This is a genomic window from Cohnella thermotolerans DSM 17683, assembly GCF_000429825.1.
Classification (GTDB): Bacteria; Bacillota; Bacilli; order Paenibacillales; family Paenibacillaceae; genus Cohnella; species Cohnella thermotolerans.
The window spans coordinates 1-49445 of the sequence record NZ_AUCP01000050.1 but is presented as its reverse complement, the minus strand read 5'-3'; the positions used below and the strand labels follow the sequence as shown (position 1 = coordinate 49445).

General features: G+C 59.2%; 53 protein-coding genes, 1 tRNA gene and 1 pseudogene. 16 read left to right on the top strand and 39 right to left on the bottom strand.

The features are described from left to right. From G485_RS0110635 to G485_RS0110560, 16 genes and pseudogenes are all read right to left on the bottom strand, one after another. Positions 1-182, bottom strand: a pseudogene (locus G485_RS0110635) (IS5/IS1182 family transposase); the annotation flags it as partial. 131 nt (positions 183-313) lie between these two features. Next, a complete protein-coding gene (locus G485_RS30620; protein ID WP_051318176.1) occupies positions 314-1246 on the bottom strand; it encodes a hypothetical protein in 933 nt (310 codons plus the stop codon). Positions 1247-1258: 12 nt separating this feature from the next. Continuing rightward, positions 1259-1789, bottom strand: a complete 531-nt coding sequence (locus tag G485_RS0110625) for a YmfQ family protein (protein WP_240489121.1) — start codon at positions 1787-1789, stop codon at positions 1259-1261. A gap of 28 nt (positions 1790-1817) precedes the next feature. Next, a complete protein-coding gene (locus tag G485_RS0110620; RefSeq protein WP_027092539.1) occupies positions 1818-2933 on the bottom strand; it encodes a baseplate J/gp47 family protein in 1116 nt (371 codons plus the stop codon). Beyond that, positions 2930-3382, bottom strand: coding sequence for a DUF2634 domain-containing protein (locus G485_RS0110615; protein ID WP_027092538.1), 453 nt, complete (start codon positions 3380-3382; stop codon positions 2930-2932). Before G485_RS0110615 ends, G485_RS0110620 begins: the two co-directional genes overlap by 4 nt. Continuing rightward, on the bottom strand, positions 3375-3794 hold the full coding sequence (locus tag G485_RS0110610; RefSeq protein ID WP_027092537.1) for a hypothetical protein: 420 nt from the start codon (positions 3792-3794) through the stop codon (positions 3375-3377). The genes G485_RS0110615 and G485_RS0110610 overlap by 8 nt, the downstream gene beginning before the upstream one ends. Beyond that, positions 3787-4755 carry an XkdQ/YqbQ family protein gene (locus G485_RS0110605; protein WP_027092536.1) on the bottom strand — a complete coding sequence of 323 codons (969 nt, stop codon included), beginning with the start codon at positions 4753-4755 and terminating at the stop codon, positions 3787-3789. Before G485_RS0110605 ends, G485_RS0110610 begins: the two co-directional genes overlap by 8 nt. Continuing rightward, a complete protein-coding gene (locus G485_RS0110600; protein ID WP_027092535.1) occupies positions 4752-5390 on the bottom strand; it encodes a LysM peptidoglycan-binding domain-containing protein in 639 nt (212 codons plus the stop codon). Before G485_RS0110600 ends, G485_RS0110605 begins: the two co-directional genes overlap by 4 nt. A 35-nt stretch (positions 5391-5425) precedes the next feature. Beyond that, the gene (locus G485_RS29855; protein ID WP_051318175.1) at positions 5426-7456 is read right to left on the bottom strand and encodes a hypothetical protein; all 2031 of its coding nucleotides are present in this window, start codon (positions 7454-7456) and stop codon (positions 5426-5428) included. A 4-nt stretch (positions 7457-7460) separates the two neighbouring features. Beyond that, complete coding sequence (locus G485_RS30395; protein ID WP_169732307.1) at positions 7461-7604, bottom strand: hypothetical protein; 144 nt, start codon at positions 7602-7604, stop codon at positions 7461-7463. A gap of 23 nt (positions 7605-7627) precedes the next feature. After that, positions 7628-8038, bottom strand: a complete 411-nt coding sequence (locus G485_RS0110585; protein WP_027092534.1) for a phage tail assembly chaperone — start codon at positions 8036-8038, stop codon at positions 7628-7630. Positions 8039-8070: 32 nt separating this feature from the next. After that, a complete protein-coding gene (locus G485_RS0110580; protein WP_027092533.1) occupies positions 8071-8478 on the bottom strand; it encodes a phage tail tube protein in 408 nt (135 codons plus the stop codon). Between the two features lie 15 nt (positions 8479-8493). Next, positions 8494-9945 carry a phage tail sheath family protein gene (locus G485_RS0110575; RefSeq protein ID WP_027092532.1) on the bottom strand — a complete coding sequence of 484 codons (1452 nt, stop codon included), beginning with the start codon at positions 9943-9945 and terminating at the stop codon, positions 8494-8496. A 2-nt stretch (positions 9946-9947) separates the two neighbouring features. Beyond that, positions 9948-10139, bottom strand: a complete 192-nt coding sequence (locus tag G485_RS0110570; protein WP_027092531.1) for a YqzN/YkzM domain-containing protein — start codon at positions 10137-10139, stop codon at positions 9948-9950. A 6-nt stretch (positions 10140-10145) separates the two neighbouring features. After that, on the bottom strand, positions 10146-11003 hold the full coding sequence (locus G485_RS0110565; protein WP_027092530.1) for a hypothetical protein: 858 nt from the start codon (positions 11001-11003) through the stop codon (positions 10146-10148). A 103-nt stretch (positions 11004-11106) separates the two neighbouring features. Then, a complete protein-coding gene (locus tag G485_RS0110560; protein ID WP_084423247.1) occupies positions 11107-11691 on the bottom strand; it encodes a sigma factor-like helix-turn-helix DNA-binding protein in 585 nt (194 codons plus the stop codon). Between the two features lie 249 nt (positions 11692-11940). On the opposite strand from G485_RS0110560, the gene G485_RS0110555 reads away from it, so the two are divergent. From G485_RS0110555 to G485_RS25975, 3 genes are all read left to right on the top strand, one after another. Then, positions 11941-12342: a helix-turn-helix domain-containing protein gene (locus G485_RS0110555; RefSeq protein WP_035155650.1), complete on the top strand. Its 402-nt coding sequence runs from the start codon at positions 11941-11943 to the stop codon at positions 12340-12342. 45 nt (positions 12343-12387) lie between these two features. Further along, entirely contained in the window at positions 12388-12657 is a 270-nt protein-coding gene (locus G485_RS0110550; RefSeq protein WP_027092527.1) for a YkgJ family cysteine cluster protein, read from the top strand. Positions 12658-12904: 247 nt separating this feature from the next. Next, positions 12905-13474, top strand: a complete 570-nt coding sequence (locus G485_RS25975; RefSeq protein WP_051318174.1) for an ImmA/IrrE family metallo-endopeptidase — start codon at positions 12905-12907, stop codon at positions 13472-13474. Between the two features lie 418 nt (positions 13475-13892). On the opposite strand, the gene G485_RS0110540 is transcribed toward G485_RS25975, so the two are convergent. After that, complete coding sequence (locus G485_RS0110540; RefSeq protein WP_240489120.1) at positions 13893-14426, bottom strand: type 1 glutamine amidotransferase domain-containing protein; 534 nt, start codon at positions 14424-14426, stop codon at positions 13893-13895. A 429-nt stretch (positions 14427-14855) separates the two neighbouring features. Continuing rightward, a tRNA-Thr gene (locus G485_RS0110530) sits at positions 14856-14931 on the bottom strand. A gap of 287 nt (positions 14932-15218) precedes the next feature. On the opposite strand from G485_RS0110530, the gene G485_RS0110525 reads away from it, so the two are divergent. Both G485_RS0110525 and G485_RS0110520 read left to right on the top strand, forming a co-directional pair. After that, entirely contained in the window at positions 15219-16166 is a 948-nt protein-coding gene (locus G485_RS0110525; protein ID WP_027092525.1) for an SPL family radical SAM protein, read from the top strand. Positions 16167-16253: 87 nt separating this feature from the next. Then, positions 16254-16862 carry a DUF3298 and DUF4163 domain-containing protein gene (locus G485_RS0110520; protein ID WP_027092524.1) on the top strand — a complete coding sequence of 203 codons (609 nt, stop codon included), beginning with the start codon at positions 16254-16256 and terminating at the stop codon, positions 16860-16862. Between the two features lie 62 nt (positions 16863-16924). Here G485_RS0110520 and G485_RS0110515 read toward each other — a convergent pair whose 3' ends face one another. Then, positions 16925-17923: a phosphodiester glycosidase family protein gene (locus G485_RS0110515; RefSeq protein WP_240489119.1), complete on the bottom strand. Its 999-nt coding sequence runs from the start codon at positions 17921-17923 to the stop codon at positions 16925-16927. On the opposite strand from G485_RS0110515, the gene G485_RS30895 reads away from it, so the two are divergent. Beyond that, on the top strand, positions 17892-18338 hold the full coding sequence (locus G485_RS30895; RefSeq protein WP_240489118.1) for a hypothetical protein: 447 nt from the start codon (positions 17892-17894) through the stop codon (positions 18336-18338). The two genes, G485_RS0110515 and G485_RS30895, sit on opposite strands and share 32 nt — an antisense overlap. Positions 18339-18421: 83 nt before the next feature. Here the strand turns inward: G485_RS30895 and G485_RS25970 are convergent, their stop codons facing one another. Together G485_RS25970 and G485_RS0110500 are read right to left on the bottom strand one after the other, a co-directional pair. After that, a complete protein-coding gene (locus G485_RS25970) occupies positions 18422-19546 on the bottom strand; it encodes an MFS transporter (protein ID WP_476695852.1) in 1125 nt (374 codons plus the stop codon). Beyond that, positions 19534-20163: a TetR family transcriptional regulator gene (locus tag G485_RS0110500; RefSeq protein ID WP_051318172.1), complete on the bottom strand. Its 630-nt coding sequence runs from the start codon at positions 20161-20163 to the stop codon at positions 19534-19536. Before G485_RS0110500 ends, G485_RS25970 begins: the two co-directional genes overlap by 13 nt. Before the next feature lie 126 nt (positions 20164-20289). Between G485_RS0110500 and G485_RS0110495 the strand changes: the two genes are divergently transcribed. Next, positions 20290-21171, top strand: a complete 882-nt coding sequence (locus G485_RS0110495; RefSeq protein WP_035155646.1) for an aldose epimerase family protein — start codon at positions 20290-20292, stop codon at positions 21169-21171. Between the two features lie 57 nt (positions 21172-21228). Here G485_RS0110495 and G485_RS0110490 read toward each other — a convergent pair whose 3' ends face one another. From G485_RS0110490 to G485_RS25965, 6 genes are all read right to left on the bottom strand, one after another. Then, positions 21229-22128 carry a TetR/AcrR family transcriptional regulator gene (locus G485_RS0110490; RefSeq protein WP_169732306.1) on the bottom strand — a complete coding sequence of 300 codons (900 nt, stop codon included), beginning with the start codon at positions 22126-22128 and terminating at the stop codon, positions 21229-21231. 30 nt (positions 22129-22158) lie between these two features. After that, on the bottom strand, positions 22159-25368 hold the full coding sequence (locus G485_RS0110485; RefSeq protein WP_027092519.1) for an efflux RND transporter permease subunit: 3210 nt from the start codon (positions 25366-25368) through the stop codon (positions 22159-22161). A 290-nt stretch (positions 25369-25658) separates the two neighbouring features. Then, positions 25659-26366, bottom strand: a complete 708-nt coding sequence (locus tag G485_RS0110480; protein ID WP_027092518.1) for an SDR family oxidoreductase — start codon at positions 26364-26366, stop codon at positions 25659-25661. Continuing rightward, complete coding sequence (locus tag G485_RS0110475) at positions 26363-26815, bottom strand: VOC family protein (RefSeq protein WP_027092517.1); 453 nt, start codon at positions 26813-26815, stop codon at positions 26363-26365. Before G485_RS0110475 ends, G485_RS0110480 begins: the two co-directional genes overlap by 4 nt. A gap of 18 nt (positions 26816-26833) precedes the next feature. Further along, a complete protein-coding gene (locus tag G485_RS0110470) occupies positions 26834-27874 on the bottom strand; it encodes a LacI family DNA-binding transcriptional regulator (RefSeq protein ID WP_027092516.1) in 1041 nt (346 codons plus the stop codon). A 137-nt stretch (positions 27875-28011) separates the two neighbouring features. Continuing rightward, positions 28012-28563 carry a TQO small subunit DoxD gene (locus G485_RS25965; protein ID WP_051318171.1) on the bottom strand — a complete coding sequence of 184 codons (552 nt, stop codon included), beginning with the start codon at positions 28561-28563 and terminating at the stop codon, positions 28012-28014. Positions 28564-28803: 240 nt separating this feature from the next. Here G485_RS25965 and G485_RS0110460 point away from each other — a divergent pair, with 240 nt between their 5' ends. The 3 genes from G485_RS0110460 to G485_RS0110450 all read left to right on the top strand — a co-directional run bounded on the left by G485_RS0110460 (position 28804) and on the right by G485_RS0110450 (position 31096). Beyond that, positions 28804-29286 carry a GAF domain-containing protein gene (locus G485_RS0110460; RefSeq protein WP_169732305.1) on the top strand — a complete coding sequence of 161 codons (483 nt, stop codon included), beginning with the start codon at positions 28804-28806 and terminating at the stop codon, positions 29284-29286. Between the two features lie 39 nt (positions 29287-29325). Continuing rightward, complete coding sequence (locus G485_RS0110455) at positions 29326-29985, top strand: response regulator transcription factor (RefSeq protein ID WP_027092514.1); 660 nt, start codon at positions 29326-29328, stop codon at positions 29983-29985. Positions 29986-30061: 76 nt separating this feature from the next. Continuing rightward, complete coding sequence (locus G485_RS0110450) at positions 30062-31096, top strand: PAS domain-containing sensor histidine kinase (RefSeq protein ID WP_084423249.1); 1035 nt, start codon at positions 30062-30064, stop codon at positions 31094-31096. A gap of 393 nt (positions 31097-31489) precedes the next feature. Here the strand turns inward: G485_RS0110450 and G485_RS0110445 are convergent, their stop codons facing one another. Continuing rightward, entirely contained in the window at positions 31490-32962 is a 1473-nt protein-coding gene (locus G485_RS0110445) for a DHA2 family efflux MFS transporter permease subunit (RefSeq protein ID WP_027092512.1), read from the bottom strand. A 230-nt stretch (positions 32963-33192) separates the two neighbouring features. Here G485_RS0110445 and G485_RS25960 point away from each other — a divergent pair, with 230 nt between their 5' ends. Further along, complete coding sequence (locus G485_RS25960) at positions 33193-33786, top strand: TetR/AcrR family transcriptional regulator (protein ID WP_051318170.1); 594 nt, start codon at positions 33193-33195, stop codon at positions 33784-33786. A 79-nt stretch (positions 33787-33865) separates the two neighbouring features. Here G485_RS25960 and G485_RS25955 read toward each other — a convergent pair whose 3' ends face one another. After that, positions 33866-34519 (bottom strand): phosphatase PAP2 family protein, encoded by a 654-nt coding sequence (locus G485_RS25955; RefSeq protein ID WP_035155639.1) that lies wholly within the window; start codon positions 34517-34519, stop codon positions 33866-33868. Positions 34520-34568: 49 nt separating this feature from the next. Continuing rightward, the gene (locus G485_RS0110430) at positions 34569-36440 is read right to left on the bottom strand and encodes an LTA synthase family protein (protein WP_051318169.1); all 1872 of its coding nucleotides are present in this window, start codon (positions 36438-36440) and stop codon (positions 34569-34571) included. A gap of 162 nt (positions 36441-36602) precedes the next feature. Here G485_RS0110430 and G485_RS0110425 point away from each other — a divergent pair, with 162 nt between their 5' ends. From G485_RS0110425 to G485_RS0110415, 3 genes are all read left to right on the top strand, one after another. Then, positions 36603-36896 carry a hypothetical protein gene (locus tag G485_RS0110425; protein WP_027092510.1) on the top strand — a complete coding sequence of 98 codons (294 nt, stop codon included), beginning with the start codon at positions 36603-36605 and terminating at the stop codon, positions 36894-36896. 203 nt (positions 36897-37099) lie between these two features. After that, complete coding sequence (locus tag G485_RS0110420; RefSeq protein WP_027092509.1) at positions 37100-40369, top strand: DEAD/DEAH box helicase; 3270 nt, start codon at positions 37100-37102, stop codon at positions 40367-40369. Positions 40370-40538: 169 nt separating this feature from the next. Continuing rightward, positions 40539-41513: an aldo/keto reductase gene (locus G485_RS0110415; protein ID WP_027092508.1), complete on the top strand. Its 975-nt coding sequence runs from the start codon at positions 40539-40541 to the stop codon at positions 41511-41513. Between the two features lie 540 nt (positions 41514-42053). Here G485_RS0110415 and G485_RS0110410 read toward each other — a convergent pair. The 4 genes from G485_RS0110410 to G485_RS31470 all read right to left on the bottom strand — a co-directional run bounded on the left by G485_RS0110410 (position 42054) and on the right by G485_RS31470 (position 44650). Continuing rightward, on the bottom strand, positions 42054-42560 hold the full coding sequence (locus G485_RS0110410; protein WP_027092507.1) for a hypothetical protein: 507 nt from the start codon (positions 42558-42560) through the stop codon (positions 42054-42056). 68 nt (positions 42561-42628) lie between these two features. Beyond that, a complete protein-coding gene (locus G485_RS25950) occupies positions 42629-43105 on the bottom strand; it encodes a hypothetical protein (RefSeq protein WP_051318168.1) in 477 nt (158 codons plus the stop codon). 130 nt (positions 43106-43235) lie between these two features. Then, complete coding sequence (locus tag G485_RS0110400; RefSeq protein WP_027092506.1) at positions 43236-44294, bottom strand: acyl-CoA dehydrogenase family protein; 1059 nt, start codon at positions 44292-44294, stop codon at positions 43236-43238. Continuing rightward, the gene (locus tag G485_RS31470; protein WP_420805750.1) at positions 44198-44650 is read right to left on the bottom strand and encodes a hypothetical protein; all 453 of its coding nucleotides are present in this window, start codon (positions 44648-44650) and stop codon (positions 44198-44200) included. The genes G485_RS0110400 and G485_RS31470 overlap by 97 nt, the downstream gene beginning before the upstream one ends. A gap of 65 nt (positions 44651-44715) precedes the next feature. Between G485_RS31470 and G485_RS31625 the strand changes: the two genes are divergently transcribed. Beyond that, positions 44716-44823 carry a helix-turn-helix transcriptional regulator gene (locus G485_RS31625; RefSeq protein ID WP_476695851.1) on the top strand — a complete coding sequence of 36 codons (108 nt, stop codon included), beginning with the start codon at positions 44716-44718 and terminating at the stop codon, positions 44821-44823. On the opposite strand, the gene infC is transcribed toward G485_RS31625, so the two are convergent. The 5 genes from infC to G485_RS0110365 form a co-directional block, all read right to left on the bottom strand. Beyond that, positions 44816-45346 carry a translation initiation factor IF-3 gene (gene infC, locus G485_RS25945; RefSeq protein WP_035155636.1) on the bottom strand — a complete coding sequence of 177 codons (531 nt, stop codon included), beginning with the start codon at positions 45344-45346 and terminating at the stop codon, positions 44816-44818. The genes G485_RS31625 and infC overlap by 8 nt on opposite strands. A 27-nt stretch (positions 45347-45373) precedes the next feature. Further along, positions 45374-46618 (bottom strand): DUF445 domain-containing protein, encoded by a 1245-nt coding sequence (locus G485_RS0110380; protein WP_027092504.1) that lies wholly within the window; start codon positions 46616-46618, stop codon positions 45374-45376. Between the two features lie 78 nt (positions 46619-46696). Continuing rightward, positions 46697-47419 (bottom strand): amino acid ABC transporter ATP-binding protein, encoded by a 723-nt coding sequence (locus G485_RS0110375; RefSeq protein WP_027092503.1) that lies wholly within the window; start codon positions 47417-47419, stop codon positions 46697-46699. A 16-nt stretch (positions 47420-47435) separates the two neighbouring features. Beyond that, positions 47436-48083 carry an amino acid ABC transporter permease gene (locus G485_RS0110370; RefSeq protein ID WP_027092502.1) on the bottom strand — a complete coding sequence of 216 codons (648 nt, stop codon included), beginning with the start codon at positions 48081-48083 and terminating at the stop codon, positions 47436-47438. A gap of 69 nt (positions 48084-48152) precedes the next feature. Then, positions 48153-49037, bottom strand: a complete 885-nt coding sequence (locus G485_RS0110365) for a basic amino acid ABC transporter substrate-binding protein (protein WP_027092501.1) — start codon at positions 49035-49037, stop codon at positions 48153-48155. Positions 49038-49187: 150 nt separating this feature from the next. Here G485_RS0110365 and G485_RS0110360 point away from each other — a divergent pair. Continuing rightward, positions 49188-49445: transposase (locus G485_RS0110360; RefSeq protein ID WP_027092500.1), on the top strand; the 258-nt coding region annotated here is incomplete at its 3' end.

The following is a 49445-nucleotide window of genomic DNA, read 5'->3' as shown; positions in this document are numbered from 1 at the left end:
AGGGCACCGAGTGCAATGCGAACCGAATATGCTTTTTGACCGATGCCGATCGATGAGAAGGATTGGAAGTATTTCTCTTCCACTTTATCCCAAGGGATGAGTGCGGCAAGCTGTACCCAGCGATTCCCAGGATTAAGCTTCCCGCCAAAGGGTAAGTAGAAATTTTCCAACAGATCTGCCATATCCCGATTCGGCACGAACACGTTCGCTCACTCCATCTGCAAGGTTTTTTGCCAATTTTCTATGTTTTCCTTGCAGATAAATTCGACAAAAGTAGCTCAAATCCCTTGTGGAATAAGGATTTTTTGTTCGTTCAGCAAGCCCTAAATAGTTGCGAAGGCCTACTATCTCGCGCAATGTGGAGTAAAGAGCCGTCAGCAGTCACCTGCGATGGAGTGTTAACGGTCGTACCCACTCTACACCTGTAAAAGCTCGTCGGCGACGCAGAATCTAAGTTTGCATCAGCTAAGATTGGCGGCTCTGAGCCCAGGCCATATAGAGCCATTGCAGCATTTACAAAGGCCGCTGTGGCAATTTGATTAGTGTTCGTCCCGGATGCAGGTGTCGGAGCCGTCGGCGTTCCGGTAAAAGCCGGTGAGGCCAACGGAGCCTTATTCGCATTCAAAGCCTCGATCGTCGTCGCCGGCGGCGTGTACCAATTGCTCTTGCCCGTGATCGCCTTGATCATATAGGCCAGCTTGCTCCACAGCCGCGTCGGCGTGTCGCTGCCTGAGGCCGCAGCGACTGTGTCGTCGATCGCCCGAGTGCCGATCACCGCATCGGTAGCCGAACCGGTCCCCGTCTTTTGAACAAATGTCAAAGCCGTCGTCCCAAGCGTAATCGCCCCCGGGTTGGACAGCACCCACCCGGTTCCCGCATTGGCGCTGCCCTCTTTCACTTGGACGAAAATGCCCGCCGCCAGCTTCGCGGACGTATCCGCATCCGCGGAACGTGTCCAGGCGTTGGAAGACGCCACGTAAATCCCGTTCTCGTTGCCGGTTGCCTGATTTTTGACCAGCACCCGATCGCCTTCGGCCAGGGCAACTCCGTCTACGGTTTGCAAGCCGCTAAGCGTTATATTCGCGATCGTTGCGGCGCGAACGTCCGCATTGACGGCCTTCATCCCAAGCGCGGAGTCGATCTTGTCCCAGTTGTCGTTAAGCATCGTCTGGATATTAAACATCTCATTGCCGTCGGTCGCCGGGTTCTTCTTTAACAAGTTCCAGATTGTCGTAAATAATGACATAATGGCTCCTTTCTACGCATCCAGGAACGGAGCGAAATCCGTCAGCCGGTGAGTTTGGATCTGATGGATCGTCATGCCCTGAACCTCGCCTACCGTGAAGTACCGAAAGGCGTACTCCACGGCAAGATGAGCGGGTTTAATCTCTTCTATCGCAGCCTTAAGGTCGTCCAAATTCGGAGGCAGCCCTAACGCGTCCACAAATTTGATCGTGAAGCTGTACGCAGCGGGCTCTTGCACGATCTCGACCGTACCGTTCGCGAACGAGCCGGCGACATTGCGAATGAGACTGAACGTAACCGTGCCCGTCCCGCGAATTTTGGATTTCACCAAACTTCTGCGCTGTTCGATAGGCTTGCTTGAATCGGTCGGAATGCCAAGCTCCTTCTCCCACGTTTCCAATCCCCACGTAACCGTGTCGACATAGAATTGGTCCAATGTCTCATCCAGCGCAAGCTTCAACCGATCGAGCTCGGTTCCTTGCGCGTCGAGAATCGACTTCATCACGCGGGAAGTCGCGTAGTACCGCGGAAGATACGTCAGCATTGACTGCCCACGCTCGCTGGCCATGACCTCAGACACTGAAGCTCACCGTCCCCGGAACGGCCACTTCGCCGAGCGCCAGTTCGATATACCCGGTGCCGCCGTTCACCGTCAGATCGGCGAAGTCGACAATTTCCGGAATGTCCAGCAGCACCGAAGCGATCCGTGTATAACGAACGACCGTGTCGGTGAACGCGAGCTGCTTCAAATAAGCCGTCAAATCCGCTTCGAATCTCGCCTTCACGTCGGCCAGCCCGGCCCCGCTGCGCAGCGTCAACTTGACCGCCACTTGAATCGGAACCTCGGTCGCCGCGGCCACGGTGACGTCGGCGCCGATGGGCGCTTTGCCGTCGCCGAGCGGGCCGTTCGGCGCGATCGCGTTTTGCACCGCTGCCACCAGCGTGGCATTCGGAGCTCGCTTCTCCAGATCGATGACGTACACTTTCACCGTTCCCGGACCGTTCCAGAGCGGTTCCACAACCGCGCGCCCGATACCGTCGACCTGGAGAGCCCACTGGATATAGTCCGCTTTGTTCCCGCTCGAGCCGGGGCTGCGGATTTTGAGCATCAGCCGCTCCAAGAGCGAAGCGTCGGACTCCTCTTCCGCTCCTCCGCTTGTCGCTTCCGCATTAATAATTCCGGTCACCCCCGGAACGGAGCCTACGAGGACGTTGATCGCCCCTGCGGCGACGTTGCCGGAAGCTCCGGCTTCAACTGCGGCAATCTCCACCGTCGCGACTCCCGTTCCATCCAAAGTGACCCCGTCGCCAACCGTCTCGAACTCGATGGATGCCGTATTCGTAATCGGATCGGCCGGCGTCGCCACCCGCGTTCCCGCCGGAACGAACGTTCCCGGCTTACCCGTCACCTGCAACGCGCCTGTCGCCTTCACTGCCGCACGCCGCGCAATTCCGTGCTCCTCGCACCGCATATCCAAATAAACGCCGAACGTCGTGGAAGCGAACCCCCTCCTCAGCACTTCCTGCGCCCAAACGGCGGAATTGAACAGTTCGTAAGCCGAAGGAGCGAGCGCGTCCCAAATAAACGAGCCCTCGGACTTGTCGATGTCGGCGGGAACCCGGCCAAGCATCCGTTCCAGGATGGCCTCTTCCGTCTGATCCTGCAAATAATCCGGCAATGCCGTCATACCGTGCTCACCACGCTTCCCTGAATGGTTCCCGTCTCGTCCCGGACGTTGGAAACCTCGCATGTAAAATAGCAGCCGTCCCCATCCCACTCGAAAACAAACCCGCGAACGGAAGCCGTCCGGGGATCGGCCATCAGCGTCTCCGTCGCGATGCGGACAATCTCGCTCTCCACGGCCGCGCGAGACACGCCCAGTCCGATAAGCGAGTCAAACTCCTGGCCGTAATTCCGGGAATAAGCCAGGTAGCGGTAACGCTCCGTTTGCAGCGCCTTGGCGCACCACTCCAGCCAGGCGCCGGTCCCGTCCGCGCCGGCAATTTTGCCCGTAGAGGTCAGAACGAATTCCCCCGCCTCGTAATCGAACCGGAAGCTGCGCCCGAATTCGACGGCGTTGCTTTCGACCGCCGAGGCCGCAACAGCCGCGTCTTCCGTCGGAAATAAATTAGCCATCCGCGCCCACCACCTTGCACACCACGACGGCGAAATTGCCGTTCTGCACCGGCACGGCGAGCACCCGGTCGCCCGGACGAAGACCCGACTGCCAGTCGATCCGCACTTCCTCGATCTCGGTATCCGTGAAGTCGAACCGCGTAAGCGGCGAAGTCGTCGCTCCGCCTAACGCCGTTCCGTCCTCCTTCACGGGTGCCGTCGTCGTCCCGACCATGAAGAAAGCTGGAATCTGGAGCTTCACGGTCCAATCGGCCACGCCGTAGTCCGGAATTTCATGGTTGAACGAGTCCAGCTTCAAACCCGCCGACGTCATCGTCCCCAGCTCGGCCGGCAGACCGGAGACGGCCTGTGCGGCCAGACGGTTAAAGCGCGTCTCCAGCGTCGATACGAGCTTCTTAAAAGGATCAGGCACACCAATCCCTCCTTACCTTGTCTTCCGCGGCCAGCTCCAGCTCCATATGACCGGGCGTGCCCAACCGGTGAACGACGTTCGTCGCGAGCAGGTCCAGCCCGTTCAGCCGCACCTTGTCGCCGGCCCGAATCGTGTTAATATCGGGAGCGGTCACGGCAAACGTCTCCTGCATACCCAGCAACGCGTTTTTCGCCGCCTTCTTGGCCTGCTCGACCGTCTCGATCTTGCAGTCTTGGATCACTTTTTGCAGCGTGCCGTACTTGTCGGTTTCTCCTTTGACCAGCGCGAGGACCGGAGACAGCTTGGCGTCGTCGCTCTGGCTGCCCAGCACCTTAACCTGCGTCACCGCGCCTTCCAGCGTCCGGTTCTGGGTCACTTCCTCCAGCGTCTCCAGCTCCCACACCGTCGCATTGCCGCCCAACCGCACCAGCTCCAGGCCGTTCGGGGTCATCCGAGGCCGGAACAACGCGCCGCCCTTGTCGGCCGTCTCCTTCAAATCCTCTTGAATCATGGAGAAAATCGATTGGCTCCGCTTGATATTCCGGGCAAGCGGGATGCCCGTGTCCGGAACGGAGCCGACGCGGATATTCCATTCTTTCGCATATTGCTTCAGCCGCTGGGAGGCCGTCTGCCCAGCAGGCATGAGGCGTTCGTCCTCCGATTTCGCCAAATAGATCGTCTGGTCGTAAATCGTCAGCGTTAAGTGCTTCGTCCCCCCGTTCACGCTGGAGCACTCCCAGATCAGGCCGGGTCGGAGCAAATCAGCCCAATCCTGGCCGCCGTAAGGAATGCCCGCGATCCGCACGGTCTGGCCGGGCGAGAGAACGGGAAGGTCCGGCGTAACCGCCAGGCGAACCGTAGCCCGATAAGCGATCTCCTCCAGCGAATCTTCCAGCGTTATTTCTTCCGCGAGATCCGAGAGGTCGTATTGGTCGGCTAAAATCAAACGATATTCGCTCATGGCATCACCAGCTTCTGACCCGGCAAAATGCGGTTAGCGTCGCTTCCGATGACCGCTTTATTTTTCGCGTAAATCGCGCTCCACTGCGAGCTGCTGCCCAATTCGCGCTTGGCGATGGAGGACAGCGTATCGCCGGGCTGCACGGTATAAACTTTCGGAACCTGCTTCATATCCGACCGTGCCGCGGCCGTCTTCCCCGTAGAACCCGCGGCGGATGCCGTTTTTTTGACTTTCATCTCCCGCCAAGTCCGGAAGGTAACGTCGAAATAAACGTCGCCCGGTTCGCCGCCTCGAAAGGTCGTAGAGTGGGCTGAGACGAACACCAAAACGTTGACAGCCGTGTCGGTGATAATCAGACGAACGGGACGTTGGTCCGTCATCATCGCGGTCAGGCGGTTCATCGCCGCTTGCGGATCGGGAAGATCGGTATACCGGCAAAAGCGGCTATCCGCCACCTTGGGGAAGAACGAGGAGAACGAGATTTCCTTCACCTTCTCCCGCTGCGCGGCGTCGACTTCACCCAGGGAGAGAATGTTCAACGTCTCGTATTGTTTCTCCCGGCCGAACACGATCTCTTCCGGATTCACCGGAAAGTGGAACTTCCCTCCCGACGAATCGATGAGATAGATGTCCAATGCGTCCCCTCCTCTCTAGCAAACTCGTATCTATATCAAACGCGGTTCTCCATGGACTGCTTGATGGAGGCCGACAGCTTCGCGCCGATCTGAGCGGCGATGGCGTCGTAATCGAGGTCCGGTTGTTGCACGGTCAGTTGAACGGCTCCGGAAGGAAGGTTGATGTTGATGGGGGAAGGATTGGCCATGCTCCGGTTCCCGGTTTGGGCAGCGGTCACACGGACGGCCTTGTCGGCGAACGATTCCGAAGGCCTCGGCAATATCTCGGGCTCGATCTCGGACTCTTGAACGCTCTTCTTTTTCTTTTTAATCCCTAGCCAACTTGAAAATTTGCCTGTCAGCCTCTGTGCGGCTTTGCCGATATTGACGCCTGCCTTGCCGCCCAGGAAGTCTCCTCCCAGCCCTCCGAGGATGCCCCCGATCAAGCCTCCGGCCGCAGTTCCCAGCACGGGCACGATAGAACCAAAGGCCGCCCCGGCTGCAGCGCCCGCTGCCGTTCCTCCCCATTCCCCGGCCGCTTGGCCGACCGCTTTGTTCCTTTCTCGACCCGGCTTGGCCGAAGCGATCGACATCACATCGGAGATGACTTCGAGAGGTCTGAATAGTTTTCCGGCTCCTTTGGTAACCGGACTTTCCAGCATCGAAGGAAGAGAGCTTCCGGCAGAAAAGAGAGACGGCCCGCCGGAAAGAAAGCCGCTGGCTATTCCCCTTGGGCCCTTTCCTTTCCCGGGAGAAGATTTGGCGATTTTGCCGAACAGTCCCTTCACCCTATCCGATATCTTCCCGAAAGGTCCGGTTCGACCGGGACGAGCGGGGCTGCCGGGGCGATCCGCTCGGAGAACTCTCCCGTCTTTCCCGTTCTTCCCGTTGCGCCCGTCTTTGCCGTCTCTGCCGTTTTTGCCGTTCCCGCCTCGGCCGCCGTTCCCTCCGTTCCCTCCGTTCCCGCCATTGCCGCCATTGCCGCCATTGCCGCCATTGCCGCCATTGCCGCCGTTTCCTCCAGTACCGCCGCGACCGCCAGCGCTGACGTTGCCGCCTTTGCCGCCAGCACCGCCGTAGCCGAGGTTGACGTTTGGTAAGGTTGGCGTTTCTTCTTTCGTGCTTTTTGGAAAAATGACCTTAAACCATCTAAATCCTTTAACATTTGAGAGCTTGGCTAAAAGCATATCAGCCACTTCTTTGGTTTTGTCCTTGGCGTAATCTTCGCCCACGCCCGCAAAGAACTTGCCGACACGCTTCCCCAAGCTCAATTTCTTCTTATCTTTATCCCCATCCGCTGATTCACTTGAAGTCGACACCTTTATTTGAGCTTGGACATTCTTTAAGAAGAATTGCACCTTTTCGGCGACACGGAACGGGTTAAACCCTATTAGGAATCCGCGCTGGAACTGCTCTCCCGCCCGCTCGCCGGGCTCGTAGAATCGGGACTCGTCCAGTTCCGGCATCGTTGCTTTAAGCTTGATCTCCCAAACGCGGCTCGTCAGCAAATTCAGCTTGGTCCCTATCGCCTTCAGCGGCTCGCATAAGCAGTCGCTCAGACGGATGGTCGGTATAATCCGTAACCGTCCAAGCGCTTCCGCCCGCTTCCCCACCTTGAGCATTTGCTCTTCTATATCCCATTTGTTAGGGCTGGATGAGATTCCGGCTGCAGGAGCATTGGAGGACGCTCCCTGTACCTGAGTCGGGACACCTGTTAAGGCGTTTTGCACCGATGCAACGGCTTGGCTCGGGTTAATTCCTTTCAAAAGACCGAATTGGAACCGACTTCCCGCCCGCTCACCGGATTTCTCGAACATGGACTCGTCCATCTCCGGCTTCCACACTTTGAACTTCATCGCCCAGACTCGGCTTGTCAGTTGCAGCAGTTTGGCCCAAATCGCCTTAAACGTCCCGCTTACGCCGTCGTTGAGCCGGATGATCGGCGCCATCCGTAACCGTCCCAGCGTCTGAGCCCGTTTCGTCACCCGATCCAAATAGCGCTCCATCGTCTGATAAGCCTGATCCGTCCTGCTCAATCCATCGGCATCGATAACAACATCCACCCTGGCGATTCCTTCCGCTGACATGGCTTCAACCTCCTTTCCAGCCGGAAGCCGCCTCCGCGGCCTCCAGCTCGAGTTCTATGCTGGCCATCAGGAACAACTGCTCCCCTCGCGGCAGCTGCCAGAAAAGACCGGGGCGCAGATGGTGCCGCACCCAGATGGCGTGAAGCATCCCGGCCAGCGCCCCGGTTTTGATCAGTTTTTTACGTCTTCCAGCTCCGTGTTGAAGCCGGACAGATCGAGCACAACGTCCCCCAAGGCCGACAGCTCTCCGGCGAGCAGAATGCGCTTGATCACTTCCTCCGCGCCGCTCGCCGAGAACTTCGCCAGCAGCTTGGCGTCGCCCCAGTTCGGGGAGACGGTGGAGGCCGCGATCAGCGAGACGTTGAACAACTCCTCGTCGAGCCGTTCAATCGTCTGGCCGCGCTTCTCCTTGCGTTCCGTGCATCGCTCGCGGATGCTGAACACCTGCTTGCCGGTCAGACCGCGAATTTTGACCGGAACGCCGAGGCGTTCGAGCAGAACGGTTTTCTCCGGAACGGTGTCCGCGTCCAGCAGCCGCTGCAGCACTTGCTCTTCAGACAGTTCTTCGGCTTCGAAAGCCATTCGGAAATTCCCCCTTCGCCCCTAAATGCGCCTTACTTCGCCGTAATCGGATCAAGCAGCTCGTAGCCCTCGAACGTGAACGCCGTCTCCTCGGCCACTTCTTCGCCGGCCGTCCAGTTGGCGAGCTGGATTTTGTCCGCCACGCAGTTGATCAGGCGGATGCGCTCGAAGCCGTAGGCCTCCGGATCGTTCAGCTTGTTGATGATGTCGAACTTGGCGAAGCCGCGCTTGATCATGTCGCTCGTCACCTTGTAGCCGCTCATCGTGCCGGTGCCCTTCTTGGCGCCCAGCTTGTGAACGGTCCACTCCGATCCCGCCAGCTTCAGCTCGCGCTTCTCCACCTCCACGGAAGCTTCCAAATGATTGATGTTCGTCTGCCAAACGCCGTCGATAAAAACTTGTCCATAAGTGCCGAGAATGGCTCTGGTCGGATCCATCATGTTCCGTTATCCCCCTTATTGCACGGTGAACGTGCCGAAAATTTGTTCCACCACGTCGGTCAGCTTCGCTTCCCATTTCAGGAAAACCTGATCCGGCTCGGCCGCGACGCTCGTATCCTCGTACACGTCGTAGCCCGTCGCTTCGATGACGCCGGATTGGGCGAGCGTCTGCAAATATTGCTTGCATGCCCCGATGAGTGCGAGACGGCCTTCCTCGGTGTTGTTGACTTTGCCGATGTAGTTGTCCTCCGCCGTGCGCTGCAAGTCGGTGTTGACGCTGTCCAGCACGCGGATCGTGCGGATTTTTCGCCACGCGGCGTTCTGGTTCTGGCCGAGCGAGACGAGGCTGTTCACACCGCGAAGCGCTTTGACCTGACGGCCGTCGTGGATGAAAAGGAACACGCCCCCGCGAACCGCCTGCTCCTGTTCGCTGCGCGTCCAGCGGCGCGTCACGTCCTCGAACGGAGCGGCGGCGTACGTCGTCGACTCGCTCAGGCTTTGGCCGGCGATGAGACCGGCGACGTAAGCGGACAGCTGCGCGGAACTGTATTCCACGCCGCCGAGCTTTGCGCCGACGCCGACATTGACGATGCCCTCGCTGTTGAAGCCCGCGCTTCGAGCGACGGCCTTGGCGACGGCGTCCGCCGCCTTGTCGTCGGCGGACGAACCGCCGAGAACGGCGATGACGCCTTTGCCTTCTTCGCGAATGCGCGATACCCAGGACAGCACGCTGGCTTGCAAAGCAGCGTCGGTGACACCGTCGAGGGCGACCGCGTTGAACTCCTGCGCTTCGAACGCTTCGAGCGCCGCGAGGTAATCGGCATTGTCGACGTCTTCGATGCCGGATTTGCCGCCCGCGAACGCCAGGCCCGTCGCATCCGCCAGCTCGCCGGTGCCGTCCGCCAGCTTCGCCGCTGCGATCCACTTGTTGGCCGTATCGCCGTTCACGGCGTCGACCGCGGCTTGAAGATCGCTGCCCGCGAACGTGAACGTACGCAACAGCGCAGTGCCTTCATAGAGCTTCAAATCCTTCTTGGAGGAATCGATCGCGTTCGGCTGGATGGCGACCGTAAACCGATTGCCCCGCTCCCCGGCGTATTTCGCGGTCAGCTTCACCACATCCGCCGGCGAGGCGGACGACGTATCCTGCAGCGTGACGGACGCGGCGGCTTCGGTTCCGTCCGTCAGACGATAGGCCAGCACTTTGCTTGCGCCGCCCATCAAAGCGAGCCGAAGCGCCGTATAAGCGGTCGCGCCGCCCGTCTCGAGGTCCGAGAACGTCTCCGCGATTCCCGTCTCGCTCGTCACTTCCGCAAATTCCCGCACAGGTCCCCAGTGCGCCCGGACCGGGACGGCGACGACGCCTCTCGTCCCCGGTTGGACGGCAGCCGCAGCCGCCGAACGAAACGCCATGTAAAAGCCGGGCAATACCGGCATATCCGTCGTATTCCAATTGCCTCCTGCCATGTTCAGCTCACCTTTCGATTGAGAAATTGTTTAATGATTTGCCTCGCCTCGTTCACCGTCAACGCATCCCGCGCCACGGCGGACAGAGCCCCCGCCGCCGCGTCCGGCGATACGCCGAACAGCGCCCGCGCTTGCCGGATCAACTCGTCCCGGCCATACTTCGCAGCCTTTGCCGCCTTTCGCTTGTCACCCAACCCTCTTCACCTCGAGACCCGATGGTAGAAAACTTCCCTCATCAGAGGCGCGTCCCCGGGAGATGGCCCGGTTGGCCGGGCCGAGCGTCGCATGAGCGTCACGGACAGCTGCCCCGACCGAAGCGCATCGGCTTCGGTGATTGCCGCGCATGCCTGAATGGAGATAAACTGCTTCGCCTCCGAATTCAGCGCGATTTTCCCGCTTCGCTTCAGCTCTTCGGCCAATCGCGCGACGGCGGCCGTCTGCTCGTTCAGCGTTCGGCCCAGTACGTGGCCGGTCACCTGCTTGCGGATTTTCACGGCCGCCGCATTGCCGTCCATCGTCTCCAGGCCGACGACCCGCCACATGACGGCGGGAGCGGCGTACCCCGGCGGCCACTTGCCGCCGTAGACACTCCAGCCGGCGCCAAGCGCGGCCTGCGTCCATCCCTTAAGCGCCTCGATCCAGTCGTCTCCGGGAGCCTCCTCCGCCTGCTCCGCGGGCTCGATCGCCGCAACCGAGAACCGCAGCCCGCGCGTCAGCGCGTTCCGCGCCTCGTCGGAGACGTCGGAACCGACCGTTCCCTCGTACCGGCAGGTGAACACTTCGCCCGACGATTCGTCGGTGAGCGTCTCCCCGTCCAACGCCCGGATCACCGCTTCGCTCAGCTCGTCGACCGAAGCGAAGCCTGCGTCCGGGGCCTGGTACGGCCACACTTCGTATGTCCGTCCGAAGCCCGTCCAGTCGTTAATGCCGGCTTCGGCCCCCTGAAAGAGGACGAGATAGGGCTTGTCCGCCGACGCGCCGTCCTCGTGCGATTCGAGCACCCGCCCGTCAATCTCGGGAATTTCCGCTATCAGGCGCTGCCGAATACCGCTGCGCATCGTTCGCCACTTCCTTCTGTGCCATGTTCGCTCTTACCCTCCCGGTTGTGGAATCGATCGGATCGAAGCGATCCTCTCATCCCTAGGTGGCAACCGTACGACATCAGCCGACGAGCACGACGCTTCCGACGTTGTTGGCGATCTTGCGCCCAGCGCGCACCACATAGGTGCCGACGCTCGATTTGCTGATCTGCAGAAGCTCCGCGATCTCCGCGTAGGTGCAGCCGTGTCCGTGGGCCAGCACATAGCATTCGCGTTCCCGGGCGGTCAGCCCCCGCAGCGCGGCCTCCAGCCGGAACTGCTTCAGTTCCGTCTCCAGAGGCGAGGGCTCGTCCGCTTCCTCGGCCACCCAGACCATGACCGGCAGACGGGCGGGATCGGTCGGAATTTCCCGTTGGTAAGCGGCCCTGCGCTCGATCCCCCGGCGGTTGCCCGGCCTTCTTCCCGTCTCCAGCCATTCGATCACGTACGAGCAATCGGAGATCATCTCGACGAGCAATTTCCGCTCGCGGTCGAGCCGCAGCAGCGTTTCCATTTCCTCCATCGACCGTACCGATTCCCGTTCGCTCATTTGCCGGGTGATTCGGTCTGCCGCGAGCAGCAGCCCCCTTCTCGTCTCACGATAGGCTTCCAGCGTTGCTTCCCCCAAATTTACCGTTACGTACGATTCCGGTTGTTGTCGTTGCATCTGCTCCACGCTCCTTTTTCCAAGCTTCAAAAGGTTTTGCCAATTTGGTAAAATACAAAAACAAAATGCTACTGAAATTGCCCAATCCGCTTCCTCGTTTTTCCATCCGGCGGATATGGAACAATCATACATTACCATTTTGGCAACAGTCAATCCCTGGAGCGGCAAAATAGAAAAAATATTTTACCAAAACGGAAAACGATGCTATAATCAAACTACCAGATCAAAGAAAGAAAAGGAAGATTTCCGATGACATTGGGAACGCGACTTCGGGAACGCCGAGACCGCTTCGGCAAGACGCAGCAGGATGCCGCCAGGGAGCTTGGCATCAGCAACGTCCAGCTCTCCCGTTACGAATCGGACGACCGCAGGCCGGATCCCGGAATGCTCAGCCGGTTCGCGGAATACTATCGGACGACTACCGACTATTTGCTGGGGCGAACCGACGATCCGTCCCCCGACGCGTACGCCGCGCCCCCCTCGCCCGACTATTCGGAATTCGAGCGGTTCATCAACGATCCCGCGCACGGAACGTTTTTCAAAGATTATTTGAACGCCCCCGAAGAGAGCAAAGAAGAGATGCGGCGGTTCTGGGAATTCATCCGGGAGAAGGAACGCGGCCGCAAGCCGGGGGACAAGCAAGGAGAATAACGAGCGGTTCGGTCAAGCTTACCGTTATGAAGGAGGAATCGCCATATGGAGTGCCGGCCGGGTTGCGCAGCTTGCTGCATCGTCATCTCGATCTCGTCGCCGATTCCCGGAATGCCCCGGGGCAAGCCGGCGGGTATACCCTGCATTCATCTGACCGCCGACTACCGATGCGGCTTGTTCGGCCGTCCGGAACGTCCCGCTGTCTGCAGCAGCTTGCCGCCGTCCTTGGAGATGTGCGGGCAATCGAATGAAGAAGCCTTTGCGATTCTGACCGCACTCGAGCAGGCGACGAAGCCCGGCGACCCGGCTTCCTGACGGTGCTCTTCCCCGCACGACCCGTCATCCGACGAGCACGACGACGTTGCCGATGTTCGTCTCGATTCGGCACTTCGCCAGAACCACAAGATTCCGAGCCGGGCTTGCCGATCCGGAGAAGTCCCTTGATCCGGGGGATAAACAAAGAGAACAACGAACGGTTCGCTCCAAATTTTGCGCCCTTGTCAGGGCGGTTTTTTCGGCGTAAAATACGAACATACATTCGTATATAAAGCGGGGTGGTCGTATGCTTCGATATTATAAACCGACTCCGATGGAACAATGGATCGAGAGCCTGTGGCGAAGGGCGGGAATTTTGACTCCGGGCCAGTTGACGATCGACGAGGTCGCTTCCCGGTTGAATGTGTGGGTTCATTATTTGCATCAGAGAAGCAAGGCGCTGGAATGGATGGGCCTTCGCTCGATCCTCGTCGACAAGCGGCTAAGCCGGGCGGAGCAATGGGAGGAGTTCCTGCACGAGCTGTGCCATATTCTACGGCATGCCGGCAATCAGACGCTGATGCCGCGCCCGTTCCTCGAAAGCCAGGAGGCCGACGCCAACCGGTTCGTTCTGTACGCCTCCATGCCGCATTTCATGCTGCGGCAATTCCGTCTTCCCGACCGCCAGAGCGAAGCGGCCGGGCTGATCGCCTCCCACTTCGGCGTCACCCACGCTCTGGCGTATCAGCGGCTGGAGCAAATCCAGCGCCGCACGTTCGAAGCGATTCTGTGGGAAGAGATCGAGAAGCTGGATCTGGAGCGCATGCAGACGAAGATCGGGCCGGAGACGGCCAAGGAGGTTCCTCTCGAAGCTTGAACCGGATATGACGTGATGAGGCGACAACCATTAGCTTGGCTTAAACAAAATCAGGAGTTGTCAAGCTATTTTTCCACAAGTAAAAACGCTTCGGCGTCTATAGAGCTTCATGGTACATGACCGAGCGCGACTCCGAACCCTAACGGACACAGAGGCCGTTATTTGCCCAAAAATCGCGTTTTTTACATTCTAACGGACCCTCGTTCCGCTATGCGTCGGATTTTCCTCGTTGGAGGCACGGTTTGAAGCAAAATAACGGATCCTGTGTCCGTTCCATTGCTTAAATAAGCTTCCAGGCGAGAAATTACGGATCCTCGATCCGTAAGAGCCAAAGCAAATCCTGACGGAAAGCAGAAAGGGCTATCCTCACGCTCGTCTTCTCAGAACGATGGGATAGCCCTTCGCCGGCAGTGGAATCTTAATAAGCGGATACGCCAAGCTTGTCGATCGTTTCCTTGATGAAGGCAGGCTCGTCCTGCGGGCCCCGGGACGTAATCAGATTGCCGTCCACCACGACTTCGCGGTCGACGAAGTTGCCGCCGGCTTCCCGGATCTCGGCCTCGATGCCAGGATAGCCGGTCAACGTTTTGCCCCGCAGCAGTCCCGCTTCGGCAAGCACCTGCGGACCGTGGCAGATGGCGGAGATCGGAATGCCCCGCTCGTGCGCCCGCCGGACGAACTCGATAACCGCCGGATCTTCGCGCAGCTTGGAAGGCGATTGCCCGCCGGGAATAATAACGGCTTCGTAGTCGTCCGCTTTCGCCTCGGATGCGGCAAGATGTGACGTGTACGCAATCGTCCCCTTCTTGCCTTTCAGCTCGTCCCCCTTCTTCAGACTGATAATGACGGGGTCGTTGCCGTTCTCGACGATGGCGTCGTACGGGTTCTTCATCTCGGAATCCTCGAATCCGTCGGCCAATAGGAAAGCGACTTTCCTCACGCTTTGTTTCATCGGGCATCACTCCCTCGGATCGTTGTCGGCCGGCTCCGCGCTGCCGGAACGACGTTATTGTACCCTCCTTTTTCCGGAATGAATCGGAAAGCGCGATCATAAATTGAATTTATCTTAGCGATAAAACAAATTGTATTGCAGAGTTTTCAGATATTTCATAAAATGATCACACAATAGACAAAAAGTTAGATCAGGATGGGAGAGAAATCATATGAAATCCATCAAAGCCTTTCTCCAAGGGTTCTTTTTCGCTTTTATTTCGATCGGCGCCCTGCCGTTTCTGTTCGTGAAGAGTTTGCTGGAGCAGCTCTAAAGCTCTGCATCTCCTTCACGCATTAACAACCTCGGATGGCCGGCGGGCCGTCATTGAACAGCAAAAGGCGCGGCCCCCGGAATCCCGGGAAGCCGCGCCGCGCTTGAACAGTTAAGTGGTGCTGATGAAGGGATTCGAACCCCCGACCGACGCATTACGAATGCGTTGCTCTACCAGCTGAGCTACATCAGCAAGAACACTTTTATATCTTACTGATTTCGCGCCTCTAAGTCAAGCCTTTTTACGCAGGTATTTTTTTACATTTTTAATTTCGTTAAACGGACTGGAACCTCTCCCTGCCCCAGCGGCTTTTCTCCCTGCAAGGTACCCGAGCGGCGGGATGCTTCACAGCCTTTCCCGCGTACCGACCAAGCCTCCTCTCTCCCCGCTCGCCGGCTTAAATTGGAATTAGAAATAAGAACGTATGTTTGGTATACTAAGCTCAACCACGATCCCAGGAAGGGGTTGAGCTCCGAATCATGAGACAGATCACATACGAGCCGATGAACGCCAAATCAGTCCTGAACGCGGTGAAGGCGCCGTCCATGCCGTTCGACTGGTCCATCAATCCTTATCGCGGCTGCCAGCACGGCTGTAGCTTCTGCTATGCCCGAAGCACGCACGTCTATCTCGGCGAGGCGGCGGATGACAACTTCCAGCGTCATATTTTCTGGAAGGAAGACGCGCCGTCCATTCTTCGCGCGCAGCTTAAGCGAATGGCCCGCCGCCTCCCCCGCTACGTAGTCATCGGCACGGCGACCGATCCTTACCAGCAGCTGGAGGCCCGAACGAGGCTTACGCGCGGCTGCCTGGAGGTGCTGGCCGAGTTCGGCGTCGCCGCCAGCATTACGACGCGCTCGCCGCTCGTCCTGCGCGACCTCGACCTGCTCTCCCGTATGCCAGGCTCTTCCGTCAACCTCAGCATCCATTCGCTGGACGCCGGAATATGGCGAACGTTCGAACCTTCTTCGCCTTCGCCCCGGCAGCGGATCGATTGCGCCCGCCGCCTGAGGGAAGCGGGCATTCCGACGGTCGTCTTCATGGCTCCCATCCTGCCTTATTTGACCGATACGTCCGAGCTGACCGAGGAGCTCATCGCCGCATGCGTCCAAGCGGGCGTCCGCGAACTCATGCCCTCTTTCCTGCGGCTCTCGACGCCGGAGGTGAAGAACTGGTTTTTCTCCGTTCTGCGAACGGCCTATCCTCATCTGGCGGACAAATACGGGCGCTTGTACTGGCATTCGTCCCGATTGCCCGATCATTATACGAGACCGGTTAAGGCGCGAATCGCCGAACAGATGGCGCGGCACGGACTGGCCCGTTCGGACGGCGGCAACGGAGCCGCACGCGCCCCCGCTGCCGTTCGCCCGGACGCCGCGCCGGGCTGCGCTTCCGCTCCGGAGCCCGTGCAATTGACGCTTTTCTAGCGTACTGGCCCGCTCCGGTACGAGAACCTTCGCGGCGGCTCCCGCATAAGCTGTGATGACAACCGCCCATGGCAAAGGGGAGCCTAGATGAACGGTCAGATGGTTATGCTGCCGATATCCGTCCATCGGATTGCGGAACCGCACATCAAAGTGAACGTGCCGGTCGTCGCGGGGGGTACGGGCGAAGCCGCCCGCAAGCGGATGAACGGCGCGATCCTGCGCGAGACGCACGAATTGATGAAAGCGCAAGGCTATCCAAGCAAGGACATCCGGGAGATGGACGGCACCTTCGAGATCAAGACGAACGAGAGAAGCGTCCTCAGCCTGTCCTTGCTGAATTACACGTACAGCGGAGGAGCCCACGGCAATACGCTGCAGCGCTCGCTCACCTTCGACGCGGAGAACGGGCGAAGCTACAAGCTGAGCGACCTGTTCAAGCCGAACAGCAACTATGTCAGGCGGCTGAACGCGATCATCGAGGCGCAGATCAAAGCGCGCAAGCTTCCGCTGCTCGGCGATTATCCGGGCATTGCCGAGGACCAGGATTTCTATATCGCCGACAAAGCGCTCGTCGTCTATTTTCCGCTATACGCCATCGTCCCTTACGTATGGGGATTTCCGTACTTCCCCATCTCGGTCTACGAGATTGAGGATATAATCGAAGAAGAAGGTCCTCTCGGGCAAATGGTTCACTAATTTCGCGCGGCAGAACGTTCAGCCCCCTCGGCTCTCCGAGGGGGCTGATGGCGCACGAACGATTACCATTTGGACGGGTCGATGTCTTTGGCGGTCAAGCCCTCCCAAATATTCGGGACGCTGACGGAGGACGGATCTTCAAAGACGAGGAACGCCGTCGGCAAGTAGCGGCCGCCTTTGGTGGACGGCTTATTGACGATCTCGCCGCCTTCGGTCACGAGCACCGTCGACGAGCCGCCGTCCAGATTGGCGGCGATAACCGCCCCGTGCTCGAGCATGATCTGCTGGGCGTCGTACAGATCGGCCCCGATGCTGTAGCCCGGCTGGCGTCCGTCGATAATGAGGAACAGGATGGAACCGTCCTCCTTCTGTCCCATCACCGTCCGCGGCGCGATCCCCCAGCCTTGGCTATGATTCTTGATGAGCCCCTTGCCGTTCACGATAATGCGCGGCGAGAAGCTGACCGCCTCGGAGATGCCCAAGTCCATCAGCTCGTTCACCGAGTATCGGCCGGCGATCATTTTCCCGTTTTTGTCGAGACCGACAATTTGAGTGCTTTGGTCCATCCCGATATCGCGGTAGAAGATTTTCCCTTGCGAGATGACGAGTCCGATCGGCTGGAAGCCGTTGCCCTTCCAGTTCGGATCGGCGAAGCCGCCGGCGTTGACGCCCGCGATCGCGCCGGTCCGCTCGACCATGCTGGAGACCTTCTCGCCCTTTCCCCGCTTGTTCGGAACGACCAGCCGGATTTTTTTCGGATCGCGGACGGTCAGCAGATAGCCATGATAGCCTTTGCCGTCCACGGTCTCGATCTTCGTCAACGGCTGATCGTCTTCGGCCCCGCCCGCGCCGTCCGCTCCGGCGGCCGGCTGCTCGATCTGGTGCGTGTCTCTCTCCTCGCCCATCTCCTCGAACTGCTTCGCATAAGCGGCTACCCGCTCCTGCAGTCCCTTTTCCCCGACCAAATACTTCGCCCATACCCGATGCTGCGTCGTAATGATCGTATCGGCCAACCGGTAGCGCAGCGACGTGCCGGACGGCGTCAGAAAAAACCAGGCCAAAAAGGCGATCGCCAAAAGGAAAGCCGTCAAAAAAACAATTCCGATTGTCTTGAAAAAGCCAAGACGCTTGCGTTTCTTTTTCGTGCGCGCACGGCTCAGCGGCTTCTGCCCCGAAGGCGCCGGGCGCGGCGCGGCGCAAGACCGCGAAGGTGTCGATAACGGCGGCATGTTGCGTACGCTCCTTATGCTCAGATTCGCCAAAATACATCTAATATACGTCGGAGAACCCGAACTTGTTTCCGATCTCGCCAAAATCGGGGCCTTCTGCCCGAACGAACCGCAGGCTGCGGCAAAGCTCGCTTCCATTCGACAGCATTGCCTGGGAAATGACAGCGAACAAGGACTGCATTATCCGAACGCCGAACCGCCTCCCCCATCTTCGACTTCGATACGGGCGCTCTTCAGGAAACGGTGAAGCGTGAAAACATAGAAGAGAGCGGCAATAAAGAGGATGACGGTTAACGACGCATAGATAAAATTCAAGCTCATCGCTTGCGGTTACAGCCATGCGATCAGGCCAAGCGCAGCCGACTGCCCGAGCATCATCAGCGGGTCGTTCCACGCGGAGACGCGTCCCATCTGCCGGGGGTCGACGAGCGACGGCATCCAGCCTCCGATCGCGATATTGACCGGCGCTATGACGAAGCCGATGAGCAGCACGAAGCCGAGATAAATCCAAGGATCGGAAGCCGTCCCCAATCCGATGCCGAGCGCTCCCGTCGCCGCCAGGCCGGCGATGATGACCCGGTGCGGCCGGCTGCGCTTCACGATCGTGGCGCCGACCATGCTGCCGAGCAGAATGCCGATGCCGAAGAAGACGGCGAACAGGGAGGAAAAGAACGTATAGTGGTCGGGCGACAGTTTATATTTCATCGTGTAGAGCGGCAGCACGGCGAAGCCCCCGTTCAAGAGGCCGAACAGCACAAAGCTGATAATGAGCGACAAGAGCAGCGGCCTCCGGCGTATGTAGGCCAGCCCTTCCATAAAATCGCCGCGAATGTCTTGAAGGCGAAGCGACCGCCAGGCGGCGGGACCGTTGGGCAGCGTGACCTCCGTCGGAATCCGGCAGCTGCGGATAAGCAGCGCCGACAGCACCAGTCCGACACCGTCGAGGCACACCGCGCCGATAATGCCGAGCGCATGATAGGCGGCCGCGCCCAGGCCGACGCCGAACAGCATAAATACGCCCATGAGCGTCTGGTTTAATCCCGAAGCCTGCTCGTATTGCTCGGGCTTCAAAATGCCTTGAAGCAGAGCCGATTCCGCGGGCGCGTAAAATTTCGAGACGGCGCTTCGCAGGAACAGTACGGCGAACGCCAGCGGGATCCAGCCGGCGAAGAGCACCGCGATCAGGACGATCGTCAGTCCGACGCGGATCCAGCCGGTATACTCCGCGATTCGGCGGCGATCGAAGCGGTCGGCCGCAACGCCGATCACCCAGAAGACAAGAAGCGTGGGCAGCGAGTACATCAGCTCCGCAAGCGAAGCGTACCCGGGCCGCGACGAGAAACGGTCCAGCAGGTAAAAAGCGAACGCCATATTGCCCACGGTCGTGCCGAACTGGGAGGCGAAGGTGGCTAGGAACATGTTCATAAAGTTGCGGTTGCCCATTAACTCTCGCATCGGTATGCCGTCTCCTCTCGAATCCCCAATAAATATCGGAACGATTGCCGGATCGCTTCGATCTGCTCCGCCGTGCGCGCCCGCTGCGCCCCGAACTGCGTCGCTTCGACCATGATGCCGTCGTTGAACGTAAGGAACAGCCGGGCGATCGTATCGAGCGGAACGAGCGGGCGAAACTCGCCCCGGTCCACGCCTGCCTGCAGCATTTGCACGATCCGGTCGGCCGCCTTCGCGTACCTGCCGTTCATCAATTCGGCGTAAGTCCTATTGCGCCAGCCGGCTATCAGCGCCTCGTAAAGCACGGGGATCATACCTTCTCCCACATGGACGAGCTCGGACTGAAGGTGCTCGAACAGGGCGTCCAGCGCCGCCCACACGGTCGGATACGCCGCCAGCAGCTCTTCGACCTGCAGATCGTTGTCGCGGTCGATCTCCTCGATCAACGCCAGCAGCATCTCTTCCGTGCTCGAAAAATACAAATAGACGCCGCCGCGGCTAAGCCCGCTCTCCTCCACGACATCCTTCATCGTCGCCGTCAGGTAGCCCTGGCGGATGAACACGCGCTTGGCGGCCTGAAGAATCTCCTGCCGCTTGCTCTCCTTATGCTCTTGCGTCACTCTGGGGGACATCGCAGCACTGGGATCGGATTCGGCATAACCGCCCGCTTGTTGGTATAATAAACAAGAAGCCAAACGCACCGTTTGACCCTAGACAAATTAGACCCACAGTGGAGGAGAATCCGAATGAGCACAACCGATACCGATTACCGAGTTTCATCCTATACCGATCAATACCGGATCTACGAGCTTACCGAGACTTCGACCGATTCCAGCGTGCAGATCTGCCCGGAACGCGGGGGCATCGTCATCGGCTGCAAGCTGAACGGCGAACAATTGCTGTACCTGGACCGCGCGACCTTCCTCGATCCGAAAGCCAACATTCGCGGCGGCATTCCGGTGCTGTTCCCGATCTGCGGCCAGCTTGCAGGCGGCGAGTACGAGTGGGAAGGCGTGACGTACAAAATGCGCAACCACGGCGTCTCTCGCACCGCCGTATGGGAAGTCGCGGAGCAGAACGCCGACGGACAAGCTTCGTTGACGCTCGTTCAGCGGAGCGACGCACAGACGCTCGCCTCTTATCCGTTCGATTTCGAATTGCGGTTTACCTACCGGCTCAAGGACGGCAAGCTGGACATCCTGCAATCGTACCGCAATTTATCGGATCGTCCGATGCCGGTTCAAGCCGGATTCCACCCTTATTTTGCAACCGGCGACGCGAAAAAGCTCGCATACGAGTCCGACGCTGCCAAGCTGCTGGATTATAACGACGGCGAAGTGAAGACGTTCGACGGAACGGTCGATTTGAGCGGATTGGTCGAATCGGTGGCCCTGCTCGATGCGCGCACGCCGTCCATCGCGTTCCCGCTCGGGGATAAAGGAACCGTCAAGCTCGATTACAGCGAGGCGTTCCGTACGGTCGTTCTGTGGAGCGTGCAAGGCAAGCCGTTCATCTGCGTGGAACCGTGGACGGCGCCGAACGAGGCGCTGAACCGGAAGGAAGGTTTGCTGATGGTAGCTCCGGGAGAAGCGTTGAAGCTGGAGCTGGGGATTTCGTATCGCCGTTAAAAAGCAGCAAAAACCGCCGAAGGGATCGGGCATCGATCCTCTTCGGCGGTTTTTTGCTCACTTGTGATTCATGATCGCAGTTAACCGGTCGACGAACGGCCGCCAGGAAGGAAGCGCCAGTTCTCTCAAGTAGGCGAGCATTCCCCTCACCAGAATCCGGTCGGGAACCGGCTTCGCGATTTGCTCCTCGAACAAGGCCAACGCCGCCAGCAGGGAGGTGCGCCGGTCCTCGTCCGCATCCGGCAACACTTCCCGCTCCGCCGTTTCCCGCAGCTCTTTGGCGATGGCGCGGATCCGGTCCACGTAGCTCGCCGCAGAAGACGCCGAGCCGTCCGCTTCATCAAAATCCCGGCGCAAAATCGGGGAAGCCTGAGCCTGAACCATGCCCATTACGACATCGTCCAACCGGTCGACAAGGAAGTCCGCCAGCCGGCTAACGTCGAGGGACGGCCTGCCGATAAGCGCCAGCCGCACATATTCCATCATCATGCCGCCCATCAGCGCCGCGCCGTCTCCGGCATAAGGGGATGCTTCATCCCCGTAAATGTCGTCGATATGCTGCTTGATCCACTGCAGATAGCGGCGGCGTATGCCGGCCATAATGCCGCGCAGCTGCGTCCGCCGGCTCTCGATCGCGGGCGGCTCCCGCATGAGCATGATCGGAAATTCTCTGTTGTCCGTGACATAGGCAAAATGGCGGCGCAGCTGCATGCGGAATTTCTCGCGGGGCGGCAGCTGCCGCTCCTCCGGCAGTACCGTCATCCCCGCCATCATCCTCTCGCTGAAGTACGCGATAACCGAGAGGAGCAATTCCTCCTTCGACTTGAAGTAGAAATAGATGGAGCCCTTCGCCATACCGATCTCATCGACGATCTCTTGAATCGAGGTCGCTTCGAACCCTTTGCGGGAGAAGCAGCGCAGAGCCGCCTCCATAATTTGCTTCTTTTTGTCGCTCAACGTCATCCCCCGTTCTTCTTGCCGTCGGGATCAAGCCTCTTTCTTCTTGCGGCGCAGCTTCATCAGCACTTCGTAGGCGATCGGCACGATGAGCAGCGTCAGCAGCGTCGAGCTGACCAGGCCGCCGATTACCGTAACGCCGAGCCCGCGCGAGATGATGCCCGCGCCCTCGTAGCCGAAGGCGAGCGGCAGCAGCGCACCGATCGTCGCGAGCGCCGTCATCAGAATCGGACGGACGCGCGTGCCGGCCGCTTCAAGCAGCGCTTCCCGCGTCGACAGCCCTTCCTTCTCCTTGTGAATGACCCGGTCGATCAGCACGATCGCGTTCGTGACGACGATGCCGATGAGCATCAGCGCCCCCATAAGCGCCGACACGCTGAGCGTCTCTCCGGCGAGCCACAGCGCGACCAGACCGCCGATAATCGCGAACGGCAAGGAGAACATGATGGCGAACGGAGCCAGCGCTCCTCCGAACGTGAGCACCAGCACGAGGTAAACGATGACGATAGCGGCCGCAATCGCGACGCCCAGCTGCGTGAACGTCTCGTTGAGCTGTTCGGTAACGCCGCCGAATTCGACTTCGACCGAAGCCGGCTTCTGAATCTTGTCGACCTCCCGCTTCAGCTCGGAGGAAGCCTTGCCGACATCGGAGGTCGTCGTCTCCGCGCTGACGGTGACGACCATCCGGCCGTTGTCGCGGGAGATGGACGCCTGCGTCGTGCCTTCCTCGACCGTGGCGACGTCCTTGATCGGCACTTGCACGCCGAGCGGCGATTGAAGCGTCTTGTTCTCGATATCCGCGATCGAGCCGTACTTGGCGTTGTCCACCTGCACATAGACGTTATACGATTTGCCGTTTTCCTCGACGGTCGTCAGCACCGGACGATCGTGCGTCGGCATGAGGGCCATGGCCAGCTGACCGGCGGTCAAGCCGTATTGGCTCAGCTTCGCCTGGTTCGCTACCAGCGTATATTGATCGTACGTTTTGGCGAGGCCGGTGTCGATCTTCTCGAACGATTTATTCTGCTTCATCAGTTCGGCGATTTGGTTCACGACCGGCTCGATATCCTCCAGCTTGTCGCCGTACACGTTCAAGCTGAACTTGCTGCCGCCGATGCCGCCGGACATGTCGAGCTCGGACCACTCGCCGACGCTGACCGTCTGGCGCAGTCCCGCCAGAATTTCTTCCTTCCGCTCCTTGAAATGCTTCGTATCCGGATCGAACTTGACGTAGAACAGGCCGGACTTGGACGAGCCTTGCTGGAACGGGTTGCCGCTGCCGCCGACGGAATACTGCATCGTCGTCACGTCTTGCTGCTTCAGCAAGTAATCCTCGGCTTGGAGCGCCCTCCGCTCCACGTCTTCAAGCAAGTCTCCCGCCGCCGGGTTGTAAGTGATCGCCATGTACTTCTCTTCCTGATCCGGAAGGAAGCTGGTGCCGATGACCGGAACGAGGCCGAAGCTGGCTGCCAGCAGGACGACGGCGATAAGGGAAGTCACGATCTTGTGGCGAAGCGCGGAAGCGAGCAGCTTCCGGTAGCCCGCCGCGAGCTTGCCCGGCTTCTCTTCGCGGTGAACGGCTTTGCCGGGCTTGAGACCGTTGCGGAACAGCATGTGCGCCAGCATCGGCACGACGGTGACCGCCACCAGAAGGGAAGCGAGCAGCGCGAACACGATCGTCAGCGCGAACGGCATGAACAGCTGGCCCACCATGCCGCTGACCGTGCCAAGGGGCAGGAACACCGCGATCGTCACGATCGTGGACGACATGATCGGCATGAACATCTCGCGGGTCGCTTCGCGAATGAGGTCTTTGCCTTTCAGCTTCTCGCCCGTGAGCGCCATGCGGCGGTAAATGTTCTCGATGACGACGATCGAATCGTCGACGACCCGCCCGATCGCCACGGTCATGGCGCCGAGCGTCATGATGTTCAGCGTGATGTCGAACTGCTTCAGCAGCAAAATGCCGATGACGAGCGACAACGGTATCGAGACGATGGAGATGATCGTCGTCCGAATGTTGCGCAGGAACAGCAGAATGATGATCACGGCGAAAAGGGCGCCGAACAGCGCTTTGTTCAGCATCGTATCGACCGACTTCTCGATCGGCTCTCCCTGGTCCAGCAGAACGTCGAAATGCAGGTCGGGATGCTTCTCGCTCAGCTTCTCGTTCGCTTTCTTCACCGCGTTAACGACGTCGACGGTATTGGCGTCGTTCGATTTGACGACCTGGATGCCGATCGACTCCTTGCCGTTCGTGCGGGAGATCGACTCGGCCTGCCCGACAATCTCGATGTCGGCCAAGTCGCCGAGCTTGACGGTCGGCAGCCCGGCCGATGCGCCGGCGGCCGGCGTTCCCGCCGCTCCGGCTGCGGCTCCAGCGGCCCCTCCCGGCGCGCCGTTCGTCCCGGCGCCAGCCGCTCCGGCGGCTGCACCGGCTGCCCCCGCGGCCGCTCCCGGCGCCGCGCCTTGCGCCCCGGCGGAAGCTCCGGTCGAAGAAGGCACTACCGGAATCGGCAAATTGCGCAAATCCTCGACCGTCGTCACCCGTCCGTCCACGACAATCGACTTTTCCGACTTGCCCATCTCGAAAATGCCGAGAGGCGCTTTCGTAGCCGCGGCCTTGATCAATTGCTCGACCGTATCCTTCGTCATGCCGAGCTGCGCCAGCTTGTCGTCATGGAACTTCAACTGAACTTCCTTGACGTATTGGCCCGACACGGAGACGGAAGCGACTCCGGCAATACCTTCCAGCTCCGGCTGCACCTCGTCGGTCACGATCCGGGTCAAGTCCTCCAGGCTCTCTCCGCCCGATACGCTGAGCGAAATAACCGGGAAAGAACTCATGGAGAACTTGGCAATAGACGGCTCCTGAGCGCCGGAAGGCAGGTCGACCGCATCCACCGCTTCCCGCAGATTCGTCATCGCCTTGTCCATATCTTGGCCGTAGTCGAACTCCACCAGGATGGAAGAGGCGTTCTCCATCGAGGTCGACGTCACGTTTTTCACGGACTCGACGTTTTTAAGCCGCTGCTCCAGAGGGGCCGTAACCTGTTCGACGACCGCTTCGGGGGACGCCCCCGGATAGACCGTCGTCACGCTCAAATATGGCAAAGACAGATTCGGCAGGCTCTCCTGCTTCATATTCATGCCGGAATACAATCCGGCCGCCAGGACGAAGATCGTCATCATCCAAAGCGCAAACTTGTTGTTCAGCGAAAAATTGATCAAACTCCGCATGTCTCCGCTCCCTCCGCGTTTCGTTCTCTTTCTAGCAGCTTGTCCTTACGGCCGAGCCCATAACCTGACCGCAACGTTATCTACGAGCCATCGTATCGAACGATCGGTCGAAAGTCAAAAGACAATATTATGTAGGCCGTTCGGACGTTATCACGAAGTTATACGAGACAGCAGAAGCTGCGTTTCAAAAAAAATCGAACGTCCGGTCGAACGTTCGGTCGATTTGCGAAGGAATAAAAACAAAGCAACCGGACGGGTCTCCCCATCCGATTGCTCCGATCGCCTATCGCTCACAGCGGCATCGGCCGCCCCGCGTAATCCACGAAGAATACGTCTTCCGGCACGACGGTTGCGCCTTCGATAAGCCCCATGATGCCCCGGGCGCTGTCCGCCGCACTCAGCGGCGCGCTGCTGCCGCCCATGTCCGTCCGAATCCAGCCCGGATGAACGGCCAGCACGCGGATGCCCCTCAGCTTCAACTCCTCGTTCAATTGCTTGGAGAACATATTGAGCGCGATCTTGGAGAGCGCGTAGGGATAGTCCCCGCCGTAAGCCCCCGAGAAGCTGCCCGCCTCCGAGGAGACGTTAATGACGATGTCGGCCCCGGACTCGCTTTCCCTCAGCAGCGGCGTTAAATGCTTTGCGACAGTGAGAGGGCCGAACAGATTGACCTCGAACGTCCGCCGCACGTCGTCCATGGATAATGCGGATATGCCTTCGGCCCTTCCGAGCAGGATGCCCGCGTTGTTGACCAAGGCGTCCAACCGGAAGGAATCCGCCTTCAGCCGCTCGGCGAGCCGCTCCGCGTCGGGCTCCGATACGATGTCGAGCTGTTCGATTCGCAAGCTGTCGGGGTAGCGCGCAGCCAGCTCCCGAAGCGAGTCGGACGGCGCATTCGCGTCTCTTACGCATGCCGCTACCGCATGCCCCCGCTCCAATGCCAGATTGGTCAGCTCCAGCCCAAGCCCTCTGCCGGCTCCTGTGATCAGAATGTTCATCGGTCGTTCTCCAGCAGCTCAATCAACACTTTCAAGTCTTTGAACGTGTCGATATAAGCGTAGCGCCCGCCGGTATATTCGCCTTTCTGCAGCAGCGGGAAGCCCTTGTTCTCCAGGAGAGCGACTTTCTCCTTCATCCCGTCGACGACGAACGCGATATGATGGAATCCTTCGCCGTTCTTGTCCAGCGACTCGCGCCACGTGCTCGGGCGATCGTCCGGCTCGATCAGCTCAAGCTGGAGCGAGCCCATATCGAAGAACGCCAGCTTCGCCCGCGCCTCCGAACGTTCGCCCCGATATTCGGTCTGCGCGATGTCGGCCGCATCGGTCCAGAACCATTGCGGCTTCTCGACGCCGAAAAAGTCCGCGTACGCCTGCGAGGTCTTCTCGATGTCGTGCACCAGCAGCCCGATCTGCGTAATGACAGGGTTCCCTAAATTGCCGCTCATCCGAAACTCTCCCTTGTTTTATAACTTTCTGCAAGAATCCCGAACGATAAGCCGGGAGCTTGCGGCCTGCTCGATATCGGTGTCTTCCGCGCCTTCGATCCGCCGGATGACGGCTTCGGTCAGCTGCTTCATCATGCCGTTGAAGTCGACCTTCACCGTCGTGAGCGCCGGCTGGAAACGGGCGCTCAGCACATGATCGTCGAAGCCGACGATCGACAAATGCTCCGGCACGGACAAGCCTCTCTCCCGCAGCGCTCGAATCGCCCCGAAGGCGACGCTGTCATTAGCCATGACCATCGCCGTCGGCAACCGCTCTCCGGTGTCCAGGAAAGCTCGAAGCGCGCGATAGCCGTCCTCCTCGTGGAAGCCTCCCGGCAAAATCCAACGATCCTGCACTTCCAGACCGTGGTGCCGCATGGCCGCGAGGAAGCCCTCAAACTTGGAAGGGCCGGAGTAACGCGCCATGTCGCCGTTCACGATGCCGATCTCGCGGTGATTCATCTCCGCCAAATACCCGACTGCGAGCTTCATGCCGTACTCGTTGTCGTAATTGACGACGATCCGATTCGCCTCGTTCCGGCCCGGCAAATGCTGATCGACCACTCCGACGATAAAGCCTTCGTCGACCAGTTCCTCGATCAGCGGCTCCTCGTTCGCGGCGCCGATGAACATGCCGCCGTCGATGCGGCGTTGATAGAAAATATCCTTGATGCCCCGAACGCCGCCTTCGTCTCTCGTATTGCGGATAATATGGGTAAGCACGTAATAACCGGAAGCGGAAGCGTTCTCGATAATGCTCGCCAGCAGCATGTTGGACAGCATGTCGCTGGACACGTGCCCGGCTTCGATCATGAAGAGCCCGATCGTGCGGGTCTTCTTCCCGGCCAGCACTTGAGCGGACAAATTCGGCACGTAATGATACTGCTCGATGACCTTCATGACTTTCTCCCGGGTTTCCGGGGGCACGTTGGGATAATTGTTGATAACGCGGCTGACCGTGCTTCGCGACACGCCGGCCAGCCGGGCGATTTCCACCGAATTGATCTCAGAGCTTCTCATCGTGACCTCATTTCTGTGAACGCGCGTTTACAACACCATCTTATCAGCCCGCCGGCAAGACGTCAACTTGTGATCGTCGCCCCTTCCAGCAGCTTCGGAATGACTTGAACTACGGGAACCAACCGCAAACAGCAGGATCAATTCGTATGCGGCAGCCCATTCGGATCGACCGGACGATTGTGCGTACGGTTTCGGCGGAAGCCTTTGGCAACGGCCCGTTTCAGCAGCGGCAGCAAATAGTAGTCGGAGCCGAATTTGCCCGCGTTGGCTCCGGCGAACAGGACGATCGCGCCGAACAGCAGGAGCCACGGATTGCTCGATACGGTGCCCGCCAGCAGGAACATGAAGTTCATCAGCACGCCGAAGAACGCAGCCGCGGTGGTCAACGCCCCCAGGATGAGGCCGAGGCCGACCAACGTCTCGCCCCATGGAATCAGAAAATTGAACAGCTTCACGTTAGGCAAGGCGATATGTTGCAGGAAATCCACGTAATGGGGATACAGCGCGTTCTTAGTCCCCGTCTCCAGCACCGGCTTGTTCACGGCGTTCGTCAGAAATCCCGATGCGTCGAACGCTTTGTCGGCGGTCAGCTTGTGCCACCCCGCATCCAGCCACTTCCACCCCAGATACAATCGCACCAGCACCAGCAACCCCGCTGCATACCGGTTATTTCGAAGCCAATTCACCATCTTCATCCTCTCCCTTCTGGCTTCATCATACCCCTTTCTTCTCTCCCCACCCATCGGGAGTTCCGCTGAAAATCGGAGGGGCTTCTTCCTTATTTCCCGATGCGGGAGCCGGCGCCTTCCCCCCGATCCGAAATTCGGGGAATTCCCCGAATTACAGATAAGGCGCGAGACTTTACAATAGGAATGACCGCGCAGATCGCGCCAGGCCGTTCAGGAAGGATCAAGCCGAATGAACGAAGGATGAGAGAAGTGGAAAATGTGCGCAATCTCGTGCAAAAGGAATTGGATCTGCTTCGCGAGCTGATCGGTGCGGATGTGGCCGCCGTGGCCTGGAAGCGTAAGGAAGACGGCAAGTGGGCGTGGTGGGCCGCCTCCGGCTGCGCGGACGACCGCTATCGGAAGCTGACCATCCGGTTGGGGCGCGGGCTTGAAGGATCGGTGACGCGAATCGGCCGGCCGCTCGTGCTGGACGGGAACGATCCGGATACGGCGCGCAAGCGGGAAGAATCGCCGCTCATGCTGGTCGAACAGCTGCAAGCGGCGGCCGCTTACCCGATTGCGGGAAGCGCCGAAGTCCACGGGGTATTATTGGTCGGCCATCGGCAGCTGCACGCCTATTCGCAAGAGAACCTTCTCGTCGTCCAGCTCTCCGCGCGATGGCTCGGTCAATTGAGGGATTACGGGGAGACCGAATTCCCGATTCATTTTACCCCTTCATCTTGATATGATAGACGTAAAGCGAACGGGCGGGGAGAGAATGCGATGATCCGAATCATGCTGGTGGACGATCACATCGTAGTGCGGACGGGGCTGCGCCTGCTGCTGGAAGGCCAGCCGAATTTGACGGTCGTCGGCGACGCCGCGGACGGGGACGAGGCGATCCGCATCGCGCAGCAGCTGAAGCCGGACGTCGTACTGATGGACTTGAGCATGCCGCACGGCAAAGACGGACTGACGGCGACCGCCGAGCTGAAGAAGCTGCTTCCGGATACGAGCGTGCTCATTCTGACGATGCACGACGACGACGAATATTTGTTCCGATCCATCCATGCGGGAGCGTCCGGCTACGTGCTCAAGAGCGCCCCTCACGAGGAATTGCTGACGGCGATCGAATCGGTCGCGGCGGGCAACGCCTACCTGTATCCGACCGCGACCAAGCGTCTGATGCACGAATATATGGAACGCGTCAAGCACGGAGGCGACGGCTCCGATTCGTACGAGAGTCTCTCCGACCGGGAGCGGGAAGTGTTAGCCTGGATTGCCAAAGGCTACTCCAACAAGGAGATTGCCGAGCATCTGATCATCAGCGTCAAGACGGTCGAAACCCACAAAGCTCATCTGATGGAAAAGCTGGGGCTGCGGACGCGTCCCGACCTGGTCAAATACGCGCACAAGAAGGGACTGTTGAATTTTGACGTCTGAGCGCCAAGCCAACCGTTATCCCGAAGTGATCGGCCAAAGCGTCGGCAGCCTGCTGGCCCAATTGGACGGTTCCGCGATGGAGGAGCCATCGTTCCGGGACGAGCTCAAGCAAATGCTGAACCAGTTGCTCAAGCTCAAGCTCGCGCTTGACGAATCGTCCATCGTGGCGGTGACGGACCGCAAAGGCAAAATTCAATATGTGAACGATAAATTTTGCGAGATCTCGAAGTACAGCCGCGACGAGCTGCTCGGCAACGACCACCGGATCGTCAATTCCGGCTACCACAGCAAATCGTTCATGAGGGAGCTCTGGCGCACGATCCAGTCCGGCGAAGTATGGCGCGGGGAGATCCGCAACCGGGCCAAGGACGGGAGCTTCTATTGGGTTTATACGACGATCGTTCCGTTTCTGGACGACCGCGGGCAGCCTTATCAATATTTGGCCATCCGCAACGAAGTCACTCCGCTCAAAAAAGCCGAAGAAGAGCTGCAGAAGATGATGACGCGCATGATGCGGATCCAGGAGGAGGAGCGCAAGCGGATCTCCCGCGAGCTGCACGACGGCATCGGGCAAAGCTTGTTCGGCCTGGCGATCCGGATCGACCGCCTTCTCGCGCAGCCCGGTCATTCGCCCGAACTGGAGAGCCTGCGGCGCGACGTGACGGGCGTTATCGAAGAAGTAAGGGGACTCGCCTGGGAGCTGCGGCCGTCCGTGCTGGACGATCTGGGCGTCGGACCGGCGCTGAGAAGCTATGCGGAGATGTTCTCCCAGCATTACGGCATCCGGATTCAGCTCTCTTGCCGGCTGTCGAAACGGTACGACCGCCACATCGAGACCGCCCTTTACCGAATCATTCAGGAAGCGCTGACGAACATCGGCAAATACGCGAAGGTGACGGAAGCCGCCGTGGACGTATGGGAGACGGAAGATTCCGTTCACGCCCGAATCGAAGACAAAGGTATCGGCTTTATTCTGATGCCTTCGATGCAGGGCGTGGGTCTTTTCAGCATGGAGGAGCGGGCGCGCAGCGTCGGAGGGCACGCCTTGATCGACTCGGTGCCGGGAGAGGGGACCGTCGTTGCCGTATCGCTGCCGAAGGTCCCCCGGTAACCCCTTTTTTATAAACCGTCAAATACTGCCGCGAAAATGATTGACAAATAACTCGAACACCCGTATAGTTAAGTATTAAATTAAGTGTAACCCTCTGATGTTTTCCTCAATGGGTGAAATAGGCCTCCGTTTCGTTTCCCACACATTCCTTGATTACCGAATGAATTGGCTGCTGGAAGGAACACGAATTCTCACTGGCGCGGTCTCGGAACCGCAAGAACAATGGAGAGGTAGGGCTATCGTTGTTTTCGTGCAAGTGATTAGGAAAAGTCGCGCGGTTGCGCTTAAGCTCAGACCCCCAAGGTCCAATGCCCTGGGGGTCGTCCAATCGTATAAAAGCCATCCGTCCGGCGCCTCGCGCGCGGAACGAATGGCTTTTTTTGCTGCAAGCGGTCAGCCGACCATCATATGCACTTCGGCCGACTTCTCCGCGTTCGGATCGACCTTCGGCTTGCGAAGCACCAGGCCGAGAATGCCGCCTGCGATGGCGATAAACATCAGAATGAAGAACGTGTAGTTGAATGCTGCGGTCCAATCTTCGATGCCGGGCGCCTGCTTCTGGCCTTCGATGAGCAGATCCTTCATCTTGTTGCCGGAGATCGTCGTCAGCGTGGCGATGGCCAGCGAAGACACGACTTGTTGAGCCGCGTTCGTCAGCGACGTCACCCGTCCGACGAGGTTCTGCGGCGCCGATTGGATCAGGTGCGTATTGAGCGGCATCATGAACAGCCCCATGCCCGCGCCGAGCATCGCCAGCGGCAGCATGACCATGACGATGCCGTCGTCTGCGTTCATGTTCGAGAGAATCAACGCCGAGATCACCACGAACACCATGCCGGCCAGCACGAGCGGACGGGCGCCGAAGCGGTCGGACAGCCTGCCGCCGATCGGCATGAACACGCCCGAGGCGATTGCCTGCGGCAGCATGATCAGGCCGGTCTTGAACGCGGAATAACCATGCGCTTGCTGCAGGAACAGCGGCACCAGGAAGAACGTGCCGAACAGCGCGAACTGCGACACCCACTGCACGAGAATGCCGCGCGTGAAGTTGCCGGAACGGAAGACGCGAAGCTCCAGCAGCGGATTTTGGCGGGTCAGCTCGACGATGATGAACAGAATCAGAGCGACGGCGCCGACTATGATTCCGACGAGCGTCTCCGTCGAGGTCCAACTGGTCGCTCCTTGCGTCACGCCGTAGGACAACGCGGCGAACGCCAATGGGGCCAGGATAATGCCGAGCAGGTCCAGCGAAGCGACGGATTGCCGCTCGATATTCGGCAGCGTGCGAATGCCGGTCAACACCGCGATGACGCCGATGGGAAGATTAAGCAGGAAGATCCAGTTCCAGCTCGCGTAATCGACCAGCCAACCGGCCAGTACCGGGCCGAGCGCCGGCGCAAGCAGAATCGGAATGCCCATCATGCCCATCACGGCGCCGACTTTGTCCTTGGGCGCGATCCGGTAGACGAACGCCATGGCGATCGGCATGACGACGCCGCCGCCCAGTCCTTGCAGGACGCGGAACAGAATGAGCAGCTCCGCCGTGTGGGCCAGCGCGCAGAGCAGCGATCCGACGGTGAACAGCGCGACCGAAATGAGGAATACCCGCTTCGCCCCGAACCGGTCCGACAGCCAGCCGGCCAGCGGAATAACGGCCGCTTGGGCGAGAGCATACCCGGTTACGGTCCATTGCACGAGCGACAAGGAGCTGCCGAAGTCCTCCTGCAGCTTCGGAATGGCCACGTTAACGGCCGTTCCGTCCAATATAACCATGAACAATCCGACGATGATGGCGACCAGAGGCGCCAGGATGGCTCCCATCGACGTTGGCGCCGAAGCGCTCTCCTGCTTGGCTTGCGATGACATGCCTTCTCTCCACTCTCCTTGGATAGGCACACCGTCTGTCTAGTCTCTCTAACCCATCGCTTCCGTTGACCGTACCGAACGATCGCGTTACAATAGGGGATATGGACTATTTTCAGTAAGTACGCCTTTATTCAAGCGGACAATTGTCCGCTTAACTACGATGTTACCGGACAATTGTCCGGATGTCAATACGCAGATATGTTAAATTTGGAAAACCGGGAGTGAGAACGATGCCGATACGCCGGGAACGCAGCGATGCCGCCGAACACCGCCGGCTTATTCTGCAAACCGCTCAAGCCCTGTTCGCCGAGCATGGGGTCAAGGAAGTCAGCATGCACCAGATCGCGAAGACGGCCGGAATCGGACAAGGGACGCTGTACAGAAGGTATGCGCACAAGGGAGAGCTGTGCAGCGATCTGATGGAAGACAACAATCGCGCCGTCATGAACGCGATCGACTCCTATTTGCAATTGAACGCGAATGTCCTGTCGGCGAAGGAGCGCCTTGGCGGCGTCATCGATATTATTATCGACTTTATCGACGACAAGTGCCAGCTGCTCATCCCGCTTCACAACGTTTATATGTGCGAAGAAGACTCCTCCGTCTTTTTCCGGTCGCCGATATACGTTTATTTGAAGGACACGCTAACCCGTTTGATCGAAGAAAGCTCCGGCGGCAAACAGGCCGACGGGGAACCGTCCATCGCCGCCCACGTCATCCTCTGCTCCATCAATCCGGCTGGCTACCTGCACTTGCGCAAGGAGCTCGGCTTCTCCAAGGAAGAGATCCGGCGGCAGTACCGCAAGCTTTACGCCGGCCAATAATAGAGCAGCGAGCCCCCTGCGTCTCTGCGAACAGCAAAACCCCGAACCGATCCGGTCCGGGGTTTTGCATTTTCCAACTTCAAGCTCCGTATGTGCTGTTCCGACGCTCGGCCGCCTGCCCTCCGACCCAGTAGCGCTCGGCCGCCAAGACGAAGGCCAACACGACCTCGACGAGCACAATGGCGGCCAATCCGTCCAGTATCGCATGCTGCTTGACGAACAGCGTGGACAGTATAATGAGCGCGGACATGCAGGCGGTAAACGCGACATTGCGTTTGTTGCGGAAGCCGCTGTCGGCCATCATCCGGAACACCATGTAGCTTGAGAACACATGGATGCTCGGGAAGCAGTTGAAAGGCCGGTCCCGGTGGTAAATGTACGCCACAAGCCGGGTGAAAATATCGTCCCCGACCAGTTCGGGGCGGGGCACCGTCGTTTGGAACACCGAGTAAATGCAGTAGCAAGCCAATGCGCATAAGGTGTAAACGGTTAAGGAACGATAATAGACGCGGAGGTCCTTCATAAAGAAATAGACGATGCACGCGTAAATATAAACGATCCAGATCGAATAAGGCACCGCGAAATATTTGACGAACGGAATCGCGTTGTCGAGCGGAGTCGTCAGCCGGTAGACCGTTGGGCCCGGCTTGTTGACCAGAGCGTAGAGCTCCCCGAGCACCGGGAAAATGAGCATGAACAGCAAAGGCGCGTATTTTTTGTAACGGAGCAGCATGGTTGAAGCCCCCCCCTTTTCAAGATAGCCTTTTTCTCTCTCTAAAAAATTACGGTTTGCGGTCGGGAAGCGAACGCACATAAGCGTCCGACATGCTGAGCAGCTCCAGCGCCTGATCGTACTGCGCCTTGGTCGCGCTCTTCCCGTCCGCTTCCCCGCCAATCTGGTGTAAGGTGCCGTCTTCGAAGCCTTTGCCCGGCACGAATACGTCGGTATCGTTAATGAAGGAACCCGTAGGCAAGTAATAGCGTTCCGGCAGCACGTTATGCGTCGAATTCAGCAAGTCCTGACCGAAGTGGATATGGTTCGCGAGCGAAATGCCCGCCAGATTGGCGATCGTCGGGAAAATGTCCGATTGGCCGCCGACCTGCTCGATCACTCTCGATTCGGGATTGGCGCCGGGCAGCTTGATCAGGAGCGGGATGTTCATCATGTCCGGAATGCCGTATTCGCGATGGTAAATATCGTCCTTCATCAGCTTCTTCTCGTAGCTCGTCAAAGAATAAATCGGCAAGCCCTGATGGTCACCGTAAATGACGACGAGGCTGTTGTCCCATACGCCGTTCGCCTTCAGCTTGTCGATGAACTGGCCGAGCGCCCAGTCGGCGTAATTTTGCGCCCGAATGTAATCCCCTACAAGCGTCCCTTCGAAGCGTTCGGGAAGCTTCATCTTATATTTGCGTTCCGGCAGGTTGAACGGATGGTGCCCCGACATCGAAATCACTTGCGTGTAAAACGGCTTGCCCGAGCTCTGCATCTTGGCCAGCTCGTCGGCCGTCTTGTCGTACAGAACTTCGTCGGAAGCCGCGAACATAACGGTATCTTCGTCGCCGAAGAACGTCTTGTCGTACGCATGCCCCCATCCGAGCGCTTTGTACAGCTCCTTGCGGTTCCAGAACACGATGCTGTTCGTGTGGAACGTGGCCGTCTCGTAGCCGTTCTCCCCGAACGTCCGGGGCATACTCGGCAGCTCCTTGTCGGCGTATTCCTGCGAAGCCGCTCCGTGCTGGGGAACGTAAAACGATGTGTTGACGACGAATTCGGCGTCCGCCGTGTTCCCCTGTCCGACCTGCTGGAAGAAGTGCGGGAAGTAGAGGCTCTCCTTCATCAGCTTATTCAGGTTCGGGGTAATCTCGATCCCGTCCACCTTAAGCCCGAGCAGGAAATTTTGGAACGCTTCGAGCTGAATGACGATGACGTTCTTGCCCTTCGCCGCCCCCCAATAAGCGGGAGTCGCGGGCGTCTGAACGCCTTTGAGCTTCGCGATTTCCTGCTGCGTAACCTGGGTAGCGTCGACCGATTCGTCTTTCGAAGACGCGAACGCCGCATACACTTCGTAATTAAGAATGCCCATATTGCGGGCCTGCAAAATTTCGTTCATGCTGTCCCGGTTCGGCCAAATGGTGAAAATGCAGGCCAACAGCGACAGGAAAGCAAGCGCCCCGATCGGACGCGGACGTTCCCGGACTGCGAGGCTCCGCCCCCACGCTCTGGCCTTGCGGCTGAACAGCAGAACGAAGAACAGCACGACGATGTCCACGTAAATCAACAAAAAGTAAGGATGCAGAAGCGAGAACACGCTGCCCTTCACTTCCGTGACCTGGTTGGCTTGCTGAAGCGCGTGGTAGGTCACGATGACGCCGAAATATTTATAGTACATAATGACCGCAAAATAGATGCTCGTCAGAATCAAATCGACGATCAAATACGCCCCGAGCTTGCGCTTCGGGAACAGCAGCTCCACCAGGCAGAACACGAACCACACGGAGGGAATTCCGGTCGCGAGCGGCATCCAAACGTGTCCCCCGTCGAAGACGACGAACCTCGCCAAGTAGATTTTAAGAACCATCAGTACAGAAAAAAAGACAAACGGTTTGGAGGCCAAGCTCCTCAAACGTTGTCCGAACGCCACCGCAATCATCTCCTGAAGAACGAACCGTTCATCTCGATATAAAATGTCTACCCCTTATAATAGCGGATTTGAAGCGCATTAAAAAGTCGGGGAAGGATTTGACTCGAATACCGTGACGTCTTAAAATCCGGCTAATAAGGTATAATGATGCCAAGGAAAGGAAGTGTTCGCATGGCCATCCGTTATGCAAGGCCGTATGACGATATATTGGACGAACTGGTCAAAGCGCTCGAAGACATTCCGAATTGCTACGAAACGTTCGAAATGAGCTCGGAGGAGTGGAGCGAGCTGGACGAAGCCGAACGGGACGTCTGCATCCGCACGTTGGCCGACGACTTGTTCTACGTTCTCGGCTCCTCGTCCCATGCCGCAGCCGGCTCGGGCAAGCTGGAATACGACAAGGATCGCAGCGTCATCAAAGTGGCGGCTTCGCCGCAGCTCATTCATGTCGTTACTTTGAAGTAAGGAGCGTAGGCCGGTTCAATGAAGTACAGCTTGCGTGTTAAATAGCGGCGCATGGGAAGCTGTCCATGCGCCGCCATTTGTTGTCATCGGGACATTTGCAGCGCCTGAACGCGCCCGGCCGTTCTTCGTTCGCCGGCTATACTCTGTGGTATAATGAAATATTAATAATAAATCGCTTCTGTAAGGGCGGGGAAGGACACCGGATGAGCCGTACGCTTTCGCTTCAGCAGATCAAACTGTTGTGCGGTCAGCAGTCTTACGATCGGGGACTGAAATACGTCGAAGCCAACCGCGTCGTGCAGGTCGGCTTCGTCGAAGCCGAACGGCGTTACGACGCCTATGTATGGGGCAGCTCGCGTCATAGCGTCCGGATTGTCATGGATTCGTTCGGCGTCGAGGACGCCCGATGCGATTGCTCCTCCCGCCATTCCCAATATTATTGCGAGCACATCGCCGCCGTGCTCGTCCATCTCTATAACGCCCAGCCGGAGCCAGAGCCCAAGCCCGCGGAGAGCGCGGCGCCCCCGCGTCCTCCCGAGCCCAGCTTCTCCACCCGCGACGTTCAGTTCGCCAAGAACGTCATTTCCCTGTTCGACAACGCCCCGGCTTCCGCCTATGGAAGCGATGAGGCCCCCGCCGGCTCCCGAACGTGGCTGGACGTCGAATTTACGTGCAAAGCCGTGACCGACTACAGCCGCTCTCCGTTGTTTGCGATCGAGATGCGGGTCGGGCCCAAACGGCTCTATGTCGTCCAGCGGATCAAGGAGTTTCTCGGCCGCATCGAGCAGCAGCTTCCTTACGCCTTCGCCAAGCTGTTCACCTACGATCCGGCGGCGCACGCATTTAAGCCGGAGGACGAGGCGATCGTGCGCAAACTGATCGATATCGCGCACAGCGAGACCGCCTACCGCGACGCCTTTCGCGGCGGCAGCGGCGTCTATTCGCTTCAGCACGAGCGTCTGCTCATCCTCCCTCCGCTAGCCTGGGAGGAACTGCTTCCGCTGTTCGAGAAGGCGAACGTGAAGTTCGAGCAAGGCATGCGCACCGCGGACGGCGTCATCACGACCGACGAGCCGATCCCGCTGCGCTTTGAGATCGACCAGGCGCCGGGGGGCGGCTTCCAGTTGGACATTCAAGGCCTCGACCGGCTGATTGTCATGGAAAATTACGGCTGCGTCGTAGCGGAATGCGTTCTGCACCGGACGGACGACATTTCGATGCGGCGGCTCGACGAATTGAAGAAAATGTTCGCTTACCGGCCGGCGAAGATGATGCTTATTCCGCCCGCCCAGATCGAGCCGTTCATGGACCGCGTCATTCCGGGGCTGCGCCGAATCGGCACCGTCTCCATCGCCCAATCGATCTCCGACCGAATCGTAAGCCCCCCGCTCGAAGCCCGGCTCGATCTCGACTGGGTGAACGAGCGTCTGCTCGCCAGGCTGACCTATAAGTACGGGGACATCGAGATCGATCCGCTGCGCCCGGACGGCGGCCGCGAAGGGGCGGCCGGCGACCGCATTCTGCTGCGCGACGTCGAGCTGGAAGGGCGAATTATGAGCCTGATCGAGCGGGCCGACTTCAAGTATAACGGCAGCGAGCTGTACCTGGACGAAGAAGAGTCGCTTTACCGGTTCCAGTTCCGCCTGCTTCCGCAGCTTGAGAAGCTGGCCAGGGTGACAACGACCGCCCCCATGAGAGCGGCGCTGCTGCAGCCGCCCTCTCCTCCCAAGCTGACGATCGACGTGGACGCCCGCACGCAATGGCTGGAAGTCCGCTTCGACATGGAAGGCATCGACGAGCAGGAGATTCACCGCATTCTCCGCACCCTCGTCGAGAAGAAATCGTATTACCGGCTTGCCGGTGGAGGGTTCCTCTCGCTGGAGGACGAAGGATTCCGGGAGATCGCGCGGCTGATGGACGAGATGGACGTCGGGAAGAGCGAAATCAAAGGCTCCCGGTTCGACTTGTCGGTCGTCCGCGGTCTCTCTCTTCTGGAGGTTAGCCCCAAAGGCCAGAGCGTCAAATTCGGCCGGTCGCTGCGGCAGCTGCTCGACAATATGCGCAACCCGGACAATCTGGATTTTCCCGTTCCCGAGTCGCTCTCTTCCGTGCTGCGCGAATATCAGAAGTTCGGCTATCAATGGATGAAGACGCTCGCCCATTACCGGTTCGGGGGCATCCTCGCGGACGATATGGGTCTGGGCAAGACGCTGCAAAGCATCGCCTTCATCGAATCCGTGCGCGATCAGCTTCGCGAGTCGGGCCTGCCCGTGCTGATCGTGTCGCCCGCATCGCTGCTCTACAACTGGAAGAGCGAAATCGCGAAGTTCGCTCCGGATCTGAACGCGGTCATCGCCGCCGGCATGAAGCAGGAGCGGAGCGGCATCCTGGAAGATCTGGACGACGTCGACGTGCTGATCACCTCTTATCCGCTGCTCCGGCGGGACATGGAGCTCTACGCGAAACAGCGGTTCCATACGCTCATTCTGGACGAGGCGCAGGCGATCAAGAACCACGCCACCCAGACGGCCCAAGCGGTTAAGCTGCTGCGCGCCGGCTACCGGTTCGCGCTTACCGGAACCCCGATCGAGAACTCGCTCGACGAGTTGTGGTCGCTGTTCGACGCCGTCTTCCCCGAGCTGTTCGGAAGCCGGAAGGCGTTCGCCGCCCTGACTCGGGAAAGCGTGGCCAAACGCGTCCGCCCGTTCATTCTGCGGCGGATGAAGAGCGACGTGCTCAAGGAGCTGCCGGACAAGATCGAGACGCTGCAGCTGTCCGAGCTCACCGACGATCAGAAGAAGCTGTACGTCGCTTATTTGGCGCGGCTGCAGGCGGAGACGCTGCGGAGCCTGCAGACCGAAGGCTTCCAGAAGAGCCGGATGAAGATTCTGGCCGGCCTCACCCGGTTGCGCCAGCTCTGCTGCCACCCTTCCCTCTTCGTGGAAAATTACGAAGGCGACTCGGGCAAGCTGGAGCAGCTGCTCGAGATCGTCGACGAAGCGCGGAGCGGCGGCAAGCGGATGCTCATTTTCTCGCAATTCACGTCCATGCTGCATCTCATTCAGAACGAGCTTGCGCTGCGCGGCCTCTCCTTCTTCTACTTGGACGGCCAGACGCCCGCGCAGGAGCGGGTCGAGCTCTGCCGCCGCTTCAACGAAGGCGAGCGGGACATCTTCCTCATCTCCCTCCGGGCCGGCGGCACGGGCCTCAATCTGACAGGAGCCGATACGGTCATCCTGTACGATCTGTGGTGGAACCCCGCCGTCGAGCAGCAGGCGGCCGACCGAGCGCACCGGATCGGGCAGAAGAAGGTCGTCCAGGTGATCCGGCTTGTCGCGCAGGGAACGATCGAGGAGAAGATGGTTGAGCTGCAGAAGCGCAAGAAGGACCTGATCGCCGAAGTGATTCAGCCCGGCGAGGAAGCCTTGTCGGCCATGACCGAAGAAGACATTCGCGAGCTGCTGATGATCTAGGGAAGCTGCCCGCGCGCCGGCGGCGCTCACCGCCGAACCGACGTGCTTGGGCCGGCTTCGCGCAGCGTTTCCCGGTGCGCGCCAATTCCGCTCGCCCCTTCCCTTTCTTGGAAGAAGTCCTTATAATGAAGCCGTATCAGCAAGCCCAAGTAAAGGAGCGTCGATATCCGTGAAACCGATTCCATTGCAGCAACGCGGCATGCCCGTCAGCCGTCTCTCCCTGGGCTGCATGCCGCTCGGCGGCGGCTGGAACAGCGATCCGATTACAGCGGAGCATATCAAGCAAGGGCACGAGGCGGTCGAAGCGGCCTTGTCGATCGGCATCAACTTTTTCGATCATGCGGACATCTACACAAGAGGCAAGGCCGAGATCGTCTTCGGGGAAGTGCTCAAAAGCAATCCCGGTCTCCGCGAACGGATTTATCTGCAATCCAAGTGCGGCATCCGCTTCGAGGAAGGGCCCGGCAAGCCGCACCGGTTCGACTTCTCCCGCGAGCACATTCTGAATAGCGTCGACGGCATTCTCGGCCGGCTCGGGGTCGAATACATCGATATTTTGCTGCTGCACCGCCCGGATCCGCTGATGGACCCCGACGAGATCGCCGAAGCGTTCCGCCGGCTCAAGGAAGCGGGCAAAGTTCGCGGCTTCGGCGTCTCCAACATGAGCGCCGGCCAGATGAAGCTGCTCCAGACTTCGATGGACGACCCGATTCTCGTCAATCAGATCGAGCTCAACCTGCTGCACATCGGCTGGCTGGACCAGGGCGTTCACGTCAACCAGCTGGCTTCTCGCGACAACTACTTTCCGGAAGGCACGCTCGAGCATTGCCGGTTGGAGAACATTCAAATTCAAGCCTGGAGCCCGCTGGCCAAAGGCTTGCTGTCCGGCCGGCCGCTGGACGGGCAAAACGAGAACGTCGTCAAGACGGCGGAGCTCGTCGCGCAGTTGGCCGAGCAGAAGGGCACCTCGCGCGAAGCGATTGTGCTGGCCTGGCTTCTGAAGCATCCGGCGGGCATCCAGCCCGTCATCGGCACGATCAATCCCGCGCGCATCCGCAATTGCGGCGAAGCCGAGAAGATCGAGCTGACCCGCGAGGAATGGTATTCGCTCTATTTGAGCTCCCGCGGCCGACCGCTGCCGTAACGTAAGCGCGCGCGGCGCCGCAAATGATAGACAAGGGGCTGTCTCCGGAACGGTCGACTTCTCCGACCTTCCGGGACAGCCCTCGGTTTTGCCCAGCCACCTGGTCCTGCAACGGACTCCGTACCGCTAGCTTTGCATAAGTTGTCAAGCTATTTTTCCACAAGCAAACACGTCTTCGGCGTCTTTAGGGCTTCATGGTACATGACCGAGCGTGACTCCGAACCCAAACGGACACAGAGGCCGTTATTTGCCCAAAAATCGCGTTTTTTACATTCTAACGGACCCTCGTTCCGCTATGCGTCGGATTTTCCTCGTTGGAGGCACGGTTTGAAGCAAATAACGGATCCTGTGTCCGTTCCATTGCTTAAATAAGCTTCCAGGCGAGAAATTACGGATCCTCGGTCCGTAAGAGCCAAAGCAAATCCCGATTAAATCTCGGAGTACCCATGCGAGAAGGGACTTTGGATGGAATAAACATCCCCTGAAGGATCCTGGACAAAAATCCGAAGTTTTTATGCAAAGCTAGCGACTCCGTGCCGCCTATATGCCGTTTATTTGGTTGCGCCGGGCGTTGTCGCGCTTCTGAATGGCGTGCATGCCCATAATGACGGCGACAAGCTCGTAACTGTCCAGCTCTTCCGACCGGTTCTCCAAGCGGAACGCGCCGGAGGAGAACCAACCGTTCACCTGATCGAAGCGGGCCACTTGGCGTCCTTCGCCGTCCACCACTTCGTATTCTCTGGAGAACGCCGGGGACAAAATGTCGTATTCGCCCCGTCCGAACGCCTCGTACGTATACTTCTTGGAGAAGAACGCCATCCGTTCGCGAAGCAAGCCGACTTCCTGCCCGCTCGCATCGCTGACGGTCCACTTGGACGAGAAAAAGCCGAACCCTCCGCTGTACGCCAGCTCTCCGCCCGGGCCGTATACGTCCAGCGACGCGCCGAACGCGCTTTTCAAATCCAACGACCCCGCATGCCCCTCCGATGCGTCCAAAATGTCCGTCAACCCGCTATTAAAGAAATTATCGCGAAAATAGAGCTCCAACCGCACCCTCTCCCTTCCATTTACAGGATTATACGGATACGCCTGTTATCAAGTTGCATGACGCGCGTTCAATCAGCGCTCGTGCCGTGAACCCCGGATGCCTCTTGAAACGTCTGCAGGGCGCACATCCTCCCGACGACCGCCGCCAGCGCGAGCGTAAGCGCAAGTCCCGAGATCGCCGCCGCCGTAAACACCGGAAGTCTCCACAGATCGGAGGCGTGCACGAAGAACGGAATGAAGGAGACGGCCATGATCGGAGGCATGTTCCACTTCCGCCAGTGGATGAGCCAGAATGCGAATAAGGCGTTGACGACGAAAAACACCGTACTGGGGTGCAGCTGCGACAGGACCGAGCCGGCGAAGGAGACGACGACCGCCCGGCATGCCGCGAGGCCCATCTCCCGCAACGTAGCCGCGCGTGTAATGAACAAGTAAGCGAATGCGCCTAGCGTGGGAAAAAAAAGCGGGTGAAACCCCGGGACGTGCGCCGACAAGAAGTAAGCAAAGCCGATGTACGAGCAGGCTGCGAGTGCTTTAAGCTTCATTCTATCCCGATTCCTTTACATGCATTTGTCCGTAAAATTCTATTCCTTCGGCTCCGTCCGGTCAAGACCTTTTTATCCATGCGGAAGCGGCGGCTTGCTCGTTCTATTAGGGCAGATGCCTTCAATGGCTCTATAGAGACAGAAGGACGGAATGCTGCGTCACCGTGTGCAGGTCGCGCCAGGTGCGGTTCAGCGGGTGATCGTTCAGCAGCGCCGTCATGCCCAGCAGCGGAAACACCGCCTGCGCGCCGCTCCGGGCTTCGCCCGCCGCTTCCTGGCTGACGCGGCCGACCTCGTCCCAGCGCACATCCGGCAGCGCTCCCTCCCGAACGAACGCCGCCCAGGACGATTCGACCGCGGCGTAGAATCGATCGCATGCCGCGTTCAGCCTGTTCTCTTGCGCTTCGACGGCGCCTAGCAGCGCTTCCAGGCGGCGAGGCTGGGCCGCGCTCCATTCGGGAGCCTTGAGATCGGCAAAGGACCGGCATTCCTCAAGAAAATGACGGGCGATCCCGATCGAGACCGCGGCAAACGAGGTTTGGGCGAACGGAAGGAACGGAACGCGATAGATCGGGTCGTCGTAGCGGGGCTCCGAGGCGATGTCGAAGGTCATGCTCTCCGGCACGAACGCGTCGCGAACCGCGATCGAATGGCTGGACGTCGCCCGCAGCCCGAGCGAATTCCAGTCGCGGATCACCTCCACCTGTTCCGGGAGGAACGCGAACGAACGCATGCGCGGTTCGCCTTCGCCTTCGATCATGCAATTGGCGGTATAAAAGCTTGCGTATGTCGAGCCGCTGCAAAACTTCCAGCGTCCGCTCACCCTGTAGCCCCCCTCGACCGGCTTCGCCGTCCCGGTCGGGAGGCCGCTGCCCGCGAGCACGGCTTCGCGCCCCGAGAACAGCGCCGCAGCCTCCCGCTCCGGCAGCGTCGCGCAGAAGAAGCCGCCGCCCGAGCCGATCGTGACGAGCCAGCCGAAGGCGCCGTCGATCCAGGACGCGCGCTCGAACAGCCGCAGCGCCTCCGGCAGCCCAAGCGCAAGCCCGCCCAGCTCGCGCGGGACGAACGCCTTGAACAGCTTGGCGTCGTACGTCAGCTCCAGCAACCAAGGCTCGATCTCCCCGCGCTGCTCCATCCGCTGCGAATGTTCGCGAATTTTCTCCGCTTGCTCGTTATCGTACAAGAACATAATGCCATTCTTCCTTCCCGATTGTTGAATGGGGCGAAAACGGTTCGGCCTTCCCGCGTTAACGAATGCTCTCGGGCAAAGGCACCGTGCGAGTTCCCGATGCCTTTCCGGCGAAAGAAGCGCTGCAGCCGAAAAAACAGCCTCAGCCCAGTATAATACAGGGCCGAGGCTTGCGTCATGCGGCAGCGGCGAAGCCGAAGCTCGTAATCGAACAGCAGCGCGGCGGAGATGAGCGAGACGAGATGGGGAGCCTCCATGCCGAACGCGGCGGCCTGGAGGGCCGGTCGGACGAGGCGGTCGGTCGCCGCCAGCTTGCGCAAGGGGGACCGGCCGACCCGGGCGACCTTGTCGGCCATTCGGGAATTGGCGAAGCGCTGCAGCGATTTGCGAATGTATTTGCGGTGCTCCGATTCGTTCCAAAATGAACGAGGCCAGGCTGCTGCTGGATCAGACGGAATACAAGCTGTCCGAGATCGCCCAATCCGTCGGATACCCGGATCTTTTCTCGTTCTCCAAGGCGTTCAAGTAGCATACGGGCCTGTCCCCCTCTGCCTATCGCGCAAGGCGGAAGGACGGAGGCGGACGGCGGCCTGCTTGCCGCTGACCTGAACGCCCGTCTCCTTCGCGCCGTTCGGCGACAAATCCCGCGCCAAGCGCTCCAGCAGCTCCTTCGCCGCCGCCCCTTCCTTGGCGTTGCCGAGCTTGACGACCAACTGGACGGCGTTCCCGGCTTCCAGCAGCTTGCCCGCCTGCCTTGCCTTGGTCTCGTAGTCGTGCTCCTCGATTTGAGGCGTCAACCGAATCTCCTTGGCCTTCGGGGCTTGCCCTTCCCGACGCTCATTCCGGCGTTCCTTGTTCAGCCGGTCCTTGGCGGTCCCCTTGCCGATCAACCGACATGGAGGCGGGCTGCTGTAGAGCGATTCGCACACGAGATCGACCCCCAGCCTGCGGGCGAGCTCCAGCGCTTCGGCTCGGGAGACGACGCCCAAATCTTCCCCGTCCACGCCGGTCAGACGGACTTCCGAAGCTTTGATCCGTTCGTTCATAATCATCGATGATAACCTCCAGGCGTCAGGCGCTCAGATCAGCAGATTGATCCCTTCCAGAACGAGACCGATCAGGAAGCCGCATACGGCCCCGTTGACGCGAATCCATTGCAGGTCGCCGCCGATCTTGTCCTCGAGCATCCGGATGAGCGTCTCGTTGTCCAGCTTGTCCACATTTTCGCGAACGAGCTGGCCGATTCGCGCATGGTTCGCGTCGACGACGCCCGCAACGCGGTCCTGCGCCCATTGGCGAAGCGGAACGAGCGAGTCCGGCTCCTCCTTGAACCGAGCGACCAGACCTTCCAGCGCCGGACGCACGATCTCGTCCGCGAACCGGGGCTCGCGAATCCGTTCGAGCGCTTGGCTTCGCAGCTCTTCCGCCCACTTCAGCAAACGCGCTTCCAGGTTCAACCGTTCCGGCAAACCGGCTTTGGCCGCATCCAGCTCCCGGACGACAGCCTCGTTGTCCGGCAACTGTTCGATCGCCTTGCGCATCTCCGCGAGAACGAGCCGCCGCAGCGGATGCTCCTCGAATTGCCGCATGTCCCGCAAATGGTTCAAAATGACGTTCTGCAGCATGGCCCCCAGCTTCTCTTCGCTCATAAAGCCGACGAACGCGTTGACCGCAAAGCCCATGAGCCCCTTCGCCTGAACGCTGCCCAGCGCTTCCGCCGCCATCGTTCCCAGCTGATAGCGAACCGCGTCCTGAGCGACGACGTTCTCCGCCTTGGCCAGCAGAAATTGCAGCGCCTTCTCCTCGTATCCGCGAGCCGTAATCTCATCCCTGACGAACCGCAGCAACGAGACGGAATCCCATTCGCGTATTTTGTGCTCAAGCCCCTTCGCCAGCGGCGGGACGAACCGTTCCAGCGGCAGATGGCGCAGCACATAATCGCCCAGGACGGCGACTGCGCGGGCCGCTTGATCCAGATGCCGTTCGGCAAACCCGATCATCTTGGCCGGAGCCAAATACTCGTTCACTTTCGACTTGATGCTCTCTTTGGTCAGAAGCTCGTTCTCCATCGCGGAGACGAGCGAACGAACGACTTTATCGCGGTTGCGGGGCAGCAGCGCGGTATGCGGGATCGGCAGGCCGAGCGGCCGCCGGAACAGCGCGGTCACCGCGAACCAATCGGCGAGGCCGCCGACCAGTCCCGCCTCGAAGCCTCCGTGCAATAGCGCGCCCGCCCCGTGGCCGGCTATCGGAAAGGTGGCGGCGAACCCCGCCGCCATCACGCCGAGCGATATCGCCGCCGTATGTTTCGGTTTTCTAGGCATCGTGCGCTCCTTGTCGGGCAAATGTTCGATATGGTTTATTTTACCCTGAGGAGGCCGTATCGATCAAAGCCCCTGCTTTCACAGCACCTTGGACAAAAACAGCCTCGTTCGCTCCTCGCGCGGACAATCGAACACGTCCTGCGGCGTCCCCTCCTCCACGATGCTTCCCCGCTCCATGAACAGCACCCGATCCCCCACCTCGCGCGCGAATCCCATCTCGTGCGTGACGACGACCATCGTCATCCCTTCGGCCGCCAGCTCTTTCATGACGGCGAGCACCTCGCCCACCATCTCCGGATCGAGCGCCGACGTCGGCTCGTCGAACAGCATGATCTTCGGCTCCATGGCCAGCGCCCGCGCGATCGCGACCCGCTGGGCCTGGCCGCCGGACAACGAATCGGGGGCGGCGTTCGCCTTGTCTTCCAGCCCGACCTTGCGAAGCAGCTCGAACGCCTTGACCGCGGCCTGCTCCTTGGGCAGCTTCCGGACGCGAACGGGCGACAGCGTAATATTGTCCAGAACGCTCATATGGGGAAAAAGGTTAAACCGCTGGAACACCATTCCTACTTCCGCCCGAATTTCCGTAATGCGGACGCCCTTGTCCAGGAGCGAGCGTCCTTCTATCCGAATATCCCCTTGTTCGGGCACCTCCAGCAAGTTCAAACAGCGAAGCAGCGTCGACTTGCCCGAGCCGGAAGGGCCGATGACGACGACGACCTCCTGGCGCCGCACCTCGAGATTGACGCTCCGAAGCACGGTGTTCGCGCCGTACGATTTGCACAGATCCGTCACCTGAATGATCGGGTCCCCCATCGCGTCACAGCCTCCTCTCGACGAATTGCAGCAGCTTGCTGAGCGAATAAGTGAGGATGAAGTAAACGAGCGCGGCCGTCGTGTACGCTTCCACCACTTTCAAATATTGACCCTTCATCGCGTTGCTCCAGTACATGAGTTCCGGTACGGCGATATAGGCGAGCATGGCGGAGTCTTTCACGAGCACGATGAATTCGTTGCCGAAGGCGGGAATCATCCGCTTGACCGCCTGCGGAAGAATGACGAACCGCATCGCTTGCCCGGGGGTCATGCCCAGCGAGTAAGCGGCCTCCCGCTGGCCACGGTCGATCGATTGAATGCCCGCACGGTAAATTTCCGCCGTATAGGCGGCGGAATTGAGAGAGAGGGTGACGATCCCGGCGACAATTGCATTTGTCGTTCCTAGGATGGGCGGAATGACAATATAATGAACGATCAACGCTTGCACGATCAGCGGCGTTCCCCGAAAAAAATTGACGTACGCGCTGACCGGCCAGCTGATCCAGCTTTTTCGCGACATTTTCCCGAACCCGATCCCGAGACCGAGAATGGCGCCGAGCCAAATCGAGACGAACGAGATGCCGACCGTCAGCCCGGTTCCCTTGAGCAGCAAGGGGGCGTAACCCCAAACGATGTCGAAACGAAAGTCCATGCTCTCTTCTCCTCCACGTCAAAAAGCATGCGCCATATTGCCGCACGCATGCTGATGTCCGGAATCGGTTCACTTCGCGTTGACCAGATCCGTCGTATCCGGCTCGACGCCGATCCATTTCTTGTACATGGCCTTATATTCGTCGCTTGCCCGGAACTTCTCGATGGCAGGGTCCAGCTTCGCTTTCAAATCAGCCTTGCCTTGAGGGAAAATAATGCCGTAGTATTCGGGCGTGAAGTTGGCCTTGTCTTCGATGGCTACGAATTTCTTGTTCGGATTGTTCTGCACGTAAGCCTGCACGACGGCGAAGTCGGCCACGACCGCGTCCACTCCGTTGTTCTCCAGCTCCAGAAGCGCGAGCGTATTGCTGTCGAACCGCTTCAGATTCGTATTGGAGTTGCCCATGATGCCCTTCATCAGCTCCTCGGCCGTCGTCGCCCCCTGAACGGCCACTTTCTTGTCCTTCAGGTCGAGCGCGTTCTTGATCGGGCTTCCTTCCTTGGTCAGAATCATATTTTTCGATTCGAAGTAGGGAATGGAAAACTCGTAGGATTGCTTGCGGTCGTCCGTAATCGAGATCGCCGAGATGCCGCCGTCGTACGCGCTCGATTTGCCTTTGTCGAGATCCGCGAACAGCGGGTCCCAGCCGACGTTCTCCAATTTGTACTTCAGCCCCGCCTCCTTCATGACCGCATCCAGGAAGTCGACGTCGAAGCCAACGATTTTGTCTTTATCCATGCTCTCCATCGGCGCGTAGCTGGCGTCGGTCGCGATCTTGTAGACGACATCGGCATCGGCCGAGGCGCCGGCCGGCGCGCTTGCCCCTCCGGAAGCTTCGGCAGAGGGAGAGGCGGCCGCTTCGCTCGCGCTCGTGCCGGCGTTATTCCCTTTGCCGCAACCGGCGGCTGCCAGCATCAATACCATAAAGATTGCCAAAACCGACCACTTTTTCATGGCTCGACCTCCGATAATGTCAAATAATTTAACATGATTTTAGCAGTAATTAGAGGGTTTAGAAGTCCGGTGAAAAAGTCCGCCAAGCAGGCTTTTACCACGGTTTTGTCGAATTATACAGTAACACGACCATTGAAAGAGTGATTGAGCATGAAAGCAAGTAAGTCGTCGACCATCCAGCCTCAGTTGTTCCAATTCATCGACATGGATGAACTCGTGCCGAAAAAGCACATTTTGCGCCAGTTGAACGAAGCTATCGATTTCTCTATGGTCTATGATTGGGTGGCACCACTGTATACGGAGAGTACTGGGCGTCCCGCTGCCGATCCGGAGCGGATCGTCCGACTGACGTTGCTTTCGTATCTGTTCAACCACTCCGAACGGGAACTGTATCAACTACTGCCCATG

Excerpts from the sequence above, each read along its gene's own strand:
- G485_RS0110555 (WP_035155650.1), top strand. The coding sequence starts at position 11,941 with ATGACATTGGGAACGCGACTTCGGGAACGCCGAGACCGCTTCGGCAAG.
- G485_RS0110450 (WP_084423249.1), top strand. The coding sequence starts at position 30,062 with ATGGAGGAGCCATCGTTCCGGGACGAGCTCAAGCAAATGCTGAACCAG.
- G485_RS0110615 (WP_027092538.1), bottom strand. The coding sequence starts at position 3,382 with ATGGCTAATTTATTTCCGACGGAAGACGCGGCTGTTGCGGCCTCGGCG.
- G485_RS0110420 (WP_027092509.1), top strand. The coding sequence starts at position 37,100 with ATGAGCCGTACGCTTTCGCTTCAGCAGATCAAACTGTTGTGCGGTCAG.
- G485_RS0110425 (WP_027092510.1), top strand. The coding sequence starts at position 36,603 with ATGGCCATCCGTTATGCAAGGCCGTATGACGATATATTGGACGAACTG.
- G485_RS0110480 (WP_027092518.1), bottom strand. The coding sequence starts at position 26,366 with ATGAACATTCTGATCACAGGAGCCGGCAGAGGGCTTGGGCTGGAGCTG.
- G485_RS25950 (WP_051318168.1), bottom strand. The coding sequence starts at position 43,105 with ATGAAGCTTAAAGCACTCGCAGCCTGCTCGTACATCGGCTTTGCTTAC.
- G485_RS31470 (WP_420805750.1), bottom strand. The coding sequence starts at position 44,650 with ATGGCCGACAAGGTCGCCCGGGTCGGCCGGTCCCCCTTGCGCAAGCTG.
- G485_RS30395 (WP_169732307.1), bottom strand. The coding sequence starts at position 7,604 with ATGCTTCACGCCATCTGGGTGCGGCACCATCTGCGCCCCGGTCTTTTC.
- G485_RS25955 (WP_035155639.1), bottom strand. The coding sequence starts at position 34,519 with ATGCTGCTCCGTTACAAAAAATACGCGCCTTTGCTGTTCATGCTCATT.
- G485_RS25960 (WP_051318170.1), top strand. The coding sequence starts at position 33,193 with ATGCCGATACGCCGGGAACGCAGCGATGCCGCCGAACACCGCCGGCTT.
- G485_RS0110460 (WP_169732305.1), top strand. The coding sequence starts at position 28,804 with ATGAGAGAAGTGGAAAATGTGCGCAATCTCGTGCAAAAGGAATTGGAT.
- G485_RS25965 (WP_051318171.1), bottom strand. The coding sequence starts at position 28,563 with ATGGTGAATTGGCTTCGAAATAACCGGTATGCAGCGGGGTTGCTGGTG.
- G485_RS0110575 (WP_027092532.1), bottom strand. The coding sequence starts at position 9,945 with ATGGCAGGAGGCAATTGGAATACGACGGATATGCCGGTATTGCCCGGC.
- G485_RS25970 (WP_476695852.1), bottom strand. The coding sequence starts at position 19,546 with ATGCGAGAGTTAATGGGCAACCGCAACTTTATGAACATGTTCCTAGCC.
- G485_RS25975 (WP_051318174.1), top strand. The coding sequence starts at position 12,905 with ATGCTTCGATATTATAAACCGACTCCGATGGAACAATGGATCGAGAGC.
- G485_RS0110540 (WP_240489120.1), bottom strand. The coding sequence starts at position 14,426 with ATGAAACAAAGCGTGAGGAAAGTCGCTTTCCTATTGGCCGACGGATTC.
- G485_RS0110625 (WP_240489121.1), bottom strand. The coding sequence starts at position 1,789 with ATGCTGACGTATCTTCCGCGGTACTACGCGACTTCCCGCGTGATGAAG.
- G485_RS0110580 (WP_027092533.1), bottom strand. The coding sequence starts at position 8,478 with ATGATGGATCCGACCAGAGCCATTCTCGGCACTTATGGACAAGTTTTT.
- G485_RS0110550 (WP_027092527.1), top strand. The coding sequence starts at position 12,388 with ATGGAGTGCCGGCCGGGTTGCGCAGCTTGCTGCATCGTCATCTCGATC.
- G485_RS0110565 (WP_027092530.1), bottom strand. The coding sequence starts at position 11,003 with ATGCGCAGCGGTATTCGGCAGCGCCTGATAGCGGAAATTCCCGAGATT.
- G485_RS0110370 (WP_027092502.1), bottom strand. The coding sequence starts at position 48,083 with ATGGACTTTCGTTTCGACATCGTTTGGGGTTACGCCCCCTTGCTGCTC.
- G485_RS29855 (WP_051318175.1), bottom strand. The coding sequence starts at position 7,456 with ATGTCAGCGGAAGGAATCGCCAGGGTGGATGTTGTTATCGATGCCGAT.
- G485_RS0110470 (WP_027092516.1), bottom strand. The coding sequence starts at position 27,874 with ATGAGAAGCTCTGAGATCAATTCGGTGGAAATCGCCCGGCTGGCCGGC.
- G485_RS0110525 (WP_027092525.1), top strand. The coding sequence starts at position 15,219 with ATGAGACAGATCACATACGAGCCGATGAACGCCAAATCAGTCCTGAAC.
- G485_RS31625 (WP_476695851.1), top strand. The coding sequence starts at position 44,716 with ATGAACGAGGCCAGGCTGCTGCTGGATCAGACGGAATACAAGCTGTCC.
- G485_RS0110430 (WP_051318169.1), bottom strand. The coding sequence starts at position 36,440 with ATGATTGCGGTGGCGTTCGGACAACGTTTGAGGAGCTTGGCCTCCAAA.
- G485_RS0110605 (WP_027092536.1), bottom strand. The coding sequence starts at position 4,755 with ATGAGCGAATATCGTTTGATTTTAGCCGACCAATACGACCTCTCGGAT.
- G485_RS0110455 (WP_027092514.1), top strand. The coding sequence starts at position 29,326 with ATGATCCGAATCATGCTGGTGGACGATCACATCGTAGTGCGGACGGGG.
- G485_RS0110495 (WP_035155646.1), top strand. The coding sequence starts at position 20,290 with ATGAGCACAACCGATACCGATTACCGAGTTTCATCCTATACCGATCAA.
- G485_RS0110520 (WP_027092524.1), top strand. The coding sequence starts at position 16,254 with ATGAACGGTCAGATGGTTATGCTGCCGATATCCGTCCATCGGATTGCG.
- G485_RS0110400 (WP_027092506.1), bottom strand. The coding sequence starts at position 44,294 with ATGTTCTTGTACGATAACGAGCAAGCGGAGAAAATTCGCGAACATTCG.
- G485_RS0110620 (WP_027092539.1), bottom strand. The coding sequence starts at position 2,933 with ATGACGGCATTGCCGGATTATTTGCAGGATCAGACGGAAGAGGCCATC.
- G485_RS0110560 (WP_084423247.1), bottom strand. The coding sequence starts at position 11,691 with ATGCAACGACAACAACCGGAATCGTACGTAACGGTAAATTTGGGGGAA.
- G485_RS30620 (WP_051318176.1), bottom strand. The coding sequence starts at position 1,246 with ATGTCATTATTTACGACAATCTGGAACTTGTTAAAGAAGAACCCGGCG.
- infC (WP_035155636.1), bottom strand. The coding sequence starts at position 45,346 with ATGATTATGAACGAACGGATCAAAGCTTCGGAAGTCCGTCTGACCGGC.
- G485_RS0110475 (WP_027092517.1), bottom strand. The coding sequence starts at position 26,815 with ATGAGCGGCAATTTAGGGAACCCTGTCATTACGCAGATCGGGCTGCTG.
- G485_RS0110445 (WP_027092512.1), bottom strand. The coding sequence starts at position 32,962 with ATGTCATCGCAAGCCAAGCAGGAGAGCGCTTCGGCGCCAACGTCGATG.
- G485_RS0110365 (WP_027092501.1), bottom strand. The coding sequence starts at position 49,037 with ATGAAAAAGTGGTCGGTTTTGGCAATCTTTATGGTATTGATGCTGGCA.
- G485_RS0110585 (WP_027092534.1), bottom strand. The coding sequence starts at position 8,038 with ATGGCTTTCGAAGCCGAAGAACTGTCTGAAGAGCAAGTGCTGCAGCGG.
- G485_RS0110485 (WP_027092519.1), bottom strand. The coding sequence starts at position 25,368 with ATGCGGAGTTTGATCAATTTTTCGCTGAACAACAAGTTTGCGCTTTGG.
- G485_RS0110380 (WP_027092504.1), bottom strand. The coding sequence starts at position 46,618 with ATGCCTAGAAAACCGAAACATACGGCGGCGATATCGCTCGGCGTGATG.